General features: G+C 66.4%; 49 protein-coding genes and 1 tRNA gene (2 of these 50 cut by a window edge). 30 read left to right on the forward strand and 20 right to left on the reverse strand.

Annotated elements, in window-relative coordinates:
* Nucleotides 1-1,125 carry the 3' portion of a heavy metal translocating P-type ATPase gene (locus A5699_RS06670; RefSeq protein WP_369806669.1) on the forward strand. 1,185 nt of this gene lie to the left of the window's left edge, so only the last 1,125 of its 2,310 coding nucleotides appear in the window; its start codon lies off the left edge, out of view; its stop codon occupies nt 1,123-1,125.
* On the opposite strand, the gene A5699_RS06675 is transcribed toward A5699_RS06670, so the two are convergent.
* The 3 genes from A5699_RS06675 to A5699_RS06685 form a co-directional block, all read right to left on the reverse strand.
* Nucleotides 1,083-1,574 (reverse strand): hypothetical protein, encoded by a 492-nt coding sequence (locus tag A5699_RS06675; protein ID WP_067767214.1) that lies wholly within the window; start codon nt 1,572-1,574, stop codon nt 1,083-1,085. The genes A5699_RS06670 and A5699_RS06675 overlap by 43 nt on opposite strands.
* Nucleotides 1,571-1,879: a WhiB family transcriptional regulator gene (locus A5699_RS06680; protein ID WP_067767485.1), complete on the reverse strand. Its 309-nt coding sequence runs from the start codon at nt 1,877-1,879 to the stop codon at nt 1,571-1,573. Before A5699_RS06680 ends, A5699_RS06675 begins: the two co-directional genes overlap by 4 nt.
* Before the next feature lie 330 nt (nt 1,880-2,209).
* Complete coding sequence (locus A5699_RS06685; RefSeq protein WP_067767217.1) at nt 2,210-4,165, reverse strand: cytochrome c oxidase assembly protein; 1,956 nt, start codon at nt 4,163-4,165, stop codon at nt 2,210-2,212.
* Between the two features lie 163 nt (nt 4,166-4,328).
* Between A5699_RS06685 and A5699_RS06690 the strand changes: the two genes are divergently transcribed.
* A complete protein-coding gene (locus A5699_RS06690) occupies nt 4,329-4,967 on the forward strand; it encodes a DUF5134 domain-containing protein (protein ID WP_067767221.1) in 639 nt (212 codons plus the stop codon).
* A 4-nt stretch (nt 4,968-4,971) separates the two neighbouring features.
* Here A5699_RS06690 and A5699_RS06695 read toward each other — a convergent pair whose 3' ends face one another.
* Nucleotides 4,972-5,697 carry a zf-HC2 domain-containing protein gene (locus tag A5699_RS06695; protein ID WP_082957602.1) on the reverse strand — a complete coding sequence of 242 codons (726 nt, stop codon included), beginning with the start codon at nt 5,695-5,697 and terminating at the stop codon, nt 4,972-4,974.
* Nucleotides 5,698-5,721: 24 nt separating this feature from the next.
* Nucleotides 5,722-7,131 (reverse strand): short-chain fatty acyl-CoA regulator family protein, encoded by a 1,410-nt coding sequence (locus A5699_RS06700; RefSeq protein WP_067767226.1) that lies wholly within the window; start codon nt 7,129-7,131, stop codon nt 5,722-5,724.
* A 120-nt stretch (nt 7,132-7,251) separates the two neighbouring features.
* On the opposite strand from A5699_RS06700, the gene prpD reads away from it, so the two are divergent.
* The 10 genes from prpD to A5699_RS06750 all read left to right on the forward strand — a co-directional run bounded on the left by prpD (nt 7,252) and on the right by A5699_RS06750 (nt 19,806).
* A complete protein-coding gene (gene prpD / locus A5699_RS06705) occupies nt 7,252-8,757 on the forward strand; it encodes a 2-methylcitrate dehydratase PrpD (protein ID WP_067767488.1) in 1,506 nt (501 codons plus the stop codon).
* Nucleotides 8,754-9,677, forward strand: coding sequence for a methylisocitrate lyase (prpB, locus tag A5699_RS06710; protein ID WP_067767229.1), 924 nt, complete (start codon nt 8,754-8,756; stop codon nt 9,675-9,677). The genes prpD and prpB overlap by 4 nt, the downstream gene beginning before the upstream one ends.
* Nucleotides 9,674-10,807, forward strand: coding sequence for a bifunctional 2-methylcitrate synthase/citrate synthase (locus A5699_RS06715; protein ID WP_067767231.1), 1,134 nt, complete (start codon nt 9,674-9,676; stop codon nt 10,805-10,807). Before prpB ends, A5699_RS06715 begins: the two co-directional genes overlap by 4 nt.
* A gap of 25 nt (nt 10,808-10,832) precedes the next feature.
* Nucleotides 10,833-14,216, forward strand: a complete 3,384-nt coding sequence (locus tag A5699_RS06720; protein ID WP_067767234.1) for a pyruvate carboxylase — start codon at nt 10,833-10,835, stop codon at nt 14,214-14,216.
* 25 nt (nt 14,217-14,241) lie between these two features.
* Nucleotides 14,242-15,138, forward strand: a complete 897-nt coding sequence (locus tag A5699_RS06725; RefSeq protein WP_067767491.1) for a mycobacterial-type methylenetetrahydrofolate reductase — start codon at nt 14,242-14,244, stop codon at nt 15,136-15,138.
* Nucleotides 15,139-15,148: 10 nt separating this feature from the next.
* The gene (gene folP / locus A5699_RS06730) at nt 15,149-15,949 is read left to right on the forward strand and encodes a dihydropteroate synthase (RefSeq protein WP_067767237.1); all 801 of its coding nucleotides are present in this window, start codon (nt 15,149-15,151) and stop codon (nt 15,947-15,949) included.
* Between the two features lie 592 nt (nt 15,950-16,541).
* A complete protein-coding gene (locus A5699_RS06735; RefSeq protein WP_067767495.1) occupies nt 16,542-17,138 on the forward strand; it encodes a GNAT family N-acetyltransferase in 597 nt (198 codons plus the stop codon).
* Between the two features lie 67 nt (nt 17,139-17,205).
* Entirely contained in the window at nt 17,206-17,514 is a 309-nt protein-coding gene (locus A5699_RS06740) for an acyl carrier protein (protein WP_082957603.1), read from the forward strand.
* Nucleotides 17,511-19,076 carry a long-chain-fatty acid--ACP ligase MbtM gene (gene mbtM, locus A5699_RS06745; protein WP_067767243.1) on the forward strand — a complete coding sequence of 522 codons (1,566 nt, stop codon included), beginning with the start codon at nt 17,511-17,513 and terminating at the stop codon, nt 19,074-19,076. The genes A5699_RS06740 and mbtM overlap by 4 nt, the downstream gene beginning before the upstream one ends.
* Before the next feature lie 79 nt (nt 19,077-19,155).
* Nucleotides 19,156-19,806: a dihydrofolate reductase family protein gene (locus A5699_RS06750; RefSeq protein ID WP_067767246.1), complete on the forward strand. Its 651-nt coding sequence runs from the start codon at nt 19,156-19,158 to the stop codon at nt 19,804-19,806.
* A gap of 35 nt (nt 19,807-19,841) precedes the next feature.
* Here the strand turns inward: A5699_RS06750 and A5699_RS06755 are convergent, their stop codons facing one another.
* The 5 genes from A5699_RS06755 to A5699_RS06775 form a co-directional block, all read right to left on the reverse strand.
* Nucleotides 19,842-21,392: a GMC family oxidoreductase gene (locus A5699_RS06755; protein WP_231965636.1), complete on the reverse strand. Its 1,551-nt coding sequence runs from the start codon at nt 21,390-21,392 to the stop codon at nt 19,842-19,844.
* Nucleotides 21,393-21,477: 85 nt separating this feature from the next.
* Nucleotides 21,478-22,188: a gluconate 2-dehydrogenase subunit 3 family protein gene (locus A5699_RS06760; RefSeq protein ID WP_067767253.1), complete on the reverse strand. Its 711-nt coding sequence runs from the start codon at nt 22,186-22,188 to the stop codon at nt 21,478-21,480.
* A gap of 5 nt (nt 22,189-22,193) precedes the next feature.
* Entirely contained in the window at nt 22,194-22,634 is a 441-nt protein-coding gene (locus A5699_RS06765; protein WP_067767257.1) for a hypothetical protein, read from the reverse strand.
* Complete coding sequence (locus tag A5699_RS06770; RefSeq protein ID WP_067767260.1) at nt 22,631-23,683, reverse strand: SDR family oxidoreductase; 1,053 nt, start codon at nt 23,681-23,683, stop codon at nt 22,631-22,633. Before A5699_RS06770 ends, A5699_RS06765 begins: the two co-directional genes overlap by 4 nt.
* Complete coding sequence (locus A5699_RS06775) at nt 23,644-25,461, reverse strand: glycoside hydrolase family 15 protein (RefSeq protein WP_067767263.1); 1,818 nt, start codon at nt 25,459-25,461, stop codon at nt 23,644-23,646. Before A5699_RS06775 ends, A5699_RS06770 begins: the two co-directional genes overlap by 40 nt.
* Before the next feature lie 132 nt (nt 25,462-25,593).
* Here A5699_RS06775 and A5699_RS06780 point away from each other — a divergent pair, with 132 nt between their 5' ends.
* Both A5699_RS06780 and A5699_RS06785 read left to right on the forward strand, forming a co-directional pair.
* Nucleotides 25,594-26,097 carry a MarR family winged helix-turn-helix transcriptional regulator gene (locus A5699_RS06780; protein WP_231965629.1) on the forward strand — a complete coding sequence of 168 codons (504 nt, stop codon included), beginning with the start codon at nt 25,594-25,596 and terminating at the stop codon, nt 26,095-26,097.
* Nucleotides 26,098-26,234: 137 nt separating this feature from the next.
* Entirely contained in the window at nt 26,235-27,089 is an 855-nt protein-coding gene (locus tag A5699_RS06785; protein ID WP_067767268.1) for an alpha/beta fold hydrolase, read from the forward strand.
* Here A5699_RS06785 and A5699_RS06790 read toward each other — a convergent pair whose 3' ends face one another.
* The 5 genes from A5699_RS06790 to A5699_RS06810 form a co-directional block, all read right to left on the reverse strand.
* Nucleotides 27,090-27,656, reverse strand: a complete 567-nt coding sequence (locus A5699_RS06790) for a TetR/AcrR family transcriptional regulator (RefSeq protein WP_082957604.1) — start codon at nt 27,654-27,656, stop codon at nt 27,090-27,092. It abuts the gene before it with no gap.
* Between the two features lie 40 nt (nt 27,657-27,696).
* Entirely contained in the window at nt 27,697-30,552 is a 2,856-nt protein-coding gene (locus A5699_RS06795; RefSeq protein WP_067767271.1) for an RND family transporter, read from the reverse strand.
* Complete coding sequence (locus A5699_RS06800; RefSeq protein ID WP_067767274.1) at nt 30,549-30,989, reverse strand: MmpS family transport accessory protein; 441 nt, start codon at nt 30,987-30,989, stop codon at nt 30,549-30,551. Before A5699_RS06800 ends, A5699_RS06795 begins: the two co-directional genes overlap by 4 nt.
* A gap of 322 nt (nt 30,990-31,311) precedes the next feature.
* On the reverse strand, nt 31,312-31,800 hold the full coding sequence (locus tag A5699_RS06805) for a universal stress protein (protein ID WP_067767277.1): 489 nt from the start codon (nt 31,798-31,800) through the stop codon (nt 31,312-31,314).
* A 194-nt stretch (nt 31,801-31,994) separates the two neighbouring features.
* Nucleotides 31,995-32,070 (reverse strand) — tRNA-Arg (locus A5699_RS06810).
* Between the two features lie 232 nt (nt 32,071-32,302).
* On the opposite strand from A5699_RS06810, the gene A5699_RS06815 reads away from it, so the two are divergent.
* The 9 genes from A5699_RS06815 to A5699_RS06855 all read left to right on the forward strand — a co-directional run bounded on the left by A5699_RS06815 (nt 32,303) and on the right by A5699_RS06855 (nt 48,253).
* Complete coding sequence (locus tag A5699_RS06815) at nt 32,303-33,772, forward strand: wax ester/triacylglycerol synthase family O-acyltransferase (RefSeq protein WP_067767280.1); 1,470 nt, start codon at nt 32,303-32,305, stop codon at nt 33,770-33,772.
* 26 nt (nt 33,773-33,798) lie between these two features.
* Entirely contained in the window at nt 33,799-35,388 is a 1,590-nt protein-coding gene (locus A5699_RS06820; RefSeq protein ID WP_067767283.1) for an HAD-IB family hydrolase, read from the forward strand.
* A complete protein-coding gene (locus A5699_RS06825; RefSeq protein ID WP_067767286.1) occupies nt 35,385-37,757 on the forward strand; it encodes a glycerol-3-phosphate 1-O-acyltransferase in 2,373 nt (790 codons plus the stop codon). Before A5699_RS06820 ends, A5699_RS06825 begins: the two co-directional genes overlap by 4 nt.
* 49 nt (nt 37,758-37,806) lie before the next feature.
* Nucleotides 37,807-39,831, forward strand: a complete 2,025-nt coding sequence (locus A5699_RS06830) for a cytochrome c oxidase assembly protein (RefSeq protein WP_067767291.1) — start codon at nt 37,807-37,809, stop codon at nt 39,829-39,831.
* A 157-nt stretch (nt 39,832-39,988) separates the two neighbouring features.
* Nucleotides 39,989-40,438, forward strand: coding sequence for a single-stranded DNA-binding protein (locus tag A5699_RS06835; RefSeq protein WP_067767294.1), 450 nt, complete (start codon nt 39,989-39,991; stop codon nt 40,436-40,438).
* A 112-nt stretch (nt 40,439-40,550) separates the two neighbouring features.
* Entirely contained in the window at nt 40,551-42,224 is a 1,674-nt protein-coding gene (gene ettA, locus A5699_RS06840) for an energy-dependent translational throttle protein EttA (protein ID WP_067767297.1), read from the forward strand.
* A 97-nt stretch (nt 42,225-42,321) separates the two neighbouring features.
* On the forward strand, nt 42,322-47,184 hold the full coding sequence (locus tag A5699_RS06845) for an NAD-glutamate dehydrogenase (protein ID WP_082957605.1): 4,863 nt from the start codon (nt 42,322-42,324) through the stop codon (nt 47,182-47,184).
* A 44-nt stretch (nt 47,185-47,228) separates the two neighbouring features.
* Nucleotides 47,229-47,591: a thioesterase family protein gene (locus tag A5699_RS06850; RefSeq protein WP_067767501.1), complete on the forward strand. Its 363-nt coding sequence runs from the start codon at nt 47,229-47,231 to the stop codon at nt 47,589-47,591.
* Nucleotides 47,588-48,253 (forward strand): hypothetical protein, encoded by a 666-nt coding sequence (locus A5699_RS06855; protein ID WP_067767299.1) that lies wholly within the window; start codon nt 47,588-47,590, stop codon nt 48,251-48,253. Before A5699_RS06850 ends, A5699_RS06855 begins: the two co-directional genes overlap by 4 nt.
* A gap of 46 nt (nt 48,254-48,299) precedes the next feature.
* Here A5699_RS06855 and A5699_RS06860 read toward each other — a convergent pair whose 3' ends face one another.
* Together A5699_RS06860 and A5699_RS06865 are read right to left on the reverse strand one after the other, a co-directional pair.
* Nucleotides 48,300-49,880 carry a glycoside hydrolase family 13 protein gene (locus A5699_RS06860; RefSeq protein ID WP_067767302.1) on the reverse strand — a complete coding sequence of 527 codons (1,581 nt, stop codon included), beginning with the start codon at nt 49,878-49,880 and terminating at the stop codon, nt 48,300-48,302.
* Nucleotides 49,880-50,284 carry a globin gene (locus A5699_RS06865; RefSeq protein ID WP_067767304.1) on the reverse strand — a complete coding sequence of 135 codons (405 nt, stop codon included), beginning with the start codon at nt 50,282-50,284 and terminating at the stop codon, nt 49,880-49,882. The genes A5699_RS06860 and A5699_RS06865 overlap by 1 nt, the downstream gene beginning before the upstream one ends.
* 144 nt (nt 50,285-50,428) lie before the next feature.
* On the opposite strand from A5699_RS06865, the gene A5699_RS06870 reads away from it, so the two are divergent.
* The 3 genes from A5699_RS06870 to A5699_RS06880 are packed head-to-tail and all read left to right on the forward strand — an operon-like array spanning nt 50,429 to nt 51,823.
* Nucleotides 50,429-51,073 (forward strand): HNH endonuclease, encoded by a 645-nt coding sequence (locus A5699_RS06870; RefSeq protein WP_067767306.1) that lies wholly within the window; start codon nt 50,429-50,431, stop codon nt 51,071-51,073.
* 59 nt (nt 51,074-51,132) lie between these two features.
* Nucleotides 51,133-51,366 (forward strand): hypothetical protein, encoded by a 234-nt coding sequence (locus A5699_RS06875; RefSeq protein ID WP_067767309.1) that lies wholly within the window; start codon nt 51,133-51,135, stop codon nt 51,364-51,366.
* The gene (locus A5699_RS06880) at nt 51,353-51,823 is read left to right on the forward strand and encodes a DUF5130 domain-containing protein (RefSeq protein ID WP_067767312.1); all 471 of its coding nucleotides are present in this window, start codon (nt 51,353-51,355) and stop codon (nt 51,821-51,823) included. The genes A5699_RS06875 and A5699_RS06880 overlap by 14 nt, the downstream gene beginning before the upstream one ends.
* An 87-nt stretch (nt 51,824-51,910) precedes the next feature.
* On the opposite strand, the gene A5699_RS06885 is transcribed toward A5699_RS06880, so the two are convergent.
* The 3 genes from A5699_RS06885 to A5699_RS06895 all read right to left on the reverse strand — a co-directional run bounded on the left by A5699_RS06885 (nt 51,911) and on the right by A5699_RS06895 (nt 55,387).
* Nucleotides 51,911-52,252, reverse strand: a complete 342-nt coding sequence (locus A5699_RS06885; RefSeq protein WP_082957611.1) for an HNH endonuclease — start codon at nt 52,250-52,252, stop codon at nt 51,911-51,913.
* 91 nt (nt 52,253-52,343) lie between these two features.
* Nucleotides 52,344-54,941, reverse strand: a complete 2,598-nt coding sequence (gene pepN, locus A5699_RS06890) for an aminopeptidase N (RefSeq protein WP_067767315.1) — start codon at nt 54,939-54,941, stop codon at nt 52,344-52,346.
* 38 nt (nt 54,942-54,979) lie between these two features.
* Entirely contained in the window at nt 54,980-55,387 is a 408-nt protein-coding gene (locus A5699_RS06895) for a DUF732 domain-containing protein (protein WP_067767317.1), read from the reverse strand.
* A gap of 305 nt (nt 55,388-55,692) precedes the next feature.
* Here A5699_RS06895 and A5699_RS06900 point away from each other — a divergent pair, with 305 nt between their 5' ends.
* The 4 genes in view from A5699_RS06900 to A5699_RS06915 are tightly spaced (at most 39 nt apart) and all read left to right on the forward strand, a layout consistent with a single transcriptional unit that may run on beyond the window.
* Complete coding sequence (locus tag A5699_RS06900; RefSeq protein ID WP_067767321.1) at nt 55,693-56,301, forward strand: DsbA family protein; 609 nt, start codon at nt 55,693-55,695, stop codon at nt 56,299-56,301.
* A gap of 39 nt (nt 56,302-56,340) precedes the next feature.
* Complete coding sequence (locus A5699_RS06905) at nt 56,341-56,814, forward strand: ribose-5-phosphate isomerase (protein WP_067767507.1); 474 nt, start codon at nt 56,341-56,343, stop codon at nt 56,812-56,814.
* Between the two features lie 2 nt (nt 56,815-56,816).
* Nucleotides 56,817-57,611 (forward strand): Fpg/Nei family DNA glycosylase, encoded by a 795-nt coding sequence (locus tag A5699_RS06910; protein ID WP_067767324.1) that lies wholly within the window; start codon nt 56,817-56,819, stop codon nt 57,609-57,611.
* A gap of 37 nt (nt 57,612-57,648) precedes the next feature.
* Nucleotides 57,649-57,671: the 5' portion of a sodium:proton antiporter gene (locus A5699_RS06915; protein ID WP_067767327.1), read on the forward strand. Its footprint extends 1,636 nt past the window's final position; only the first 23 of its 1,659 coding nucleotides appear in the window; its start codon is at nt 57,649-57,651; its stop codon lies off the right edge, out of view.

Raw genomic sequence — 57,671 nt, forward strand, 5'->3', positions numbered from 1 at the left:
GTGATCGCCTGCCCGTGCGCGCTGGGGCTGGCCACTCCGACCGCGATGATGGTGGCGTCGGGCCGCGGTGCCCAGCTGGGGATATTCCTCAAGGGGCATCGTGCACTAGAGGCGATCCGCGCCGTGGACACGGTCGTATTCGACAAGACCGGCACCCTGACCACCGGACAGCCTCAGGTCATCGCGGTCGTAACGGCCGACGGATGGAGCGAGGACGAAGTCCTCGGATATGCGGCAGCAGTCGAGTCGGCGTCCGAACACCCTGTGGCCCATGCGATCGTCACCGCGTGTGCCGACCGTGACGTCGCCGCAGTAGAGGATTTCCAGGCGTTCGCCGGCCACGGTGTGGCCGGTTCCGTGGACGGTGCGACAGTGATCGTCGGGCGTCCCACCTGGGTGACCCGGGACCGTGTCGTGCCCGCCAATCTTGCGGCTGCTCGCAGGTCGGGTGAATCACAAGGCCAGACAGTGGTGTTCGTCGCCTCGGGCGACACCGTCTGCGGTGCCATCTGCGTCGCCGACGCCGTCAAACCCTCGGCGGCCGGTGCCATCGCGCACCTGCACGCCGAGGGCATGAAGACCATGCTGCTGACCGGTGACAACGCCGCCACGGCCGCCGCGATCGGCGCGGCAGTGGGCATCGACGACGTGGTCGCCGAGGTGCTGCCCGAGGACAAGGTCGGCGCGATCGAGAAGCTGCGCGACCAGGGCCGGGTGGTGGCCATGGTCGGCGACGGGATCAATGACGGTCCCGCGCTTGCCTGCGCGGACCTGGGCCTGGCCATCGGACGGGGAACCGACGTGGCCATCGGCGCGGCCGACATCATCCTCGTCCGCGACAACCTCGATTCGGTACCGCAGGCGTTGGGTCTGGCCCGTGCGACGATGCGGACCATCAGGGTCAACATGATCTGGGCCTTCGGGTACAACATCGCGGCAATCCCGATCGCCGCGGCAGGTCTGCTGAACCCCTTGATCGCCGGAGGGGCGATGGCAGTGTCGTCTTTCCTTGTCGTGTCGAACAGCCTGCGGCTACGCAATTACGGAACAGTCCAAGCGAACCCGTTGCGGGATTCGGACGTTCAGTCGCCTGCGCCGGCCGGCGCGGCACGCATGTCCGGCTGAGACGAGTCCAGCGGGGCCAGACAGACACCCAACCAGGTCGTGGTCAACGCCGCAGCGCTCAGCGTGCCCAGCGCCGCCGGAACCCACGAGGCGGTGTGTGCGGTGTGATGCCACCAGAACGCGCCTGCGCCGTCGACGGTGGCCAGCGCTGACGTGCACGTCGCAAGACAGCACCACCGAAACCGGCGCCGCACCAGTGCGACAGCCGACACCGAAGCCGCGAGGGTGAACAGGGCGATCGCCACCAGCGAGATCCAGTGCCCGTTGCGTGTTGCACCGGCGGGTGCTTCGCCTGCGACCCGCAGTGCCACGGCCGCCGCCGCGAGGGCGGTGGCGAGTCCTGCCAGCACCCGGACCCGAGCGGGGCCGATCCACACATCCTCGAACACCCGGCGCTCGATGGCCCGCAGTTCGGTCTCGACCGTGCCGGTGATCTCGCTCGATGTCACCCAGATACCCCACTCATCAACGCATTTGGCCGTCCGGCGGTGAGCATCGCATTGCGTTCGCCAGGCGTGAGGCCACCCCAGATGCCGTGCTGTTCGGCTGCGGCGATGGCATGGTCACGGCACGCCGAGATGACGGGGCAATCCTCGCACAACTGCTTGGCCCGCTGAATTCTGCCGGTCCGGGTGCGCCGGTCTTCGCCGTCGGCGCCGAAGAACAACGCCTGGTCGGCATCTCGACACCTACCGTGCTGTTGCCAGTCCCACATCTCGACACGGGGCGCGGGCAACCGGTGCGGCTGGTACATGCGCAGCACATCCTCTGGCTAGGTCTCGTGGTTCTGTCGATCGGTGACCTGCGGGATCGGCGGATGGTCGTGCGGCGTGGATCTCGATGGCCCCAGTCATTGGTCGGGAACACGGTGGGATTAGTTCCTTTTGCGGCCTCATCGGGACCTGCTGGGCGTAGCCTCATATGCATGACCAGCAATGAAACAGTCGAGTCGGCGAAGTGCGACAACCCGAACTGTAAGTGCGAAAACTGCACCTGCGGGAGCAACTGCACCTGCGGTTCTGGCGCCGCCGACTAGATTCGGGGCCACTCGGTCCGGCCGAATCGGTTCAACCTGGGGCGCGGTTCAGCGCCGGGTGCGGGACAGCTCGTGCAGCATCGCGTTGTAGGCATCGAGTTCGTCGTCGTACCCGCGATCGCTGTGCCGGTCCTCCCGCGCTCCCGCCCGGCGATCCTGACGTGCCCACTGGGCCACCAGTGCGATCACCACGATGAGCACCGGCAGTTCGCTCGACCCCCACGCGATGGCGCCGCCCAGGTGTTGGTCATCTGAAATGCTCTGCAACCAAGGCAGATTGACAGACCGGTAGAAGCTCTCGCCCAGCGATGACGTCATGGTCATGGTGGCGATACCGAAGAAGGCATGGAACGGCATCACGGCGAACAGGAGCCCGAGCCGCCCGAGGAAGGGAAGTCGCCGCGGCCCGGGGTCGATGCCGATGATTCCCCAGTAGTACAGGTAGCCGGTCAGCAGGAAGTGCACGCTCATGAACTCGTGGCCCCAGTGATACCTGATCAAGGTGTCGAACAACGGGGTGAAGTAGACGAGGTACAGCGACCCGACGAACAAGATGAATGCCGTCACCGGGTGCGACAGAAACCGTGTCACCGGCGCATGCACGAACCACACCAACCATTCGCGGGGGCCAGGCGTTTCACCCTTCGGCGCGGAGGGCAGCACCCGGAGAGCCAGGGTGACCGGTGCGCCCAGCACCAGCAGCACTGGGACGAACATGTTCAGCGCCATGTGCTCACCCATGTGCACGCTGAACATCGCCGATCCGTAGGCACGCACTCCGGAACTCGTGGTGATCAGCAAGGCGGCGCAACCCACAGACCAGGCAATCGTGCGGCCCACCGGCCACTGGTCACCTCGTCGCCGTAGTCGCACCACTGCGACGAGGTAGGCGAGCGCGAGCACGATGGCTGCCGTCCCGATCAGCGGATCGAAGCGCCACTCGGTGATCAGGGTGAGCGGGCTCGGGGGTGCGTCGAGCTGATAGCCCAAAAAGATGTCCCACGTAGAGAACTCGTGAACGGTGAACCGGGGCGGAACGCTGTCCGCGGCCAGCGCCAACCCTGCGGTGACGACGACCATCGCGCCCGCAGACACGGTGTCGACCAACCGTGACGGGGTACGGCGCGTCAGGAGAAGCGCCCCGTCTGCGGCCCACACCAACACCAGCAGGACCCCGGCGACCACCACGGCCCGCCCGTAGGCAGACTCCAGGATCGGCAACCCGCGCAGCATCAGCGTGGCCAGGACGGCACCGTAGATGATGGCGACCGCCCCGCACATCAGTTGCAGTATCTGGATCCGGCGTCGAGGCATGGTGTCTCGCAATCCGGCGGAAGCGATCTTCGTTCCGGCCAGAACCGCGACCGCCACCGCGAAGACGATCACGGCGCTCGTGGCGATGTCATGGTCCGGGCCTTGTCCGGCGTTGCCGGTCACCGGTACTGCGACCACTCCGATCAACGCGGGCAGCAGTGCTACGCAGTGGCCCATCCAGCGGAGGGTGAAACGCACGCCGACGGCCAGCACCAGCGCGCATATCGCGGTCACGCACCAGCCGCGTGCGACCTCTGAGGCCGCGATGGTGCTGCCGAGGCCGGGGCCGGCGACAAGCCGGCCGATGGGAATTCCCGCGTCGGCGGACGCCGAGACGACGACCATCGCGGTGGCGCAGCAGGCCCAGACGATGGCGATGCGTTCGACGAGCAGATGCGCCGAAAAGGACGCCGCGTCGATTCGTCCGTCGTCACGAGGTGTCGCGGTCGTCACAATCAGGATGAGCGCTCCGACGCACAGCGCACCCGCCAAGGTGCCGGCCCAGTGTCCGAGCAACCGGGCTGCGCTGGTGGCCGTACCCGGGTCGGCGATCCCCGCCGCGGCCAGCCGCTGGGCCCCCAGCTGCACGGCGCTCAGGAACAGCACCACAGTGCAACCTGCGACGATGCCGAGCAGTGTCAGGCGTCCCCGCCACACCCCGGCCGCAGTGGACATGCGCACACGCGCCATAGTCGAACCGGCCTTCCGCCGCGGAAACGAACAAAACGTCGCGGCCATGCGATTCTACGACAATGTGTCGTAGTGCTGATGGGTGCGGGAACTTCGGCGCCCGCGTTCGCGACCAACGACAGAGGACGACCGCAGCCCGACACTCTTGACGACAGGACCTGGAATGATCGCCGATCTTGCGCTCCGTTGGGTGGTAACGGTGCTGTTCGCCCTGAGTGCGGTCGAGTGCACCTACGCCTTGCTGGGCTCCCGTGGCCGCCCGGGCGTTGCGGTGAGTCAGCTGCTCCACCTGGCAATGGCCATCGCAATGGTGGTCATGGCCTGGCCGCGTGGGGCCGAGCTGCCCACCCTCGTCCCGATGTATTTCTTCCTGGCCGCGGCTGTCTGGTTCGTGGCGGGATTGGTCAGATCTGCGACGACTCAAGGACGGGTGGCCGACGGGTACCACGCCGCGATGATGTTGGCGATGGCCTGGATGTATGCCGTCATGAACGGCAATGTGCCTGCGCGCCATGCAGAAACGGTCGCCGCAGGCAGCCACGACATGCACGCGATGCACATGGCCGGGCACGGTGGCGGCAGCACGGCGATGGCCATGGAACACGTCTCGGTGCAGCCACTGTGGATCCCTGCCGTCAACTGGCTGTTGGCCATCGGGTTCGTGATCGCCGCAGCCGTGTGGCTGTACCGGTACTTCGCGGCACGTCAGCGGGCCGAGACGGCGCCGTTCTCCCACTTCGGCACACTGTGCCGGGCGATGATGGCCGCCGGTATGGCGATCATGTTCGGTGTGATGTTGTAGCGGTTCAGGCCGCAGGGTCATCCGCTGCGCGCAGATGACGACGGGTCGGCGCGGCCGGGTCCGATTCGTCATCGTCACCACGTGCCTTGGGTGACGGGTCGTGCGGGCGTTTGGTGCGTGACGCCCAGATCGAAACGATCGCCGCCAGCGCCACCGGCACATGACTCAGTACCCGGACCGGGGTCACCAGTCCCGCCAGCGCGTCCGACACCACGTAATAGGCGAGGAATCCGCAGTAGACCACCAGCACGCAGGCCAGACCGGGCGCAATCCGGCGGCGGAAGGCCATCGCGATGGTCGCGATTCCCAGTGCCGCCGACCACGCCGTGGACTCGTTCAGCAAGTGGGCTCCACTGGCCGACCCATGATGTGCGGCAACCATCCCGAAGTTGATGCCGACGGCCTGAGCGATCGCCAGACCGACCTCCGCGATCCCGATGACGACGATTGCCGTCGTCAGCAGGTGCCGGCTCATACGGTGCCAGAGTCCGCTCAGGGCACCGGTCCTGCGGTCCGGGCGTCCACTCACCGCCCCGATCAGTGCGGTATTGGCCAGATCGCGCAGGTGCAGGGCCTGGTTGGCGGCCCGGTCGTACCAGTTGGCACAGTCCGGGCAGCCACGCAGATGCTCGTCGACGCGCACAGAGGGGACCGGCTCACGCTCCCCATCGAGGCGCGCCGAAAGCGCCTCTCGTGCCACCACGCAGTCCACCGGGCCATTCTCCCGCATTGACCTCGTGCATTGCACACCTGCTCACGTTGTTGGTGAGTAGGGCAGATTGCTGCTGGTCTGCGGGTCGACGTGGACAGGCCTGCCCACATAGGGGAAGGCGCGTTGCGGGCAGGCCGGGCGGTCACAGATCCGGCAACCCGCTCCGATGGGGACCGTGGCCTCCGGGTTGGTGAGGTCGATACCCACCGAGTAAATGAGCTTGTCGGCATGGGCAAGGTCGCAGCCCAGCCCGATGGCGAAGTTCTTGGGTGTGCCCAGGTACCTGCTCGGCGCCGAGGGCGAGGTCCGTGCGATCCAGAAGTAGCTTCGGCCATCGGGCATCTGAGCCACTTGAGTCAAGAACTCGCCTGGCCTGGAGAATGCCTGGTGCACCACCCACAACGGGCAGTTGCCGCCCACCCGGGAGAAGTGAAAAGCCGTGGCGGACTGCCGCTTCGAGATGTTTCCCGCGCTGTCGGTGCGAACGAAGATGAACGGGACGCCGCGGGCGTCCGGGCGCTGCAGGGTCGACAGTCGATGGCAGATGGTCTCGAACCCCATCTCGAAGCGGCGGGCGAGCTGATCGATGTCGTAGCGCAGGTCTTCGGCCGCGGCCAGAAACATCCGGTAGGGGAGTAGTAGTGCACCGGCGAAGTAGTTCGCCAGACCGACACGGGCCACATCCCTTGCCTCGGTGCTCAATTGGTCATCGGTGGCGACGATGGAGTCGATCAATTTGGAATGCTGCAACAAGGCGATCTGCGTGGCGAGCTGGAACGCCCGCTGCCCGGGCAGCAGCCAGCGCGCCACGTGAAGCGTCCCGGCTTCGGGTTGATACCGTCGTTTCACGCTGGCGCCCAGTACATCTCCGTTGTCCACGATCACCGAGATGCCGAACTCGGTGGACAGCAGGTCGGCCAGCTGCCGGTCCAGCCCACCGATTTGCAGGCGGTGGCGGATGAACAGATCCTCGGCGGCGCGGTCGAGGGCATCGATGTAGTTGCGGCGGTCGTAGAAAAAGTCGCGTACTTCCTCGAACGGCATCGGCTGCTGCGTGCCCGCCTGGGCGTCGAGGTTGGCTCGTCCGTGCACGGCTTCCAACTCGGCCGTCGCGTCGTGCAACCGCCGGTGCATGCTCACCATGGTCTGGCCGATCTCGGGCATGCGGGCGACCAGTTCCTCGATCTGCGTTGCGGTGGCCGGACTGTCGGCCAGAATCTCACGCAGGTCCGACACCAGCCGGGCGTCGGCGTCGGGGGTGAAGTACTGCGTCGGTAGGTCGAAGCGATCGGCCAGGGCCAGCAGGACCGGCACTGTGATCGGTCGCTGATCGTTCTCGAGTTGATTGACGTAGCTGGTGGACAGTCCCAGCGCACGCGCCAGCGCGACCTGTGTCAGGCCTCTCTCATCTCGCAGCCGTCTCAGACGGGCGCCGGCGAATGTCTTGCTCACCGCTGCCGAGGCTACCCCGACCTTGTTTCACAAGATTCGCAAAAGGACCCGCCAAAGGACACAAAAATACGCATTTACAGGTGGTTTCCCTGGTGACTGCGTCTGCGTACCGTGCGGATCATGTTTGAACATGACGTCCGAACCCGGCGCAGCGCCGAGGACTTCCCGCGTAGCGAACACCTGGCTTGGAAGATCGCCGAGATCGCCGCCGACCCGGTAGCCGTACCGGCCGAGACCCAGGCGATGGTGATCAACCGCATCATCGACAACGCTGCGGTGTCGGCTGCGTCGGTGATCCGCCGACCGGTGACGGTGGCCCGGGCGCAGGCGCTTGCGCACAAGACGCCGCGGGGTGCCTCCGTGTTCGGCGTTGAGGGTACGGTCTCGCCCGAGTGGGCGGCCTGGGCCAACGGCGTGGCGGTGCGGGAACTGGACTTCCACGACACGTTCCTGGCCGCCGAATACTCCCACCCGGGCGACAACATCCCCGCGCTCGTCGCCGTGGCGCAGCAGCTCGGCGTCGGTGGTGCCGATCTGATCCGCGGCATCGCGACCGCCTACGAGGTGCAGGTCGACCTGGTCAAGGGGATCTGTCTGCACGAACACAAGATCGACCACGTCGCCCACCTCGGACCGTCGGTCGCCGCGGGCCTGGGCACCATGCTGCGTCTGGACCCGGAGACCATCTACGCCGCGATCGGCCAGGCCCTGCACCTGACCACCGCGACCCGCCAGTCGCGCAAGGGCCTGATCTCCAGCTGGAAGGCCTACGCACCGGCGTGGGCCGGCAAGGTGGCCATCGAAGCAGTCGACCGGGCGATGCGCGGTGAGGGGTCGCCTGCCCCGATCTGGGAGGGCGAGGATGGCGTGATCGCCTGGCTGCTCTCGGGTCCCAAGCACACCTACAAGGTTCCGCTGCCCGGCCCAGGTGAACCCAAGCGCGCGATCCTCGACACCTACACCAAGGAACATTCGGCGGAGTACCAGAGCCAGGCGCCGATCGACCTGGCCCGCCGGATGCGCGAGCGCATCGGTGACCTGGACCAGATCGCCACGATCGTGCTGCACACCAGCCATCACACCCACGTGGTGATCGGTACCGGATCCAACGATCCGCAGAAGTTCGATCCCGATGCGTCCCGCGAAACCCTGGACCACTCGGTGATGTACATCTTCGCCGTTGCGCTGCAGGACGGCAGCTGGCACCACGAGCGCTCGTATGCTCCCGAGCGGGCGCACCGCCCGGACACCATCGAGCTGTGGCGCAAGATCTCCACGGTCGAGGATCCGGAGTGGACCCGGCGCTACCACTCGAATGACCCGGCGGAGAAGGCATTCGGCGCCAAGGCGGTCATCACCCTCAAGAGCGGTGAAACCATCGTCGACGAGCTCGCTGTTGCCGACGCTCACCCGCTGGGCGCTCGGCCGTTCGAACGCGAGCAGTACGTCGCCAAGTTCGCCGAACTGGCCGACGGTGTCGTGGAAGCCGAAGAGCAGCAACGGTTCCTGGCTGCGGTCGAGAACGTCTCGGCCACCAAGTCCGGCGGGCTCGGCGCTCTCAATGTCCGGGTCGATCCGAGGGTGCTGGACAAGGCGCCGACGGTCCCCTCGGGGATTTTCCGATGAGCGCGAGCGGGTTGCTCGGAGCCGCCACTCCGGCATCCGAGAAGCGCCGGAAGTTCCGCCGCGGGTTGGAATCCGGCCGGCTGCTGCGCTTTCCGGGGGCCTTCTCTCCGCTGGTCGCCAAGTTGGTCGCCGAGATCGGATTCGACGGAGTCTACGTATCCGGTGCGGTCCTTTCCGCGGACCTCGGTCTACCGGATATCGGGTTGACGACGCTGACCGAGGTCACTGGTCGCGGCGGTCAGATCGCCTCGGCCACCGACCTTCCGACGTTCATCGACGCCGATACCGGATTCGGCGAACCGATGAGTGCGGCCCGCACCGTGACGCTGCTCGAAGATGCGGGCCTGGCCGGCCTTCACTTGGAAGACCAGGTGAACCCCAAGCGGTGCGGCCACCTCGACGGTAAGGCGGTGGTCGAGACCGCGGAGATGGTGAAGCGTGTCCGGGCCGCTGTCTCGGCCCGGCGTGATCCCGATTTCGTCATCTGCGCCCGCACCGATGCGGCGGGGATCGAGGGGATCCCCGCAGCCATCGATCGGGCCAAGGCGTACGCCGATGCCGGCGCAGACCTGATCTTCACCGAGGCGCTGCACACCCCGGCGGATTTCGAGCAGTTCCGGGATGCGGTCGACGTTCCGTTGCTGGCCAATATGACCGAGTTCGGCAAGTCCGAACTGCTGACCACTCGGCAGCTGTCCGAGATCGGTTACAACGTGGTGATCTACCCGGTCACCACACTGCGTCTGGCCATGCATGCCGTCGAGGTCGGTCTGCGCGAGATCGATTCTGCAGGAACACAATCCGGTCTCACCGACCAGATGCAACATCGCAGCCGGCTCTACGAGCTGCTGCGTTACAACGATTACAACCAGTTCGACTCGGATATCTACAACTTTTCGCTGCAAGGGGCGACACGATGACCGTTACCGCGAACGACTCAGCCGCACCACGAATTTACAAAGGCCTGGCCGGGGTGGTGGTCGACACCACTGCCATCTCCAAGGTGGTGCCCGAGACCAACACGCTGACCTATCGCGGTTACCCGGTGCAGGACCTGGCCGCGCACTGCAGCTTCGAGCAGGTGGCCTACCTGCTGTGGCACGGCGAACTGCCCACCGATCAGGAACTGGCCCTGTTCACCCAGCGCGAGCGGGCGTCGCGCCGGATCGACCGCTCGATGCAGTCACTGCTGGCCAAGCTTCCGGACAACTGCCATCCGATGGATGTGGTGCGTACCGCGATCAGCTACCTGGGCGCCGAGGATCCGGAAGAGGATGACAGCAGCCCCTCGGCCAACATGGCCAAGTCGCTACGGATGTTCGCGGTTCTACCAACCATCGTCGCCGCAGATATGCGTAGGCGGCGCGGGCTGGAACCGGTCGCTCCGCACAGCCACATGGGGTACGCCGAAAATTTCCTCAACATGTGCTTCGGTGAGGTGCCGGACCCGGTGATCGTCACTGCTTTCGAGCAGTCGATGGTTCTGTACGCCGAGCACAGCTTCAACGCATCCACCTTCGCGGCGCGCGTCGTCACCTCGACCCAGTCCGACATCTACAGCGCCGTCACGGCCGCCATCGGCGCCTTGAAGGGCTCACTGCACGGCGGTGCCAACGAGGCGGTGATGCACGACATGCTCGAGATCGGCTCGGCCGACCGTGCCCCGGAATGGCTGCACGGCAAGCTGTCCCGCAAGGACAAGGTGATGGGATTCGGTCATCGGGTGTACAAGAACGGTGACTCCCGGGTACCCACGATGAAGGTCGCTCTGCAACAGGTTGCGGCAATGCGCGACGGCCAGCAGTGGCTGGACATCTACAACGTGCTGGAGAGCGCCATGTTCGCGGCTACCAAGATCAAGCCGAACCTGGACTTCCCGACCGGGCCGGCCTATTACCTCATGGGATTCGACATCCCCAGCTTCACACCCCTTTTCGTGATGAGCCGAATAACCGGTTGGACTGCCCACATCATGGAGCAAGCCGCGTCGAACGCGCTCATCCGTCCGCTCAGTGACTACAGCGGGCATCCACAACGGGCCTTGGCATAGCTCGCCCAAGCTCTGAAAGGAAACTGTGGTCGACAAGGTTCTGGTCGCCAACCGCGGCGAGATCGCGATCCGCGCATTTCGCGCGGCATACGAACTCGGCCTCTCGACGGTGGCCGTCTATCCCTACGAGGACCGAAATTCTCAGCATCGGCTCAAGGCGGACGAGTCATATCAGATCGGTGACGAAGGCCATCCGGTCCGCGCCTATCTGTCGGTCGACGAGATCATCCGGGTTGCCCTGAAGGCGGGCGCGGATGCGATCTATCCCGGGTACGGATTTCTGTCCGAGAATCCCGAGCTGGCACGGGCATGCGAGCGAGCGGGAATCACATTTGTCGGCCCCTCGGCCGATGTGCTGGAGCTGACCGGGAACAAGGCGCGCGCCATCGCCGAGGCCCGCAAGGCCGGCCTGCCGGTGCTGGCGTCGTCGGCCCCGTCGAGTTCGGTCGAGGAATTGCTGACCGCAGCGGCATCGATGACTTTCCCGGTATTCGTGAAAGCCGTTGCCGGTGGCGGCGGTCGGGGCATGCGGCGAGTCAACGAACCGGCCGATCTTCGCGAAGCCATCGAGGCGGCCAGCCGGGAAGCTCAGTCCGCGTTCGGCGATCCCACCGTTTTCCTTGAGCAGGCCGTGATCAACCCGCGGCATATCGAGGTGCAGATCCTGGCCGACACCCAGGGCAACGTCATCCACCTTTTCGAGCGCGACTGCAGCCTGCAGCGACGACACCAGAAGGTGATCGAGCTGGCGCCAGCGCCCAACCTGGATCACGCTCTGCGGGAACGAATCTGCGCTGATGCCGTCGCGTTCGCTCGCCAGATCGGGTACTCCTGTGCGGGCACAATCGAGTTTCTGCTCGATGATCGGGGCCAACATGTCTTCATCGAGTGCAATCCCCGGATTCAGGTCGAACACACGGTGACCGAGGAGATCACCGATGTGGACCTGGTATCGAGTCAGCTGCGGATCGCCGGAGGTGAATCACTGGCCGATCTCGGACTAACCCAGGACGCCTTGAAGATTCGCGGGGCCGCCCTGCAATGCCGGATCACCACCGAGGATCCGACCAACGGTTTCCGCCCTGACACCGGACGCATCACGGGCTATCGGTCACCCGGCGGTGCCGGGGTACGACTTGATGGTGGCACCAACCTCGGCGCCGAGGTGGCCGCGCATTTCGATTCGATGCTGGTGAAGCTGACCTGCCGCGGGCGTGACTTCCCGACGGCGGTGGCGCGCGCCCGTCGCGCGGTCGCCGAATTCCGGATTCGCGGAGTGGCAACCAACATCCCGTTCCTGGCTGCCGTCCTCGACGATCCGGATTTCATCGCAGGGCGGGTGACGACGTCGTTCATCGAGCAACGACCCCAGCTGCTCACCGCACGCGGTAGTGCGGATCGTGGCACCAAGATCCTCAACTATCTGGCAGATGTGACGGTCAACCAGCCGCACGGCCCGCGACCGTCGGCGGTCTATCCGCGCGACAAGCTGCCTGAGTGCGATTTGACCTTGCCTGCGCCCGCAGGCACCAAGCAGCGGTTGGCTGAACTCGGTCCCGAAGGTTTCGCCACCTGGCTGCGGAGCAGTAAGGCCATTGGGGTAACCGACACCACTTTTCGCGATGCACATCAATCCCTGCTGGCCACCCGGGTGCGCACCAGCGGCCTGATACGCGTCGCGCCCTACATCGCGCGGATGATGCCGCAGCTGCTGTCCGTCGAATGCTGGGGCGGTGCGACCTACGACGTCGCCCTGCGGTTCCTCAAGCAGGATCCGTGGGAGCGGCTGGCGGCGTTGCGCGAGGCGCTGCCAAACATCTGCCTGCAGATGTTGTTGCGTGGCCGCAACACCGTGGGCTATACGCCATATCCGGAGACAGTGACGCGTGCATTCGTCGATGAAGCAGCGGCGACCGGGATCGACATCTTCCGGATTTTCGACGCGCTCAACAACGTGGACTCGATGCGTCCGGCCATCGATGCAGTCCGCGACACCGGCACGACCATTGCAGAAGTCGCGATGTCGTACACCGGCGACCTCTCCGACCCTGGCGAACGTCTGTACACGCTCGACTACTACCTACGGTTGGCTGAGGAGATCATCGAGGCCGGAGCGCATGTGCTGGCCATCAAGGACATGGCCGGGCTGCTGCGCGCACCTGCCGCGGCCACGCTGGTGAGCGCTCTGAAATCACGGTTCGATCTGCCGGTGCACGTGCACACCCACGACACCCCGGGTGGACAACTGGCCACCTATGTCGCGGCGTGGAACGCCGGGGCCGATGCCGTCGACGGTGCCGCAGCCCCGTTGGCCGGCACCACAAGTCAGCCGTCGTTGTCCTCGATCGTGGCTGCCGCCGCGCACAGCCAGTTCGACACGGGATTGTCTCTGGACGCCGTGTGCGACCTTGAGCCGTACTGGGAGGCGCTGCGCCGTGTCTACGCGCCGTTCGAATCGGGGTTGCCGGCACCCACAGGGCGGGTCTACACCCACGAGATCCCCGGGGGACAGCTGAGTAACCTGCGGCAACAGGCCATTGCTCTGGGCCTTGGTGACCGCTTCGAGGACATCGAAGCGAATTACGCTGCTGCTGACCGGATGTTGGGCCGGTTGGTGAAAGTCACCCCGTCGAGCAAAGTGGTGGGCGACCTCGCCTTGTCCTTTGTCGGCGCGGGCGTGGGCGCCGAGGAATTCGCCGCCGACCCGGCTCGCTACGACATTCCGGACAGCGTGATCGGGTTCCTGCGGGGCGAACTCGGAGATCCTGCCGGAGGATGGCCGGAACCCCTGCGCACCAAAGCGCTCGATGGTCGGGGCCCGGCTCAGTCAGTCCAGGATCTGTCCGCTGAGGATGAAACCTTATTGGCCGCACCGGGACCCAAACGGCAGGCGGCTCTCAATCGGTTGTTGTTCCCCGGCCCCACGGCAGAGTTCGAGGCGCATCGCGACGAGTACGGTGACACTTCACGATTGAGCGCCAATCAGTTCTTCTACGGTCTGCGCCACGGCGAGGAACATCGGGTCAAACTGGATCCCGGTGTCGAATTGCTGATCGGGCTCGAGGCGATCTCAGAATCCGATGAGCGGGGAATGCGCACCGTGATGTGCATCCTCAATGGACAGCTGCGGCCCATCGTGGTGCGCGACCGCAGCATTGCCAGCGAGGTCCCGGCCGCCGAGAAGGCCGACCGGAACAACTCTGCCCATGTTGGTGCGCCCTTCGCAGGCGTGGTTTCGGTCAATGTCGTCGAGGGCCAGGTGGTCGAAGCCGGCCAGTCCATCGCGACCATCGAGGCCATGAAGATGGAAGCAGCCATCACCGCGCCTGGATCCGGCACGGTCAACAGAATCGCGGTCGCGCAGACCGCTCAGGTTGAAGGTGGCGATCTCCTGGTCGTCGTCGGATAGTGCGGTGGCTGCTTTGGAGGTACGTGTGCCCTTGAACACCGTCGCGCTCGAGTTGGTGCCACCCAACATCGACCTCGGAGTCGACCACGCTTTGGAGGAGGCGCAAAAGGTGGCGCGGCTCTCCGCGGAGAGCGGCATGGCAGGACGTCTCGGGCACGTCATGCTCCCGGCGATGATCACCGAGGATGGTGACCGCCCAATAGAGATGAAGCCCAAGATGGACGTTCTGGATTACTGGCAGGCGATCCAAACAGAGCTTCCGGGTGTGCGTGGCTTGTGCACACAGGTCACGTCGTTCTCCGACGAGGCCGTGTTGCGGGATCGGCTGACGGACTTGAGCGCGGCGGGTTTCGACGGCGTGATCTTCGTCGGTGTGCCGCGCACAATGAGCGACGGTGAAGGCTCCGGCGTCACGCCGACTGACGCACTGGCCAAGTTCGACAGCCTTGTCGAGAACCGCGGGGTGATCCTGATCCCGACCCGCGATGCCGAGCAGGGTCGCTTCACTTTCAAATGCGATCAGGGCGCCACGTTCGCCATGACGCAGCTGCTGTACTCCGATGCGGTGGTCGAGTTTCTGCAGCGATACGCCCTGGAAAGCGACCACCGGCCAGAGGTTCTGCTGTCGTTCGGTTTCGTGCCGAAGCTGGAGAGCAAGGTGGGCCTCATCGATTGGCTGATCCAGGACCCGGGCAATGAGGCCGTTGCTCGGGAGCAGGCCTTTGTTCGGCAACTCGCCACCAGTGAGCCCGACGCCAAACGCAGAGCGCTGGTTGACCTCTACAAGCGGGTGATCGACGGGATGGTGGACCTCGGCTTCCCGTTGAGCGTGCATTTTGAAGCGCCCTATGGTGTTTCGAGACCGGCTTTCGAAACGTTTGCGGAGATGCTGGCGTATTGGTCGCCGGAACTGTCTGCCTGATCAGACCGTGATGAACGGGCGGTCCAATCCCGGCCAGATGAAGGTGATGGGGGTGCTGAACGCCACTCCCGACTCTTTCTGGGTCGAAAGCAGGTTCGATGTCACCGCGTTGGCGATCGCGGCGGGGCGAAGGATGTTCGAAGCCGGGGCGTGGGCGGTTGACGTGGGTGGGGAATCCACTCGCCCGGGGGCAACGCCGGTGTCGATCGACGAAGAGCGCAACCGCGTGCTTCCAGTCGTCGCTGCACTTGCCCACCTGGGCACGGTGTCGGTGGACACCCGCAATCGCGAGGTGGCCGAAGGGGCGGTGCTGGCCGGTGCCGGCATCATCAACGACGTCTCGGGCAAACTTGGCGACGTTGCCGGCCGGCTCGGCGTCGGCTATGTGAGCATGCACGCGCACACAGTGCCGGTGCTGGCCGAAGTGGTCCCGGAGTACGAGGACGTGGTCAGCGCAGTGACGTCCCTTGTCACCGGGGTCGCGCAGGCGGCTGCCGCCGGCGGCGCCGCTCCGGTGTGGATCGACCCAGGCATCGGATTCGGCAAATCCCCTCGGCATAACCTGGAATTGCTGCGCCGGCTTCCTGAGCTCTGCAATCACGGTTTTCCGGTGTTGCTCGGAGTGAGCCGAAAATCGTTCGTCGGCAACGTCACTGGACGCGCCGTTGACGGCCGACTGGCGGGATCGCTGGCCGTTGTCGCGCCCGCATGGTCGGCCGGCGTCGATGTCATGCGAGTTCATGATGTCGCCGAGACACTGGACACGATCGCAATGCTGCAGGCGATCTGGGGCCCACCGCCGGCACCGTGACGCCGGATCAGCCCGCAGAGTGTGGGATAGCCCACATATGGTGCGGCTGCGCCGGTTGGGAATTGGCTGAGACGAGCCTTTCGGCGGAGAAAGTCGACCACAACCGGCCCGCCTGCTTCGCAACAGCATTCGCGGAAGTGACTCGATCTCGTCGCATTTCACGTCTCCTGCCGGCCGAGGCATGCCCGCCTCGATCTGAAGCGCGTAGTGCATCCAGCGGCTGTGAAAAGGGCTGTTGTACTGCATTTTTGAAACCGTTTTGAATATTGACGGTTGTTTTGGGTTTCATCAGAGGCCGGCCTGTGTACCGAAAGGGACTCCCCACCGCCGGAAAAGTATTGGTTAATGTCACCCTCGCTGATCTGAGGAGGCTGCGGGTCGGGGTGTGCCGCACACACATGGGTGGCGCGCCCCGGCCTGTGCCGGACATAGGGGGATGGCATTTGACGTGCGATGAAGTGCTGCAGCACAGCGCAACTGGTGAGGCATTCCCTCGAATGCAGCGCACGGCGTGACCGACGCGCCATCCCGGGTGGAGGGCTCCGTGGCCGAATCTCTGACGCGCAGCGACAACCACCCGACGGAGTACCCGGTGCTTCCCCGGGAGCTGAAGAACGTTTCCGATGCCGTACGGCGCACCCCGCCTCCGCCGGTTCCACAACTGTTGCGGCCAAGCGCGATTCGGGTGGCCACGGACAGCGACGCTGCCCTGATCGCCGAGTGGATGAATCGGCCGCACCTGGCCGAGACCTGGGAGTACGACTGGCCGGTCGGGCGCTGGCGCCGCCATCTGAAAGCGCAGGTGGAGGGCGATTATTCGCTGCCGCTCATTCTGAGCATCGGTGGAGTCGACCGTGGCTACCTCGAAATCTACCGTGCCGCCAAAGATTCCATTGCCGACCGGTATGACAGTGAGCCGCACGATCTGGGTCTGCACGGTGCAATCGCCGACGAGGAGCTGGTCAATCGGGGTCTCGGCCCGATGCTGCTGCCCAAGATCGTCGCCAGCGTCTTGGCCGCCGACCCTGACTGTGAGCGGATCATGTTCGACCCGGATCACCGCAACACCACGGTGCGTGGATTGTGTGAGTTCGCCGGGTGCCGCTTCCTCGGCGAGCACGAGATGTCCAACCGCAGGATGGCGCTCTACCAACTCGACCGGTATACCGCCCGCAAATGGATGACCTGAGTACCAAATCGTCAATCCGGCTGACCGACAGTCGGTTGCAATCGAATCAATTGACCCGATACCGCAAATGAAAGGTGAGGCTGGGTCCCGTCGACCAGCCGGTTACTCACATATGACCGCTACCAATTCATCCACATCGCCCACTGTGACCGACGGGCTGATTTCGATCCTGCGCGACGATCTCGAACTGCCATGTCAGTCACTCAGTGCCAGTACACGTCTCGTCGACGACCTCGGGATGGATTCGGTTTCGTTCGCGGTGGGCCTGGTGACCATCGAGGAGAAGTTCGGTGTTCAGCTCAGCGAGGAAGACCTCATCACCTGCCGTACCGTCGGCGATCTGCAGTCCGTGATCGACCGCAGGAGCGCAGCGTGAACCCGCTCGCAGGCGCGCTGCGGGAGGCGATGGTCGGCTCGCCGCACGACCTGGTGGTCCTGGATCGTGACAGCGACAGCTGGCAGCGCCGTCCGTGGCCCGAGGTGCACGGGACCGCCGAGCACATTGCGGCCTACCTGCTCAACCGGGACCAGCCCGGCGCAGTGGGGCTGGTTGGCGAACCCACGCTGGAATTGATTGCCGCCATTCAGGGTTCGTGGCTGGCGGGTGCCGGGGTGTCCATCCTTCCGCGTCCCCAGCGCGGCGCCGAACCGTCGGAGTGGGCGCGCGCGACGTTGTCGCGGTTCAGCAGCATCGGCGTGACAACGGTGTTCAGTTACGGCGCCACCCTGCAGCTGCTGCGGGATGCAGGCTCTTCGCTGACCGTCTGCGATGTCGCCGACGCCGCACGCACACCGAACTCGACGCAACTGCGGTATCCCGACAGCGCAGACGTGGCCATCCTGCAGGGCACAGCCGGATCCACCGGCACCCCGCGCACGGCGGTGTTGACACCCGAGGCTGTGCTCAACAACCTTCTGGCGGTGACGCAACGATTGTCCCTGAGTCGCAACGATGTCGGGTGTACGTGGTTGCCGATCTATCACGACATGGGCCTGGCGATGGTGTTGGCGTCCACGATGTCCGGTATGCCGCTGTGGCTCGCGCCGACGGGCGCCTTCTCGGCAGCGCCGCTGCGATGGGCCGAGTGGCTGTCCGAATCGTCGGCGACCTTCACTGCCGGGCCGAATTTCGGATACTCGGTGCTCGGCCGGTTCTCCAACCGCGTCTCCGATGTCGACCTCGGCGCGGTGCGGATCGCGATCAACGGGGGTGAACCCGTCGATTGTGCCGGTGTCGATCGTTTTGCCATCGGCATGAGCCGGTTCGGTTTCAATCCGGGAGCGATGGCGCCCTCCTACGGCATGGCCGAGTCGACGTGCGCGGTGACCATTCCAGCACCAGGGGAGGGTCTGCGCATCGACATTCCGGACGCCGCCGACACCGGCCGGCGCTACGCGCTGCTGGGCCGTCCGGTGCCGGGCATGGAGGTCCGCATCGTCCCGTCTCCGCACGACGAGTCCGGCACGGCCGGCGAAGTCGAGATCCGGGGCTCATCGATGATGACGTCGTACCTGGGGGATCCCCCCGCCGATGCCTGCAGCAACGGCCAGTGGTTCCCGACCGGCGATATCGGTTACCTCGTCGACGGTGCACTGGTGATCTGTGGGCGTTCCAAGGAGATCATCACGATCGCCGGCCGCAACATCTTTCCCACCGAGATCGAGCAGGTGGTCGGCGAGGTGGACGGTGTCCGTGAGGGAGCGGTCGTCGCTGTCGGCACGGAATCCGGTGCTGCACAATCGCGTCTGCTGGTGGCGGCGGAGTTCATCGGGACCGAACAGGACGCCACTCGCAGTGCCGTCATCCGGCGGGTGGTGTCGGTGTGCGGTGTCACGCCCGCCGACGTCGTGCTGATGTCGCCGGGATCGTTGCCTCGTACGTCGTCAGGAAAGCTCCGGCGGCTCGAGGTCCGTCGCCAACTGGAGGCCGCGCGGTAGCCGCCTGGTCCGAGCGATGAGTTTTACCCTCGTCCCGAGTCCAATCAGCATCCACTGCTGACCGAACGGGAGAGACAACGTGGCCCAACTGCTCAAAGTCCAGAACTTCAACGTCTCCGGCGACGGATACGGCGCCGGTGAGAACCAGAGCTTTGAGCGCCCGTTCGGTCACGCCGATCCCGGGACGATGTTCGCTTGGGCCGGCGCCACGGCCAGCTGGCCCAACCGGACGGAGCCTGGCGGGAGCCGCGGCCTGGACGATTATCTGACCCGGGACTTTCACCACAACATCGGCGCCGAGATCATGGGCCGCAACAAGTTCAGTCCCTACCGTGGGCCGTGGGAGAATCACGCCGACTGGCAGGGCTGGTGGGGCGAGGAGCCGCCGTTTCACACGCCGGTGTTCGTGTTGACCCACCACGAGCGGCCCTCGTTGCGCTTATCCGACACCACGTTCTATTTCGTCGACGCGGATCCGGCGACCGTGCTGGAGCAGGCTCGGGCCGCCGCGCAGGGCAAGGACGTGCGGTTGGGTGGGGGAGAGAGCACCATCCGGGAGTTTCTCGACGCCGACCTGATCGACACCCTGCATGTCGCGGTGTCGCCGGTCGAGCTGGGAAGCGGGTCGCGACTGTGGGAGTCGCCCGATGAACTCGACGACCGGTTCCACCACGATGTGGTCCCGAGCCCCGGCGGCGCGGTCACCCATCATCTGTTCTGGCGCAGGTGACCGCGCCGGCCGGGCCTGCCTTTTGGAGCTCTTCGTCACGAGTGCGCGGCATGCTCGACCATCAGGTCGGCTGCCCGCGCGGCCAACGCCATGATGGTCAGGGCCGGGTTGGCCGCCCCCTGCGTCGGCATCACGCTGCCGTCCACGACGTAGAGCCGGTCCACCCCGAACACCCGATGTTCGGGATCGATGACGCCGTCCTCGGGCCGGGAGGCCATCCGGGCACCGCCCACCAGATGGGCATAGCGTTCGATGGTGATGACTTCCTCCGCGCCGGCCGCGCGCAGCATGTCGGACATCACCTCGGATGCCGCGGCGATCAGCTTCTTGTCGTTGTCGCACTGGCTGTAGCTGAAATGCGCCACCGGAAGGTCGTGGCGGTCTTTCTCATCCGATAGGGTCACCCGGTTGTCCGGCTGAGGTAGCAACTCGCACAGCGCGCCCAGGGTGGCCCAATGCACGTAGTCACGCATGTACTCGCGCAGCGTCTTCCCCCAATGCCCCTGTGCGGCCACATGTTCAGACCAGGTTATCGGCAAGGGGCTGACGTTCTGGATGGAGAACCCGCGGCGGTAGGGCTTGGTCGGATCGGTCTCGTAGAACTGCTCGGTGCTGGCTTCCGGCGGCGGTGCCTTGTACATCCTGATCTCGTCTTCGAAGCGTCCGGCCACCTGTGGAGCGCCCTGCACCATTACGTGGCGTCCGACGTGGTCGTGGTCGTTGCCCAGCCCCTCGGGGTACCCGGATGTCGCCGAAAGCAGCAGCAGCCGAGGAGTTTCGATGGCGTAGCCGGCGACCACCACCGCCCGGGCGCGCTGCCGGTGCCGGGTGCCGTCGTGCAGGTATTCCACGCCGGTTGCCCGGCGCTGCCGGTCGTCCACCAGGATCCGGGTGACATGGCTGTCGGGCCGGATCTCGGCACCGTGGGCCAGGGCGTCCGGGATATGGGTGATCAACGGGCTGGCCTTGGCGTTGACCTTGCAGCCCTGGATGCAGAAGCCACGGTAGATGCAGTGTGGCCGGTTCCCGAAGCGTCCGTTGGGAATCGCCACCGGACCCACTCGCATGTCGATGCCCAGGGCACGGGCTCCGCGCAGCGCCACCAAGCCGTTGCCGCTGACCGGATGCGGGCGGTGCGGATAACTGTGGGGGTCACCCCACGGCCAATCCTGGCCGGCCACCGGCAATTCCGCCTCGATCTGCTCGTAGTAGCTGCGCAGGTCGTCATAGTCGATCGGCCAGTCGGCGCCGACTCCGTCAAGACTGTGGGTGTGGAAGTCGGACGGGTGGAACCGGGGCGTGTAACCGGCGTAGTGCACCATCGATCCACCCACGCCACGGCCAGAGTTGTTCGAGCCCAACGGAACCGGGTCGGCGCCACCGATCTGACGCGGGTCGGTCCAATACAGACCGTGCGACCCGCGTTCATCACTGACCCAGTCGGTATCGGGGTTCCAGAATGGGCCCGCGTCGATGAGCACCACGGACCATCCGGCGCGGGCCAGGCGTTGACCCAGCGTCGCACCACCCGCCCCGGCGCCGACGATCACCACATCGACCTCGTCGTCCGCCTGGTAGCGGCGCATATCGGCCCTCAACCGGTGGTTGGTGCGCGACCCGTCGTTGGGAATCAGCCACGCCGAGGCGTTGCGGCGGCGCACCGCCGCCAAGCTATCCATCGGTACTCCGGTCGGGCAGGTCGTCGTCGAGACGGCGGGCCCGCTCGACGCGCACCGCGAACGGCACCGGATCGGCGGGCCGATGGTCACCCACCTCGAATTGTTCGCGGGCGTTGATGCCGGGGTTGAGATAACCGCGCGGGTAGGCCGGGCCGGGGAAGCCCATCTCGTTCCAGGCCCACGGATGTGAGTAGAAGGCCGTGCACGCGAATCGGGTCCACAAACTCCAGACATGGCCCGCGGAGGTGCCGTGCCACGTCTCACCGCGGTGGGCCAGATCCTGGACGTCCTGGAGCAGCCGGGCCTGGCGGTGGTCGTCGAGTTCGGCGAAACCGGCCCGATAACGCATGTGGGCGTCGGCATCGAGGCCGGCCAGGCTGTCGCGCCAGGCCTGCCGGTCCTCGGGCATGTCGTCGTAGTGCCAGCCGTCGGTTTCGTCGGTCGCCAGCCGCGCGTCGATCATGGCCAGCACCGGCACCCGCGGTTCACCGTCCTGGGCCAGCAGCAGATCCAACATCGGTTTGGCCACCCCGACCTCCGCCGGGGTGAAGAAGGCCAGGCTCGCAGGCAGCGCCAGCCGGGACAGCACGGCTCCGGCTGTCACCTGATCCCAGTCGTCGGCCCGGGCCAACACATCGAATCCGGCGAACCTGCCCCGACCCTGCGGGGTTACGCCCTGGTGTTCCGTCGTACGAAACCACATCAGCCTCAACCACCTTCGCTCGGGAATTGCTCGCGGCGCAGCACCGCGGCCAGCAGGCCCATGCCACCTACCAGCGAGGCGAGCAGGGGAGCGAACGTCGGCGGACCGGACTCCATGTTGTATTTCGTCAACCCACCCGGCCGTTGCCGGACACCACGCAGGTGCAGATATGTCCCCTGCAGACCGTTGGCGATGATCAGCACACTGGCGGCGGGCAGCACGGTGTGTGCGGCGCGGGCGGAGAGGAACGACGCCACCCCGGCGGGAACGGCGGTCGGCACGATGACGACCGGCCAGTACATCATCCGGTTGCCGAAGCTGGCGGCATCGTGGGACAGGTAGATCTCGGCGGTGGTGATGGCCGCACCGGCGGCGGTGAGTGCCGACAGCGTTCGTTCGAAGCGTCCGGTGCGGATCGCCCGCACGGCGGCTCTGACGGGATTCATGACGGGTCCTTATCTTGGGATTCGTTGGCGTGGCGGAGGTTCCAGCCGGCCGCGGCCATCGCGACCGCGCCGGCTGCCGTGGCGCCGACCGGGGCCGCGTGCTGGCGGAGCCACTGTTGCGGTGAGTGGCGGTGTGACCGGTCGTCGAAGACTCCGTGCGCGCCATGGTCGGTTCCGGCGTCGCCGTCCAGTGGGGAGAACAGGTTGTCCGGTCGCTGGTCGTCGGCGGGTTCGTCGGTCTGTTGGCTGTCGTAACCGGTTCTGGCCAGATATCTGTCCAGCACCGAGGGCATCAACCGCTGGCCGACGATCGTGGCCGCCGTGCTGAGCCCGACCCAGTACTCTTTCCGGGTCGGGTGATCGGCAGCGAAAGTGATTGCCTTGGCTGCGATCTCGGGTTGGTAGATGGGCGGAACCGGTTGTGGCCGGCGCGGCAGTCGCGAGCGCACCCAGGAGAACTGCGGGGTGTTCACGGCCGGCATCTGCACCACGGTGACGTGGACGTTGCTGCCTTCGTGCAGGAGCTCGACGCGCAACGACTCGGTGAAACCGTTGATGGCGTGCTTGGCGCCGCAGTATGCCGACTGCAGCGGAATCGACCGAAAACCCAGAGCCGAGCCGACCTGAATGATGGTGCCTGCGTCGCGGGGACGCATGCGAGCCAGCGCGGACATGGTGCCGTATACGAAACCCAGGTAGGTCACCTCGGTGACTCGCCGGAACTCCTCGGGAGTGATGGTGGCGAACGGCGCGAACACCGAAGAGAACGCGTCGTTGACCCAGACGTCGATGGGCCCGAACGTCTCTTCGACTTCGGTGGCGGCCGCGTCGACCTGATCCGGGTCGGCGACATCGGTGATCACCTGAATGGCTTGGCCGCCGGCCTTGTGGACTTCCTCGGCGGCGGCTGCCAGGCCTGCGGCGCCGCGCGCCAGCAGTGCGACACGATCCCCGCGGGACCCGAATGCCCGCGCTGCGGCGCGTCCGATGCCGCCGCTGGCCCCCGTGATTACGACGGTGCGGGGTGATCGAGATGATCTGGTGGACACGGCGACTCCTTTCGGTGAGTGGCCGGCCTGTCGGCCAGCCGTAGTGAGGCTTCGATGAGAAGTGCGTGGGCGAATGCCTGTGGGATGTTGCCGCGAAGTTGACGTTCCACCACGTCGAATTCCTCGCACAACAACGCCGGTGGCCCCCCGACCGCACGGTTTCGCTCGAAGTGGCGGACGGCGGCCACCTCGTTGCCCAGCTGATGGTTGGCCAGGGCAGACCAGAAGCCGCACAACACAAATGCGCCCTCGGCGGCCCCCAGCGGCCGGTCGTCGTGGCGGAAGCGGTAGACGAAGCCGTCGTCGGTGAGCTCGGCGCCGACGGCGCCCACGGTGCCGACGCTGAGCGGATCGTCGGCAGGGACGGCGCCGCGGATCGCGGCGACCAGCAGCGCCGCGTCGACGCGTGGGTCGTCGGGCGCGCGTTGCCAACGGCCGCTCGGGTGCCGACAGTCGGCAGTGCTGGCAAGAATGGTGTCGGCCAGCGACTCGGCGGCGGCGGCTTCGGGGGACGGGATGAACGGTGCGATGGCACGTAGCCCGGCCACGCACGTCAGCCGGGAATGGGTCCACCGCCGCGTTTCGGTCTCCCAGACACCGGCATCCGGCTGTTGCCATCGCGATCCGATCGCGGCGACGGCTGTCTGGACGGCACGGTGTAGCTCGGCGTCGATGTGACCGTGGCGGGCCGAAGCCGCGAACAACAGCAGCGCCTCGCCGAAGACGTCGAGCTGGAACTGGTGCTGGGCTCGGTTGCCGAGAATGTCGGAACCGCCGGGATATCCGGGTAGCCGTAACGAGCTTTCGTCGGTCACCGGCCCGCCGTTGGCGGTGTAGACCGGCTTGAGGTCGGGCCCGTCGCTGGACAACCGTTGGACCACGAAGTCGACGGCATCGTCGAGCAGAGGATGGGCGGCGTCGACAGCGGCGGCCTGTCCGATGTAGCACTGATCGCGGATCCACACGTACCGGTAGTCGTAATTACGTCCGGCGTCGGCGCGTTCGGGCAGGCTCATCGTGGCCGCGGCCACGGTGCCGCCGCCGGCAGCGGTCATGCCCTTGAGTACCGCGTACGAATGCCGCGCGTCACTGGCGGCGATGCTGGTACTGAACGCGGGAACGTCGGCACGCCAGCGGTTTTCGGTACGCCGCCACAACGCATCGGGATCGGGAGGCGGTTCGGCAGGACCAGGCAGCGAAAACTCGACCACGGTGTCGAGGGAGCCGCCCTCGGGCACTTGCAGCTCGGCACACAGGGCGACACCGCTGTCCCGGGACACCGTGGCGTGCGACAGTCCGGACAGCCGCATCTGCAATTCGCCGACCATGGCATGCCAACGACCGTCGTGATCGCGGACCAGATGTGTCATGGCTCGCCGTTCGAAGCCGGCCGCCGGGGAGAACACCGCCTCCACCCGGGCGTCCCCGCGGACTGCCATGAGCCGACGTAGCAGAACCGCCCGCCGGGTGTGACCGGGATAGGCCAGGGCTTCGCGACATTCGATGATGCTGTCGCGGGTGACCCACCGGGAGCGCCAGATCAGACTGCCTTCTTCGTAATGCCCGCCCCAGACGAATTGCTCGGCCGGGGTGATCGCGTAAACGCTTCGGCCGCCGATCAAGGAGGAGAACACCGCGTCGTCATCCCATCCCGGCACGCACATCCAGCACACGTCGCCACGCGGACCGATCAGGGCCCCACGCTGCCCGTCGGCCAGCAGCGCATACTCCCGCAACACATGCGGTTCCTCGATCGCGTCGCGAACAACTCTGGCCATTGCCCTCTGTTCTTCGGTGCTGCCGGACGATCTGCCGGATGGATAGCGCAAGGGTTCCCCGGCAGAATTTGTCCAAACCGGGAAGTTCTGCGGAATGCACAACTTGCGAACTGCAACTAAACTGGCCGGATCGTGAAAGCTGAACGTTTGCTGACAGACCGCGGTACGACGGACGACGCCGACGAGTACGCCGTACAGCTCGAACGCGCCACCCGCGGCCTGCTCGCCGTCAACGTCATGGCCCTTGAGCATTTCGAGAAGCGCGTCGGCCTGTCGTCCCTGCGGGCACTGCAGTCACTGGGACGCACCGGACCCTGCCTGGTGAGCGAGCTGGCCCAGGCCTTACAGGTTGCGGTGTCGACGGCCAGCAGGCTGGCAGACCGGCTCACGGAGTCCGGACTGATCACCCGCGGTGTCTCCCCGCAGAACCGGCGCGCCACCCGCCTGGACCTGACCGACGAGGGAAGAGCCGTTTTGCAGGATCTGGTAGAACATCGAGTCGCGCTGTTTCGCGAGGTCACCGCCGTCGTCGGACACAGCGAGCGCGACGATCTCCTCCGCGGGGCCACGGCCTTCACCGCGGCCTATCGTGCGCTGGTCGACACCGACAACCCAGGTGCGGCAGACCCGGGATGAGCGCCGGTCCCGACCCGACGGCAGGTTTCGGCACGCGGCGTGCGGGTAATGCACTGCCCTGGTCGGCCGTCACAACCCGCTGAATTATCTATCCGGACAGCGCCATTCACCGAGCCGACCGGAGGGAGATCCTGCTCATGACGGCGGTCACCGCCTATCGCGGTCTGCTTCGTTCGATCGACCTGCACGTCGAGGACACCGGCGGCCCGGGACGGCCGGTCGTGTTGATCCACGGCTGGCCGCTGACCGGGGAATCCTGGTCTCCTCAGGTCCAGGCCCTGCAATCGGCGGGCTACCGCGTCATCACCTATGACCGCCGCGGATTCGGGCGCAGTGACACGTCCCTGGTGGGTTACACGTACGAAAGCCTGTCCGACGACTTGTCGGCACTGATGGAAGAACTCGACCTACGCGATACGACGCTGGTCGGATTCTCGATGGGTGGCGGTGAAGTCGCCAGCTACTGCGCACGCAAAGGCACTGCCCGCGTGCGCAGTGTGGTGTTCGCGTCGTCGGTCACGCCGTACATGCTGCACACCAAGGACAATCCCGAGGGGCCGCTGAGCAAAACCCAGGCCGCTCAGATGGCGCTGTCGCTGACGAAGAACCAAGACGAGTTCTACGACGAGATGATGACCGACGTGTTCTCTGCAGGCGGACAACTGGCGGTCAGCGAGGAGCAACGCCAGCAGGCGGTGGCGATGTGCCGGCAGGCCAGTAAGAACGCCGCGCTGGCCTGCCTGACCGCATTCGGCAACACCGACTTCCGCGAAGATCTGCCGCGGGTGACGGTGCCCGGTCTGGTGATCCACGGCGACGCGGATACCACGGTGCCGTTCGCCGGTTCCGGGATGCGCACCCACGGCGCACTGCGCGACAGCCGTCTCCACGTCATCGAAGGCGGACCCCACGGCATCCCGATGAGTCATACCGACGAGTTCAACCGGGTGCTGCTGGAGTTTCTCGCCGAGGACTTCGCCGCGACGCGGTGATCAGTCGCGGGTCCGTATGCCACGCTCGAACGTCCGGATGACCGCAGGGGCGGCCGCATGCCGCGGCATCAGACCTTCCTTGGAGTCCTGACAGGCCCAGTTGACCAGGCCGAAGAGCGCGTGCTCGATCCACAACGCACTCGATTCCGGGTCGAACACCCCCTCGGCCTGGCCACGCTCGATCAGGCTGATCAGCCTCTTGGAGTCCGGCAATGCCTCCGGTGGCATATCGCGCGTCACCGCGGGATCGTTGAACAGGAACAGAATCCGGTTGCCGACCGAGATCATCGCGTTGATCACCCGGCGCATCGCGTCGACCGGACATCCCTCCTCGGGTGCGGCCGCGGCGACGGCCTCGCCCACCACCCGTACCGAATCGACGATGGTCTCGTTGATCAGGCACTCCCGATCGGGGAAGTAGCGGTGCACCGTGGTGCGGCCGACCCCGGCCGCCCTGGCTATGTCAGGCAGGGTTGCCGTGCGATCGTCGGCCAGAACGGCTGCGGCGGCCTCGATGATCGCACCACGGGTGCGTGCCTGTGTAGCCGAGAGCTCGCCTGTGCTCATGCGCAGATGATAGCCACGCGGTCGCCCGGCGAACCGTCGATCACCGTCTGGCCACCGGTATCGGGGCGGTCCGGTCGGACAGGAAGCGCGCGGGCCGCTGGCGCACCGGCAGTGGCCACCAGAACCAGCGGCCGAGGATCGCGGCGATCGTCGGGGTCATCAGCGAGCGCACCACCAGGGTGTCGAACAGCAGGCCCAGGCCGATCGTGGTACCGCCCTGCCCGATCGCGATCAGATCGCTGGTGGCCATCGACGCCATCGTGAACGCGAAGACCAGGCCGGCGGCGGTGACCACACCGCCCGTGGCGCCCATGGCCCGGATGATCCCGGTGTTGATGCCTGCGCCGATCTCCTCTTTCATCCGCGAGACCACCAGCAGGTTGTAGTCCGAGCCGACCGCCAGCAGGATGATCACCGAGAACGCCAAGGTCATCCAGTGCAGGTCGATGCCCAGCAGATACTGCCACACCAGCACCGACAGCCCGAATGAGGCGGCCAGCGACAGGATCACGGTGCCGACGATGACGAACGAGGCGATCAACGCGCGGGTGATCACCAGCATCACGATGAAGATCAGGGTGATGGCGCCGACGGCCGAGATCAGCAGGTCCCACTGGGCACCGACCTGAATGTCCTTGTAGGTTGCCGCCGTCCCGCCGAGGTAGATCTTGGCGTCGGCCAGCGGCGTGGTCTTGATTGCCTCCCGGGCCGTCTTCAGGATCGGGTCGACGTGCGAAATCCCTTCTGTGGTAGCCGGATCCACGTCATGGGTGATGATGAACTGTGCGGCCTGCCCGTCCGGTGACACCATGAGATCCAGCCCGCGTTTGAAGTCGGGGTTGTCGAATGCCTCGGGTGGCAGGTAGAACGAGTCGTCGTTGCGGGCATCGTCGAACGCCTGGCCCATCACCGATGCGGTATCGGTCATCTTGCCGATCTGGTCGACCAGCCCGTTGAACGTGCTGAACATCGTTTTCATGGTGCCCTGCATGGACTTCGAGATCGCGATCATCGGTGGCAGCTGCGCCACCAGCTGTGGCATCAGCTGATCCATCTCGTTCATGTTCTTCACCGAGTCCGAGAGGGTCTCGGTCATGGTGTCGATGCCGTCGAGCCCGTCGAACAGCGATCGCATGGAGTGGCACATCGGGATGTCGTAGCAGTGCGGTTCCCAGTACAGATAGTTGCGCATCGGCCGCATGAAATCGTCGAAATCAGCCATGTGATCCCGCATTTCGTTGGTGCTGGCCTGCATCTCGTTCATGCTCGCCGTGAGCTCGTGGGTGATGTCCGTCATCCGGTTCATCAAGCCCAGCATGTTCTCCATGATCGCGATCATCCGGCCGAGATCATCGGTGAGCGTGTTCATGTCGCCCATGCGTTCGCGCAGGAACTGCAGGTTCTCGGTCATCGACACCGATTGCATGCTCACCTGGAACGGCACCGAGCTGTGCGCGATGGGCCGGCCCAGCGGCCGGGTGATGCTCTGCACACGGGCCACGCCGGGCACCCGGATCAACTCTCGGGCAATCTTGTCGAGCACGATCATGTCGGCGGGGTTGCGCAAGTCCCGCCCCGCGTCCACGAGCAGCAGGTCGGGGTTCATCCGAGCAGCGGTGAAATGCCGTTCGGCCGCGGCGTATCCGACGTTCGACGGGAGATCCTTGGGGATGTACAACCGTTCGTTGTAGGAAGTCTGGTAGCCGGGCAGGGCCAGCAGCCCGATGAGTGCGACGGCGATTGCCGCAACCAGGATGGGGACCGGCCAACGGACCACCGAGGTGCCGAGCCGGCGCCAGCCGCGGGAGCGGAGCGTGCGCTTGGCGTCGAGCAGGCCGAACCGGCTGCCCGCGACCAGCATCGCCGGCGCCAGGGTGAGCGAGGCCAGCACCACCACGGACATGCCGATGGCACTCGGGATGCCCATCGAGCTGAAGTAGTTCAATCGGGTGAAATGCAGGCACAACATGGCGCCGGCAACCGTGAGCCCGGAACCGAGGATGACGTGGCCGACACCGTGGAAAGCGGTGTAGTACGCGGCTTCTCGGTCTTGACCCTTCTGCCGCGCCTCCTGATAGCGGCCGACGAGGAAGATCGCATAGTCGGTGCCCGCCGCGATGGCCAACGAGGTCAGCAGGCTCACCGAGAAGGTCGACAAGCCGAGCAGTCCGGCGTGACCGATGGCCGCCACCACACCGCGCGCGGCCGACATCTCCAGCAGCACCACGATGAGCATCAGCAACATCGTGGCGATCGACCGGTAGACCACGATCAGCATCACCGCGATCACGGCGATCGTCACGAAGGTGATCTTGATCATGCTCTTGTCGCCGGCCTCGTTCATGTCCGTGGTGAGCGGACCCTGGCCGGTGACATAGGCTTTCACGCCTGCGGGCGGACGGGATTCGTCGATGATCTTTCGGACCGCGGCGACCGATTCGTTGGCCAGCGTCTCGCCCTGGTTGCCGGCGAGGTTCACCTGAACGTAGGCGGCTTTGCCGTCGGTGCTCTGCGAGCCCGCCGCGGTGATCAGGTCGCCCCAGTAATTCTGAACGTGCTGAACGTGTTTGGTGTCGGCCTGCAGGGTGCGGACCAGCTCGTCGTAATAGTGGTGGGCTTCGGTGCCCAGCGGCTCGTCACCTTCGAGCACCACCATGGCGATGGTGTCGGAGTCGAACTGGTCGAAGCGCTCACCGATCTTCTTCATCGCCACCAGCGCCGGGGCGTCCTGCGGTGACAGCGACACCGAATGCTCGTGGCCGACCACCTCGAGCTGGGGGACCAGCGCGTTCAGCACGACGACGAGCACCACCCAGGCCAGGATGATCGGGACGGCGGCGACGCGGATGACGCGGGCGATGCCCTTGCGTTCAGTGGTGGCGCTGTGGTTGCTCATGCGGCCTTGTCCAAGCAGAAGGCCTGGGCGTTGTGCTGGGTCACGGTCTGGTCGTCTCGGACCTCACCGTTGACGACGATCCGGCAGCTGATCACTTCGCTGTCTCCTTGGGCGACCACGTTGGCGAACACCGTGGGCAGGGTGGTGATTACTTCGTGCCGCCAAGGCAACGAGCTGAAACTCTCCGTGTGGGGTTGGGCATCGGCATCGAGGTAGCTGACGTGGCCGCTGGTCCCGCTGGGCCCGGTTATCTCGTAGACCACGCGCTTGGGGTTGAACTCGACGATGTCGTCGCCGGCGGCTGCTCCGGGATCGGTCGTGATGTGGGTGCCGAAGATGCCGTGCATGCGGTTCATCGCGAATCCGCTGACGGCCACGGCGGCCACCAGAACCAACGGAATCCAGAAGCGTTTCGCCAGCCGAAATACCGTCGCCACGGCACATCCACCTCTCCGGATCGGCGCACGCCGACGGAGAAACGCCCCGACCGCGCTGTCAACCGGATGAACGTAACAGCCCCTTAGTGGATCAACAACGTTCCATTAAGGAATCTTGATCTTCCTCACAGTTGCTTCCCAAATGGAATTTTTAGCCCCCAACGAGGCAGCACGCGCGGCGCGACGGCGTCGAGAACTGGTTGCCTCGAACGTATTTCGTCTCGGGAACCGACCGCGGCGGAAAACGCGGTCAGGCGGTGAGCGGTTTGCTTGCCGAGATCACCGGCAGTAGGCCATCACGCCGGCGGTGACAGCGCCCGCCTCAGTCGGCGGTGTGCACGATCAGGATGTCGATCTTGACTCGACGGGCGATGGTGGCGGGCACCGAGCCCAACAGGCGTCCGGCGACCGAGTCCAGCCCGATGTCACCGACGACGATCAGATCCGCGTTTACCTCTTTGGCCAGCTTCACGAGTGCGTCGACCGGCGCACCTTCCACGGCACGCTCGGCGATGTCGGCGGCCCCCGCGGCCTTCGCCCGGTCGCGGGCCACCTGAAGGATCTCGTAGACCGGGGCAGCGCCGTGCATCTTGTAGCCCTCGCTGCCCAGACTGTCGGCGGCGCGGGTGTCGACCACATGGTCATGCGACGGCGGCCTGGACCAGCCGCCCTTCTCGACCACGGGTTGGTAGGCGCTCGCGATGATGAGCTTCGCGCTCTCCTGCGCGGCCACCGTGGCGGCGCGGTCGACCGCCCGTAACGACGAGTCCGAGCCGTCGGTGCCGACGACGATCGTCCGATAGGTGCTCATGTCGTCTCCGAACTGTCGACTACCAGGACAGACAGACCTTAGTGCACGTGAATCTTCCGGCGGTGGAGATTGGCTTCGTGCCGCATGAGGGGGTCAACCGAACTATTGAGCGAGCACTCGACCGACATGGAGTTGCCGGATGTGCGGGGTACGGTGCGCTCAAGAACGAGAGCGCACGTCAAACGAACGAGACATGGCACCCCCGACAGGATTCGAACCTGCAACCGACCGGGTAGAAACCGGATGCGCTATCCGTTGCGCCACGGGGGCAAGTCGGACCACCACAATTTACACCGCGTGGGTGTCGTTGCCGAAACAGATATGCACCACGTGGGCTGCTCGAACCGCACGGACAAACACCTTCCGCCGATCGACGAAACCCGTACCTCGGCGTGAGGCGGGCGACGCGCGACGGACGCCCGGCAAAGCCCTCCCGGGGCGGCGGCAGCGGACTAGCGTGGACGCCACACTGGTGGCCAGGGGACGGGAGAGGGACCGCGTGATGAGTGACGTGCCGGAGTTGGACGCGGCCGGACTACCCGAAGAGCTGAGTGCCGTCGACCAGCTGTTGCATCGAGGAGAGGCGAATCCGCGCACCCGGTCCGGGATCATGGGCGTCGAGATCCTCGACACCGCACCGGATTGGGACCGTTTCCGCGCCCGCCTCGACTATGCGTCACGCAAGGTGCTTCGGCTGCGGCAGAAGGTCGTCATGCCCACCCTGCCCACAGCCGCCCCGCGCTGGGTCGTCGACCCCGACTTCAACCTCGACTATCACGTGCGCCGGGTCCGGGTGCCCGCACCGGGCACGGTGCGTGATGTTTTCGACCTGGCCGAGGTGGCTTTGCAATCGCCGATGGACATCACCCGGCCGCTGTGGAGCGCCACGCTGGTCGAGGGTCTGGCCGACGGCCGAGCCGCCACCATCCTGCACCTGAGCCACGCGGTGACCGACGGTGTCGGCGGGGTCGAGATGTTCGCCAGCATCTACGACCTCGAACGCGATCCGGAACCCACCGCCGCGGCGCCACTGCCCATTCCGCAGGACCTCTCACCCAATGACCTGATGCGCCAGGGCATCAACCGACTTCCCGGATCGATTGCCGGTGGCGTTCTTGGCGCGCTCGGGCAGGCCGCCCGAGTGGCGAGCAAGGTCGTGCGCGATCCGGTCTCGGCGGTCAGCGGCGTGGTGGACTACGCGATGTCCGGTGCCCGGGTGATGAGTCCGGCCGCCCACCACTCACCGTTGTTGCGTCGGCGCAGCTTGTCTTCGCGCTCAGAGGCGATCGACATTCCGTTCGCGGATCTGCACCGGGCGGCCAAGGCCGCCGGTGGTTCGATCAACGACGCCTATCTGGCCGGGTTGTGCGCGGCGCTGCGGCGGTACCACGACGCCAAGGGCATCCCGTTGGAGACGCTGCCGATGGCGGTGCCGGTCAACCTGCGGTCCCAGGACGATCCGGCCGGCGGCAACCGCTTCGCCGGAGTCAACCTGGCTGCGCCGATCGGGATCGTCGACCCGGAAACCCGGATCAAGGCCGTCCGGTCGCAGATGACGAGCAAGCGCGAAGAGCGCGCGATCGACATGGTCGGCTCGATCGCGCCCGTGCTGAGCCTGCTGCCTGATGCCGTGCTGGAGTCGGTGGCCGGGTCGGTGGTGAACTCCGACGTGCAAGCCAGCAACGTCCCGGTCTACCCCGGCGACACCTTCGTCGCCGGGGCCAAGATCCTGCGGCACTACGGGTTGGGGCCGCTACCCGGGGTGGCGATGATGGTGGTGCTCATCTCGAGGTCCGGGTACGTCACCGTCACGGCGCGGTACGACCGGGCCGCCATCACCGACGAGCCGTTGTTCGCACGTTGCCTACTGGAGGGATTCGACGAAGTGCTGGCGCTGGGCGGGGACGGCCGGGCGGCACCCGCGTCGTTCATTCTCGACGATGCCGCGCCGAAAAAAGGTGTCGGCCAATGACTTCAGAACAGGACAAGGTGAGGCCCATGCGGCTGCCCGGCACCCTGGCCGAGATCGAGGCCAGCCCCGAGGGCCCGGAGATCGGTGCCTTCTTCGACCTGGACGGCACCCTGGTGGCCGGATTCACCGGGGTGCTGATGACCCAGGACCGGTTGCGCCGCGGCCAGATGAGCGTGGGGGAGTTCATCGGGATGGTGCAGGCCGGGCTCAATCACCAGCTGGGCCGCTCGGAGTTCGAGGACCTGATCGGCAAGGGCGCCCGGATGCTGCGAGGAAATTCCCTCAGCGATCTCGACGAACTGGGCGAACGGTTGTTCGTCAAACATGTGCAGGGGCGGATCTATCCGGAGATGCGGGCGATGGTCCGTGCTCACCAGGCTCGCGGCCACACCGTGGTGCTGAGTTCGTCGGCGCTGACGGTTCAAGTCGAATCGGTGGCCCGGTTTCTGGGTATCGACAACGTGCTGTGCAACAAGTTCGAGACCGACGACAGCGGTCTGATCACCGGCGAGGTGGCCGCGCCGATCATCTGGGGTCCGGGTAAAGCCCGTGCGGTACAGAACTTTTCGGCAGCCAACGGGATCGACCTGGCCAAGAGCTACTTCTACGCCGACGGGGACGAGGACGTCGCCCTGATGTATCTGGTGGGCCATCCGCGGCCGACGAATCCCGCCGGCAAGCTCGCCGCCGTCGCGGCGAAACGCGGATGGCCGGTGCTGAAGTTCACCAGCCGCAGCGGCAGCAGCCCGGTCGCACAACTGCGCACGCTGGCCAGCCTGGCCACCATCCCGACGGTCGCTGCCGGTGCCGTCGGCCTCGGGTTGCTCACCCGGAACAAGCGCACCGGGATCAACTTCTTCACGTCGAACTGGAGCAAGCTGCTGATGCTCACCACCGGCATCGAGCTCAACATTCTCGGTGAGGAGAATCTGACCGCCCAGCGTCCCGCGGTGTTCATCTTCAACCACCGCAACCAGGCCGACCCGATGATCGCGGGCCGGCTGGTCGGCGTCGACTTCACCGGCGTCGGAAAGAAAGAGCTCGAGCGCAACCCGCTGATGGGCCCCCTCGGCAAGGTGATGGATGCGGCCTTCATCGACCGGGACGACCCTGAGAAGGCGGTCGAAGGCCTGCACAAAGTGGAAGAGCTTGCCCGCAAAGGCTTGTCGATCCTCATCGCCCCTGAGGGCACCCGGCTTGACACCACCGCGGTCGGCCCGTTCAAGAAGGGGCCGTTCCGCATCGCGATGGCCGCGGGCATCCCCATCGTGCCGATCGTGATCCGCAATGCCGAGGTGATCGCGGCCCGCGATTCCAGCACATTCAACGCGGGGAAGGTGGACATCGCGGTGTATCCGCCTATCCCGGTGGATGATTGGACCGTCGACAACCTCGGCGACCGCATCGCCGAGGTCCGCCAGATCTACCTCGACACCTTGGCATCCTGGCCGCACGACGAGCTGCCGACCTTCGACATCTATACGCGGCCGGCCAAGAAGGTGCCCGCCAAGAAAGCATCCGCCAAGAAAGCACCCGCAAAGAAGGCATCCGCCAAAAAGGCTGCGCCCAAGTCGGTCAACCCGAACACCGGCTCGACGGCCGAGGGCCGACCGTGACGGCCTTGGAGGATTTCCCCAGTTTCAGCACCACCGATGACGCGTTGGTGCTCGCGTCCGTGTCCTCGGCCGCCGAACTCGAACTGCTCAACGACTGGCTCAAGGCGCACCGGCACGACCATCCCGATTCCACCGTCGAGGTGTTGCAGCTGCCGGCCACCGATGAACCGGCGCCCGGGGTGTTGGCCCGGCTGGTCGAGGAACTCGAGGCCGACGAGGACCGGTTGGTGGTCCCGGTCCGGGTGTTCTGGGTGCCCGGCGGACTGCCCACCCGATTGAAGGTGGTCGGGCTGATCTCCGGTCGCGACACCTACCGTCCGCCCGAGATGCTGCAGCGGCGCATCTTGCGCAAGGACCCGTCGCGGGCCCGGATGGTGGCCGGCGAACCGGCCAAGGTGTCGGAGTTGCGCAAGCAGTGGAGTGAGACCACCGTCGCCGAAAACCCCAGGGAATTCGCCCGATTCGTGCTCCGCCGGGCGGCCCTGGCGATCGAGCGGGTCGAACTTCGCCTGCTCGGCCCCGAATACAAGTCGCCGCGGCTGGTCAAACCGGAGATGCTCGACTCGGCCCGGTTCCGGCAGGGCCTCGAAGAGATCCCCGGGGCCACGGTGGAGAAGGCCGGCGAGATGCTCGACGAGCTCTCCACCGGATGGAGCCGGTTCTCGGTGGACCTGATCCCCACGATGGGCCGGGCGATCTTCAGCCGCGGTTTCGATCCGCGCATCGACTACGACCGCTCCGAGATCGAGTCGATGCGCCATGCGCTGGAACGGCATCCGGCGGTGCTGCTGTTCTCACACCGGTCCTATCTCGACGGCGTGATCGTGCCCGTGGCGATGCAGGAGAACCGGCTGCCCCCGGTGTACACGTTCGCCGGGATCAACCTGTCTTTCGGCCTGATGGGTCCGTTGTTCCGGCATTCCGGCGTCATCTTCCTGCGCCGTAAACTCGACGACCCGCTGTACAAGTATGTGCTGCGCCAGTACGTCGGCTACATCGTGGAAAAGCGCTTCAACCTGAACTGGTCGATCGAGGGCACCCGGTCGCGGACCGGAAAGATGTTGCCGCCCAAGCTCGGACTGCTGGCCTACGTCGCGAATGCCTACCTCGACGGCCGCAGCGAGGACATTCTGCTGCAACCGGTGTCGATCAGCTTCGACCAGTTGCACGAGACCGCCGAGTACGCGGCGTATGCCCGTGGTGGCGAGAAGACGCCGGAGGGGTTGAGCTGGCTCTACAACTTCATCAAGGCCCAGGGTGAGCGCAACTACGGCAAGATTTATGTCCGCTTCCCCGAGGCCGTGTCGATGCGTGAGCACCTGGGGGAGCCCAACGGGGCCATCGCTCACGACGAGGCGGCCAAACGGCTGGCGTTGCAGAAGATGGCCTTCGAGGTGGCCTGGCGCATCCTGCGCGCCACGCCGGTCAACGCGACCAACCTGGTCTCGGCGCTGCTGCTGGGTGCCCGCGGTGTCGCGCTGACGCTCGATCAGTTGCACCACACGTTGCAGGACTCACTGGATTACCTGGAACGCAAGAACACTCCGATGACCAACAGCGCGCTGCGACTGCGCACCACCGAAGGGGTGCGCTCAGCCGTCGACGCGCTGTCCGGAGGCCACCCCGTGACCCTGGTGGAGGGCGGCCACGAGCCGGTGTGGCGGATCGCCCCCGAGGACGAACTGGAAGCGGCGTTCTACCGCAACTCACTGATCCATGCCTTCCTGGAGACCTCGATCGTCGAGTTGGCGCTGGCCCATGCTGCCCACGTCACCGATGACCCACTACAGGCCTTCTGGGATCAGGTGATGCGGCTGCGCGACCTGCTCAAGTTCGATTTCTACTTCGCCGATTCGGTGGCGTTCCGCGACAACATCGCCGAAGAGCTGTCCTGGTACGACCGCAGCCCGGAAGGCCAGACCGCGGGCGGCTGGGAAGCCACGGTCCGCGCCGGCGGCGACGGCATCTATGGCATGTTGCGCACCAAGAAGCCGCTGTTGGTGGGTGCCATGTTGCGGCCGTTCTTCGAGGCCTACGGGATCGTCGCCGACGTGCTCCGCGACGCCCCGCCCGAGGTGGGCGAACGGGATCTGACCAAGCGGGCGCTGGGTGTGGGACGCCAGTACGTCGCGCAGGGCCGAGTGTGCAGCAACGAGTCGGTCTCGGCGCTGCTGTTCGCCACCGCGCGGCAGGTGGCCGCCGATCAGGGTCTCCTGACGAGCGGCCCGGACCTGCGGACGCGCCGGGACGCGTTCCGAGACGAACTGCGCGGCATCGTCGCCGACATGGACAAGGTCGACGAGATCGCGCGCGAACAGTTCTACTTCCGGGAGAAACAGCGCCGCGCGCAGCGATACCGCTCGACCTGACCGGACCGGCGGGCACGGCGTGGCGGGCGCCACGCCATACCCTTGAACCATGACTTCTGCCGGCCGGGTGACCGCCTCCAGCGTGCGTAACAGCGCGGTGTGGCCCGTACTGGTCGGTGTCGGCCTGCTCGCCGGAGCGGTGGCGGCGGGTATCGGCGCGCTGTCGCTGGCCGACGCCCTGACCGCCACCGGCCTGCCCGATCCCGGCCCGGTGACCACCTACGGGTTGCCGTTCGTGCGCGCCGCGGGGGAGATCGCCGCCGTCGTCGCGGTGGGGGCATTCCTGTTCGCGGCGTTCTTGGCGGCGCCCCAGGCCAACGGCGTGCTCGACGTCGCCGGCTACCGGGCGCTGCGGCTCGGTTCGGCGGCCTCGGGGGTGTGGACAGTTTGCGCGGCGCTGCTGGTGCCGTTGACGGTCTCCGACGTGTCCGGGCAGCCACTGCTCGAGCACCTCGGTCCCGCCGACGTGTGGTCGGCGGCGGATCTGGTCGACGTTGCCGCCGCCTGGCGCTGGACGGCGATTCTGGCTGCCGCGGTCACCATTGCCAGCCTGCCGGTGCTCCGCTGGGGATGGACGCCGGTGCTGCTGGGCGGGTCGCTGCTGACCTTGATGCCGCTTGTCCTGACCGGACATTCGTCGGCCGGCGGCGCTCACGACCTGGCCACCAACAGCCTGTTCATCCACCTGGTGGCCGCGGCGTTGTGGGCCGGCGGCCTGCTGGCCCTGCTGGCCCACGCCATGCGAGGCGGATCCGACGGCTCGAACACCGCGCTGGCCGCGCGCCGGTTCTCGGCGTTGGCGCTGTGGTGCTTCGTCGCGATGGCCTTCAGCGGTGTGGTCAACGCGTTGGTGCGGATGCAGCCGGCCGACCTCGTGCACACCACCTACGGCTGGCTGGTGCTGGCCAAGATCGTGGCGTTGACCCTGCTCGGCGTACTGGGGTGGGCTCAGCGCCGGGTGAGCCTGACCGCCCTGGCCGCCGACCCTGACTCGCGGGGCCCGCTGATCCGGTTGGCGCTGACCGAGGCCGCGCTGTTCGGCGTCACCTTCGGCATCGCCGTCGGCCTGGGACGGACTCCGCCACCGCCGGAAGGGAGGACCCCGACCGCCGCCGAGGTGGCGATCGGATACGACTTCGCCGGCCCACCGACAGTGACACGCATCCTGTTCGACTGGCGATTCGACCTGCTGTTCGGCACCGCCGCGATCCTCGGGGCGACGGTCTACCTGGCGGCGATGTACCGGCTGCGCCGTCGCGGTGACGCCTGGCCGGTGGGCCGCACGATCGCCTGGCTGCTGGGCTGCGCCACGTTGCTGTTGACCACCTCGTCGGGGCTCGGTCGCTACATGCCGGCGATGTTCAGCATGCACATGATCGCCCACATGTTGCTGTCGATGCTGGTTCCCATCCTGCTGGTGCTGGGGGCGCCGGTGACCCTGGCCCTGCGCGCGTTGCCGGCCGCGGGCCGCGGATCACCGCCCGGCCCGCGAGAATGGCTGCTGGCCGCGCTGCACTCGCGCGTATCGCAGATCCTGACCCAGCCGATCATCGCGACCGTGCTGTTCGTGGCGGGTTTCTACGGCCTGTATTTCGGCGGCATCTTCGACGCCGCGGTGAGCAACCACGCCGCCCACGTGCTGATGAACGTGCATTTCCTGCTCTCGGGCTACCTGTTCTACTGGGTGGTCATCGGCATCGATCCGACCCCGCGGCCGATCTCGCACCTGGTCAAGATCGGCATGGTGTTCGCCTCACTGCCTCTGCACGCGTTCTTCGGCGTGGTGATGATGGGCATGGACACGGTGCTCGGCGAGTCGTTCTACCGCTCACTGCAGCTGCCCTGGCATACCGACCTTCTCGGTGATCAGCACCTCGGTGGTGGAATCGCTTGGGCTGCAGGCGAAGTCCCGTTGGTGATCGTGATGCTCGCCTTGCTGATCCAGTGGCGCCGCAGCGACCAGCGCACCGCGAAGCGCCTGGACCGTGCCGCCGACCGTGACGACGATGCCGACTTGGCGGCGTACAACGCCATGCTCGCCGAGATGGCGCGGCGCGACCGTCCCTCGGGCTGAGCGGAGTTATCCCCAGCGCGCGTTTCATCCACAGCCGACGGTGTTGCGCGGTCGTCTTCGTGCCCACTGTCGGGGCGCGGACGGTCAATGGCTGCGTAAGGCGGTCGCGACGCTTCGGCACCGGGCCGCCGGAATCGATGAAGCGAAAGGAACCCCAATGTTCGAGACCCCGTTCACCATCGTCGGAAACATCATCACCAACCCGGTCCGGCTGCGGTTCGGCGATCAGGACCTCTACAAGTTCCGGGTGGCCAGCAACTCGCGGCGGCGCCTGCCGGACGGCACCTGGGAGTCCGGCAACTCGTTGTACGTGACCGTCAACTGCTGGGGGAATCTGGCCACCGGCGCGAGTGCCTCGTTGATGAAGGGCGACGCCGTGGTGGTCACCGGGCACATCTACACCAGCGAGTACGACGACAAGGAGGGCGTGCGGCGGTCGTCGGTGGAGGTGCGGGCCACCGCGGTCGGGCCCGATCTGTCCCGCTGCACGGCCAAGGTGGCGCCGTTGCCGAGGCCGACGGCCCCCGTGGCCGATCCGGAGCCCGGTGACGTGGAGCATGACCCGGAAACCGAGGTCGACGCGGGCGACCTGCCACTGTCGGCCTAGCCACATTCGGCCACGCCTAGGATGGGTCGCGAGCAAGTCGGGCTTGCCGCGCCACGATGCGCGCGCGCCCATCCGACGTACCTGCAGAGCTTGACGAAAGGCACCTCACGGCATGGCCGAATTCATCTACACGATGCGCAAGGTCCGCAAGGCGCACGGCGACAAGGTCATCCTTGACGACGTCACGCTGAACTTCCTGCCCGGCGCCAAGATCGGCGTCGTCGGCCCCAACGGGGCCGGTAAGTCCAGCGTCCTGAAGATCATGGCCGGCATCGATCAGCCCAACAACGGCGACGCCTTCCTCGCGCCCGGCGCGACTGTCGGCATCCTGATGCAGGAGCCGCAACTCGACGAGAACAAGACGGTTCGCGAAAACGTCGAGGAGGGCGTCGCCGTCAAGGCCAAGCTCAATCGCTACAACGAAGTCGCCGAGCTGATGGCCACCGACTACTCCGACGAGCTCATGGAAGAGATGGGCAAGCTGCAGGAGGAGCTCGACGCCGCCGACGCCTGGGACATCGACTCCCAGCTGGAGCAGGCGATGGACGCCCTGCGCTGCCCGCCGCCGGACGAGCCGGTGACCCACCTCTCCGGTGGTGAGAAGCGACGCGTCGCGCTGTGCAAGCTGCTGTTGAGCAAGCCGGACCTGCTGCTGCTCGACGAGCCCACCAACCACCTGGACGCCGAGAGCGTGTTGTGGCTCGAGCAGCACCTGGCCAGCTACAAGGGCGCCATCCTGGCCGTCACCCACGACCGCTACTTCCTCGACAACGTCGCCGAATGGATTCTGGAACTCGACCGCGGCCGGGCCTACCCCTACGAGGGCAACTACTCGACCTACCTGGAGAAGAAGGCCGAGCGCCTCGAGGTTCAGGGCAAGAAGGACCAGAAGCTGCAGAAGCGGCTGAAGGAAGAACTGGCCTGGGTCCGCTCGGGCGCCAAGGCCCGGCAGGCCAAGAACAAGGCCCGCCTCGGTCGGTACGAGGAGATGGTCGCCGAGGCCGAGAAGTCGCGGAAGCTCGACTTCGAGGAGATCCAGATCCCGACCCCGCCTCGGCTGGGCAATGTGGTGGTCGAGGTCGAACACCTCGACAAGGGTTTCGAGGGCCGCACCCTGATCAAGGACCTGTCCTTCACCCTGCCCCGCAACGGCATCGTCGGCGTCATCGGGCCCAACGGCGTCGGCAAGACCACGCTGTTCAAGACCATCGTCGGGCTCGAGCAGCCCGACAGCGGCACGGTCCGGGTCGGTGACACGGTCAAGCTGTCCTACGTCGACCAGAGCCGCGCCGGAATCGACCCGAACAAGACTGTGTGGCAGGTGGTCTCCGACGGCCTGGACTACATCGAGGTCGGCCAGAATGAGATCCCGTCGCGCGCCTACGTGTCGGCGTTCGGGTTCAAGGGGCCGGATCAGCAGAAGCCCGCCGGCGTGCTGTCCGGTGGTGAGCGCAACCGACTCAACCTGGCGCTGACCCTCAAAGAGGGCGGCAACCTGATCCTGCTCGACGAGCCGACCAACGACCTCGACGTCGAGACCCTGTCCTCGCTGGAGAACGCGCTCGAGCAGTTCCCGGGCTGCGCCGTGGTGATCAGCCACGACCGCTGGTTCCTGGACCGCACCTGCACGCACATCCTGGCGTGGGAGGGCGACGACGACAACGAGGCCAAGTGGTTCTGGTTCGAGGGCAACTTCGGTGCCTACGAGGAGAACAAGATTCAACGTCTCGGGGCCGAGGCTGCTCGTCCACATCGGGTAACCCACCGGAGACTGACCCGGGACTGACCCGTGACGAGCTAAAGGGCGCAGGGGGGTCGTCGACGCTACTAATGTCGGCTATGCACCAATGCCGGTGTGTGGGCGGAAGTCAGGAGTGATCCGTATGACGGCCAAGCCGGAAGCTGTTCGGAGGCAGGAAATCAGCGACCGGGATCGACGGCAGCCACCGCCGGACGCGGTCCACCGCCTGTCTGTGGCTTTCCGGTCCACCTACCGCGCTCCGTCGGGCGACGGGTCCGGGATGGTCGCCACCGGACCGCAGCCGGTCGGTGCCGCCGACCGGCCGGTCTCCGATCTGTCTGACGCGCTCGTGGCCGCGCACCTCCAACTCGGCAGCGACCGGGCACCGGGGGAGACCAAGGTCTCGGTGTACCCGGGCGACGACGACTCCGGGCCCGCGCTGCAGATCGTCACCGAGCAGGCCGCGATGCTGGTCGATTCGGTGACGGTCTTACTGCACCGCCACGGCGTCGCCTATCCGGCGATCATGAACCCGGTGCTGCGGGTGCGTCGCGGCGCTGACGGTGAGTTGGTGGATTTCCGGCCCGCGGCCGAGGCCACCGGGAGCGACGGCGTCGACGAGTGCTGGATCCTGGTCCCGGTCAGTGGGGCGGCCGACGGCCCGGCACTCACCGAGGTGGTTCGGCTGCTGCCCGGCGTGCTGGCCGACGCCCGCCAGATCGGGCTGGACTCCGCGGCGATGGGCGCGGCGCTGCACGGCCTGGCCAACGACGTGGCCACCGACGTCGAAGGACGTTTCCCCAACACCGACCGCCGGGATGTCGCGGCACTCCTACGTTGGTTGTCCGACGGACATTTCGTGCTGCTCGGCTATCAGCAATGCGGGATCGACGACGGTAAGGCCGTGGTCGATACGGCCAGCCGGCTGGGGGTGCTCAAGCTGCGCGAGGACGTGCTGCCGCCGCTGACCGCCGAGGACGACCTGATGGTGCTGGCCCAAGCCACCCTGCCGAGCTATGTGCGGTACGGCGCCAACCCCTACATCGTCGTGGTGCGCGAAGGCGGTGCCCGGGTCCTCGAGCACCGTTTTGTCGGCCTGTTCACCGTGGCTGCGACGAACGCCAATGTGCTGGAGATCCCGCTGATCTCGCGACGGGTGGAGGAGGCGCTGGCCATGGCCCGCCGCGACCCCAGCCATCCCGGTCAGTTGCTGCGCGACATCATCCAGACGATTCCCCGCCCCGAGCTCTTCGCGCTGAGCTCCAAGCAGCTGCTGGACATGGCCCTGACCGTGGTGGACCTCGGGTCGCGTCGCCGCACCCTGTTGTTCCTGCGCGCCGATCAGCTCGCCCATTTCGTTTCCTGCCTGGTGTATCTGCCGCGCGACCGGTACACCACTGCGGTGCGGCTGGAGATGCAGGACATCCTGGTGCGCGAGCTCGGCGGTGAGAGCATCGACTACTCCGCCCGGGTTAGTGAGTCACCTTGGGCCGTCGTCCATTTCGCGGTGCGTCTGCCCGGCGGCACGTCGCCCGGCGCCGTGGACACCTCCACCGAGAACGAGAACCGGATCCAGAATCTGCTGACCGAGGCCACCCGCAACTGGGGTGACCGGCTGACCAGTGCGGCGGCCGACGCCGAGCTGAGCCGTGCCGCCGTCGAGCACTACGCCACCGCGTTCCCCGAGGACTACAAGCAGGCCGTCGCCCCGGCGGATGCGATCGCCGACATCGCGATCATCGAAGGGCTGCAAGACAACTCGGTCAAACTTGTCTTCAGTGAGAGTGACACGGCCGGGGATGGCGCACCGGCGCAACTCACCTGGTATCTGGGTGGACAGTCGGCCTCGCTGAGTGAGCTGCTGCCGATGCTGCAGTCGATGGGTGTGGTGGTGCTGGAGGAACGGCCCTACACCGTGCGTCGCGCCGACGGACTGCCGGTCTGGATCTACCAGTTCAAGGTTGCCCGACACCGCAGCATCCCCGAGTCGCCCGACGCCGCCTCCCGTGAGACCACCGCGCAGCGATTCGCCGATGCGGTTACCGCGATCTGGCACGGCTCGGTCGAGGTGGACCGCTTCAACGAACTGGTGTTGCGAGCCGACCTGACCTGGCAGCAGGTGGTGATCCTGCGCGCCTACGCGAAATACCTGCGCCAGGCCGGATTTCCGTACAGCCAGTCACACATCGAGTCGGTGCTCAACGAGAACCCGCACACCACCCGCTCGCTGGTGCAGCTGTTCGAGGCGTTGTTCGACCCGTCGGAGGACACGGCGGGATCCCGGGACGCCCAAGGGGCCGCCGCTGCGGTGGCCGCCGACATCGACGCCTTGGTGAGCCTGGACACCGACCGTGTGCTGCGGGCCTTCGCGAGCCTGATCCAGGCCACCCTGCGCACCAATTACTTTGTCCGGAAACCGGAGTCGGCTCGGCAACGCGGTGCGGTGGCGATGAAGCTGAATCCCGGGTTGATCGACGAACTGCCGCTGCCACGGCCCAAGTTCGAGATCTTCGTGTACTCGCCGCGGGTAGAGGGTGTGCACCTGCGGTTCGGGTTCGTGGCCCGCGGCGGACTGCGCTGGTCGGATCGTCGCGAGGACTTCCGCACCGAGATCCTCGGTCTGGTCAAGGCCCAGGCGGTGAAGAACGCCGTCATCGTGCCCGTCGGAGCCAAGGGCGGATTCGTGGTCAAACGGCCGCCGCAGCTCACCGGTGACGCCACCGCCGACCGCGAGGCGACCCGCGCCGAAGGGGTGGCGTGCTACCAACTTTTCATCTCCGGGCTGCTCGACGTGACCGACAACGTCGACAAGCAGACCGGCGCCGTCGTCACCCCACCGGATGTGGTGCGCCGCGACGGGGAGGATGCCTATCTGGTGGTTGCGGCCGACAAGGGCACGGCCACCTTCTCCGACATCGCCAACGAGGTCGCCAAGTCCTACGGGTTCTGGCTGGGTGACGCGTTCGCCTCGGGCGGCTCCATCGGCTACGACCACAAGGCCATGGGCATCACCGCCAAAGGGGCCTGGGAATCGGTCAAACGCCACTTCCGGGAGATGGGCGTCGACACGCAGAGTCAGGACTTCACGGTTGTCGGCGTCGGCGATATGAGCGGTGACGTGTTCGGCAACGGAATGTTGTTGTCGAAGCACATCCGGCTGATCGCCGCCTTCGACCACCGGCACATCTTTCTCGACCCCAACCCCGACGCCGCCGCGTCCTGGACAGAGCGCCAGCGGCTGTTCGAGCTGCCCCGGTCCAGCTGGGAGGATTACGACTCCGAGCTGATCAGCGAGGGCGGCGGCGTCTACAGCCGGCAGCAGAAGTCCATCCCGATCAGCCCGCAAGCGCGCGCCGCCCTCGGACTCGACGAGGACATCGAGGAACTCACGCCGCCCGCCCTGATGAAAGCGGTGCTCAAGGCGCCGGTGGACCTGCTGTGGAACGGCGGCATCGGCACCTACGTCAAGGCCGAGGCCGAGTCCGACGTCGGGGATCGTGCCAACGATCAGATTCGGGTCAACGGAAACGAGGTGCGAGCCAAGGTCATCGGCGAGGGCGGGAACCTCGGCGTGACCTCACTGGGACGTATCGAGTTCAACCTGGCCGGTGGTCGGATCAACACCGATGCCCTGGACAACTCCGCCGGTGTCGACTGTTCCGATCACGAGGTCAACATCAAGATCCTGATCGACTCGCTGGTGACGGCGGGCAAGGTCAGTCCCGAGGAACGCACCGACCTGTTGCTGTCGATGACCGACGAGGTCGGTGACCTGGTCCTGGCCGACAACAAGGATCAGAACGACCTGATGGGCACCAGCCGCGCCAACGCGCCCGGGCTGCTCTCGGTGCACGCCCGGATGATCAAGGACTTCGTCGTCAACCGCGGGCTCAACCGGGAGCTGGAGGCGCTGCCGTCGGAGAAGGAGATCCAGCGCCGTGCCGATGCCGGGATCGGTTTGACCTCACCGGAATTGGCCACACTGATGGCCCATGTCAAGCTCGCACTCAAGGACGACGTGCTGGCCAGTGACCTGCCCGACCAAGAGGTGTTCGCCTCCCGGCTGCCGCAGTATTTCCCCGAGAAGCTCCGTGAGCAGTTCACGAGTGAGATCCGTTCGCACCAGCTGCGTCGGGAGATCGTCACCACGATGCTGGTCAACGATCTCGTCGACACCAGCGGCATCAGCTATGCCTACCGGATCACCGAGGATGTCGGTGTCGGCCCAGTCGACGCACTGCGCAGTTATGTCGCCACCGACGCCATCTTCGGCATCGGCGAGGTGTGGCGCCGGATCCGGGCCGCCGGCGACGATGGGGTGCCGGTTGCGGTGACCGATCGGATGACGCTGGACCTGCGCCGGCTGGTGGACCGGGCCGGCCGCTGGCTACTGAACTACCGTCCGCAACCGCTGGCCGTCGGCGCCGAGATCAACCGGTTCGCCGCGAAGGTCGCGACCCTACGCCCGCGGATGCCCGAATGGCTGCGCGGCGACGACAAGGCCATCGTCGACAAGGAAGCCGGTGAATTCGCCTCGCAAGGGGTGCCCGAGGACCTGGCCTATGCGGTCGCGACCGGGCTGTATCAGTACAGCCTGCTCGACGTGATCGACATCTCCGACATCGTCGACCGTGACCCCGTCGAGGTGGCCGACACCTACTTCACCCTGATGGATCATCTCGGGGCCGATGGGCTGCTCACGGCGGTATCCCGACTCAGCCGGGAGGATCGCTGGCATTCCCTGGCGCGGTTGGCAATTCGTGACGACATCTACGGATCGTTGCGGGCGCTGTGCTTCGACGTGCTGGCGGTCGGGGAACCGGAGGAGACCGGTGAGGAGAAGATCTCCGAGTGGGAGCTGACCAACAACTCCCGGGTGACCCGCGCCCGCCGCACGCTGACCGAGATATACCAAGATGGTGAGCAGGATCTGGCGACGCTGTCGGTGGCCGCGCGGCAGATCCGCAGCATGACACGTACTAGTGGAACGGGAACAACTGGGTGACAGGCTTCGTAGCGCCGGTGCACGTGCGCTGGTCGGACATCGACATGTACCAGCACATCAACCACGCAACCATGGTGACCATCCTCGAAGAGGCTCGGATTCCGTTCCTGCGTGAGCCGTTCGGGCCCACCATCGACACCATCGGCCTGTTGATCGCCGACGTCAGCATCTCCTACAAGGGCCAGCTGCGGCTGGTGGACTCACCACTGCAGGTGACCATGTGGTCCAAGCGGGTGCGGGCCGTCGACTTCACCATCGGCTACGAGGTGCGGTCGGTGAACGCCGCGCCCGACTCCAAACCATCGGTGATCGGTGAAACCCAGCTGGCCGCCGTGCACATCGCCGAACAACGACTCGAACGGTTGACGGGCGAGCAACGCGCCTACCTGGAGCGCTATCTGCGATGACCGCCCCCGAGCGCGGCCTGTGGATCGAAAACCCGCGTGATCGAGACGATTTCGCGACGTTCGTGGACCGTGCCCTGCGGTTGGACAGTGCCGCGGTGGTGCGGTTGCGTGAGCGCGGCCCAGGTTCGGTGATCGCATGGGTGGCGACCGGGCTGGAGGTCCTGGCCAGCCGGGTGGTGGCCGGGCGTTTGCGCCCGGCGGATCTCTCGGCCGGCGCCGACGCCCTGGCGGCCGGCTTGTCCGGTTTGGCCGGGGGACAGGGCGGATACATCGACCCCGGCTTCCCAATGGATTCGGCCTGGCGCGGCGGACTGCCTCCCGAGGAAGGCTTCGTCCACCTCGACGACGTGCCGGCCCGGGTGATGCTCGACCTCGCGCAACAGGGCGGGGCGTTGGCCCGCGAGCACGGCAGCGCCCACGGTCCGCCGGCCTCGCTCCTGGACCAGGAGGTGATCGCAGTCAGCGCAGGCGATTTCACCGTAGGTGTGCCGATGCGTTGCGTATTCGCCTTGACCGCCATGGGTTTTCTGCCCCAGACCGGCAATCAGGTCAGCGAGCAGGAGATCGTGCGGGTCCGCGCGCACCCGTCCTGGCTGCGGATCGATGCCCGGTTCGGCTCGGTGTATCGCCGTCGCGACTCCGCCGCCCTGATCCTCGGCTGATTTCCTCGGCGAGCAGACGCAAACCCGTACCTTTTCGCGTGGAAAACTACTGGTTTGCGTCTGCTCGCGGTGAGGAATGGGGCACGATCCACACGGCGGTGTCGGGCGGGAGTAGACCGTCCACCAGTGCGCCGCTGCTCAACAGGATCTCGCCGGGCGGCAGCGCCACCGAAGCTGTGCCGGTGTTGAGCACACATATCAGGCCGCCGGCGCGCCGCACCCTCAGAAGTCCGTTCGCGCTCGTCACCTCGACCGAGGAACCACCGAATTCCGCACGGCTGGAACGTAATCCGATTGCGCTGCGGTAGAACTCCAATGTCGACGCCGGATCGGCCTGCTGACGCTGCACGGTCAGCGCTGCCCACTCGGCCGGCATCGGCAACCAGGTGTCGGCGCTCGAGGAGAACCCGAACGGCGGGGCATCGCCGGACCACGGCATCGGCACCCGACAGCCGTCACGCCCACGCTCGGTGTGACCGGAGCGTTCCCACACCGGATCCTGCAGCACCTCGTCGGGCAACTCGACATTGGGCAGCCCGAGTTCCTCGCCGTTGTAGACGAACACCGCGCCCGGCAGCGCCAACATCACCAGGGCCATCGCCCGGGCCCGGGCCAACCCGATGGCACCACCGCCGTAACGGGTGACCTCGCGCTCCACGTCGTGGTTGGACAACGTCCACGTCGGCGTCGCACCGGCCAGGTCGGCCGCGGCCATCGCGTTGAGGATCGCGTCCTGCACCTCGGCGGCGTCGAAATCTGCTTGTACCAGACGGAAATTGAAGCCGAGGTGCAACTCGTCGGGACGGAGATACTTCGCGAAGCGCTCATTGCCGTGCACCCACACCTCGCCCACGGCCACGGCGTCGGGGTAGTCATCGAGCACCGTGCGGATGAACCGGTGAATATCGTGCACGCTGTCGTTGTCGAACCGCGGGTCATCGTCACTGTTGCGCAGCAGCGCGCTGTCGGTGACAACCATGTCGGGCAATTCGGGTGGCTTGGCCATGCCGTGGGCCACGTCGATGCGGAATCCGTCGACACCGCGGTCGAGCCAGAACCGCAGCGTCTTCTCCAGGTCCTCGAACACCTCGGGGTGGTTCCAGTTGAGGTCGGGTTGGGCCGGATCGAACAGGTGCAGATACCACTGGCCGGACCGGCCGTCGGCTTCGGTGACGCGGGTCCAGGCCGGGCCGCCGAACACTGACACCCAGTTGTTCGGCGGCTTCACCCCGCCGGGGCCGCGGCCGTCACGGAAGATGTAGCGGTCGCGGCGACGCGGATCGGCCAGCGCCTCGACGAACCACGGGTGCGCCGAACTGGTGTGGTTGGGCACCAGGTCCATGGTGACGCGGATGCCGCGGGAGTGCGCGGCGTCGAGCAACCGGTCCAGCGCGGCGATGTCGCCGAACAGCGGATCGACGTCGCGGGGGTCGGCGACGTCGTAACCGTGATCGGCCATCGGCGACACCATCACCGGATTGAGCCACAGCGCGTCGACGCCGAGCGCCGCGAGGTAATCGAGCCCGGCGCTCACCCCGTCGAGATCACCGACCCCGTCACCGTTGCTGTCGGCGAACGAGCGGGGATAGACCTGGTAGAAGACCGCGTCCGCCCACCACCGGCGCATCAGAACGCCGAGTTCACCATGGAGTCCGCGGCCATGTTCAGGTAATCCAACAGCGCGCGGCGGTGCGGCTCGTCCAGTGTCGCGGAGTCGATCGACGCCACCGCGGTGTGCATGCACCGCAGCCAGGCATCGCGCTCGAGGTAACCGATCCGGAACGGCGCGTGGCGCATCCGCAACCGCGGGTGGCCCCGCTGGTCGGAGTAGGTGCGCGGGCCGCCCCAGTACTGCTCGAGGAACATGCGCAACCGCTCTTCGGCGCCGTCGATGTCGTCTTCGGGGTACAGCGGCAGCAGGATCTCGTCTTCGCGTACCAGCTGGTAAAACCGCGACACGATCGCTGCGAACGTCTCGTGGCCACCGACTTCGTCGTAGAAAGATCGCTGTACCTGAGTCACGTCGTTCATTGTGGTCCATTGTGGCCGAGCAAGCCGCCGCCGCCGGTCACTGTGGTCTGGTCACCGGGTGTTCATCCGACTGACCTGCGCACACCCGAAGAATTTTCGTGCACATCCGTCGGATCCGTGGTGGACTGTCTCCTCGGAGGCTCCATGGCGCACAGCAAAAAAAGCCATATGCGACGGACCGGCCACATCCCCGGGCCCGCGGGACCGCATGTGCCCAATCGTCCGCTCCACACCGTCGAGACCCTCCCCACCACGACTCGCGATGCCTCCCTGTGGGGGCGCCGCCGGGTACTGCTGCTCAACTCGACCTATGAACCGCTGACCGCGCTGCCGTTGCGACGCGCGGTGATCATGGTGATGTGCGGCAAGGCCGACGTGGTGCACGACGATCCGGCAGGCCCGGTCATCCACTCGGCCACCCGCACCATCGTGGTCCCGTCGGTGATCCGGCTGCGCACCTTCGTCCGGGTGCCGTATCGGGCCCGGATCCCGATGACGCGGGCCGCCCTGATGCACCGCGACCGGTTCCGGTGCGCGTACTGCGGCGGGCGGGCCGACACCGTCGACCACGTGATCCCACGAAGCCGCGGTGGCGAGCACTCCTGGGAGAACTGTGTGGCTGCCTGTGGGCCGTGCAACCACCGCAAGGCTGACCGGTTGCTGGCCGAGCTCGGGTGGAACCTGCGCTGTGTACCGATGCCGCCGAAGGGCCAGCACTGGCGGCTGCTGTCGACGATCAAAGAACTCGACCCGGCGTGGGTGCGGTATCTCGGCGAAGGGGCGGCCTGACAGCCGACTTGCTGGGCACTCTCGGCGCGTCGCGGTGGTGCGGCTGATACGGTTTGCGCGTGAGCACAGCACTTACCCATTCCCTCCTCGGAGGGGTTCCGCTGGTGTTGTTCGTGGTCCTGGCGTTGATCTACCTGCCCCGCAAGGGACCGCACCCGGATACCTACAAGATGTCCGAGCCGTGGACCCACGAGCCCATCCTGTGGGCCGCCGAGGAGCCGCAGGCCCACGGGCACGGCGGGCATGATTCCCATGGCGTGACGATCGGAGGCGGCGCAAGTGGCAAGTGGTGACATTGCGACCACGACCAAGGACGTCGAGCTGCCCTACGGCTACGCCCTGACCTACAGCGGTCGGATCTCCGGGGTCACCGAGCCCGGTGAACTGTCCGTGCACTACCCCTTCCCGACGATGGACCTCGTCGTGCTCGACGACGCTCTCAAGTACGGCTCGCGCGCGGCCAAGGCCAGGTTCGCGGTCTACATCGGCAACCTGGGCACCGACACCGCCGCCACGGCACGCGAGATCCTGGCCAAGGTGCCCACACCGAACAACGCGGTGCTGCTTGCGGTCTCACCCGACCAGCACGCGATCGAGGTGGTCTACGGCGCCGACGTCAAAGGCCGTGGCATCGAAGAGGTCGCCCCGCTGGGCGTCTCGGCGGCGGCCGCCTCCTTCAAGGAAGGCAATTTGATCGACGGTCTGATCAGCGCCGTGCGTGTGCTGTCGGCCGGCGTCTCACCCGCCTAGTCAGTTCCATCCGCACCGCGAGCGTGCGTGTCTGTTGCCGACACGCCGCTCGCGGTCGGCGTTTTACGCACGCTCGCGCCGGACGGGTCACTCCGTCAGTTGAGCTCTGATCTCCACGTACCGCGTCAGGAACGCGCGCTCGTCGAGTCGTTTGCGTCGCATCCAGGTGCTGACCTCGAAGTTGCACTTGCTGGCGTTGCACGAGGCGCAGGCCGGCACCACGTTGTCCGCGGTGTACCGACCGCCCCGCGAGATGGCCATCACGCAGTCCTTCTGGAATGGCCCCGCGGCCCTGCCGCAGTAGGCACATCCGCCCCACGCCGTCTGGATCGTCTCCCACTGATCGTCGGTGAGATCGTGGACGACGAGGTCCATCCGGCGCTTACGTTTGCGGGCAGCCCGTGCCGCGCGGGTTCTACTGACCGCCACCGGCACAGCGTATGACCGCGAGCGCGCGCAGAATGTTGCTCTGGCACGGCGTGTCGGGCAGCAGACCCGCACGCTCGCGGTGCACAGGGACCTAGCTCACGTCGAAGGCGCGGGCCCGCAAGGCGCGCTCCACCCCGGCGCGGCCCTCCACCACCAGTCGCCGCAGCGCCGGCGGCACCTCCGGATCGGACAGGAAGGCGTCGGCCGCGTCCAATCCGTTCTGGCTGATGTCCCAGGACGGGTAGAGCCCGATCACGACGGTTTGGGCGACCTCGCTGGACCGCCGGGCCCACACCCCGGAGATGGCCGCGAAGTACTGCGTGGTGAACGGCGTCAACAATTCGTTTTGGCCCGGCTGCACGAACCCGCCGACGATCGCGCGGGTGGTGATGTTGGCCAGCGCGTCGTCCTCGATGACCTGTTGCCACGCCGCGGACTTCACCTCGTCCTGAGGCCGGGCCGCCGAGGCGGCTGCGGCATGACGCTTGCCGGCCGCCGTCGGGTCGTTCTCGGCTTCGGCGTCGATGAACGGCGTTTCGGGGCCGTCGGCATCGACCTGACCGGATCGGGCCAGCGCGGTGACGATCCGCCAGCGCAGATCGGTGTCGATCACCAGGCCGGGCAGGTTCACCGCGGCAGGTTCGTTGTCGAGCAGCGTCGACAGCACGGCGACGTGATTCGGTGACAGCACCGAGGCGCACAGCGCGTTGACGAACGCGAGTTGGTGATCCGAGCCCGCGGCGGCCCGGCCGGCCAGATCGAGCAGCGCATCCGCGAAGGCCGGCCAACCGGTTTCTCTGGCCCACTCCGGGTCGGCGTAGGAGCCCAGCGCGGTCTGTGCCTGCATCAGAAGCCGCTGTGCTACCCCGACCTCGGTTTCGGCGTGCACGCCGCCCATCACCAGCGCCACGAAGTCGCGGGCTTTCATCTCGGCCTCGCGGGTCATCTCCCACGCGGCCGACCAGGCGAGGGTGCGGGGGAGGGGATCGGCGATGTCGGCGATGCGGGACAGCACCGTCGACAGCGAGGCCGGGTCCAGCCGCAGCGAGCAGTAGGTCAGGTCGTCGTCGTTGACCAGAACCAGCTTTCCGCGCGAAAGGCCAACGAGCGCAGGAACATCCGTCAAGGGGCCCTCGACGTCGAGTTCTTCGCGATGTACCCGGACGAGCTTGCCCGAGCCGGCCGGATCGTCGTCGTAGATACCAACCGCCAGTCGGTGCACGCGGGTCTCTCCGGCGCCGGGCGCCGCGCCCGACTGCGCGATGGCGAACCGGGTGAACGTGCCCGCTTCGTCGGTGTCGAAGTCGGCCCGCAGGGTGTTCAAACCTGTTGTCTTGAGCCATTGTTGGCCCCAGCCGGACAGGTCGCGGCCGGACGCTTTCTCCAAGGCCCCGAGCAGGTCGCCGAATGTGGCGTTGCCGAAGGCGTGGTCGCGGAAGTAGTCCCGCAGGCCGGCCAGGAACTCCTCCAGGCCGACGTAGGCCACGAGCTGCTTCAAAACGCTTGCGCCCTTGGCGTAGGTGATGCCGTCGAAGTTCACCTCGACAGCGGCGAGATCCGGGATGTCGGCGGCCACCGGGTGGGTCGAGGGCAGCTGGTCCTGGCGGTAGGCCCAGGACTTCTCCACATTGGCGAAAGTCGTCCAGGCCGTGTCGTATTCGGTGGCCTCGGCCTGGCACAGTACCGAGGCGAACGTCGCGAAGGACTCGTTGAGCCAGAGGTCATCCCACCACTGCATGGTGACCAAGTCGCCGAACCACATGTGCGCCATCTCGTGCAGGACGGTCTCGGCGCGGCGCTCGTAGGAGGCCCGGGTCACCTTGGAGCGGAAGACGTAATCCTCGAGGAACGTGACCGCGCCGGCGTTCTCCATGGCGCCCGCGTTGAACTCCGGCACGAACAACTGGTCGTACTTGCCGAAGGCGTAGGGCACGCCGAAGTTGTTGTGGTAGAAGCCGAAACCTTGTTTGGTCTCGGTGAACAGCCGCTCGGCATCCATGAACTCGGCCAGCGAGGCCCGGCAGAAGATGCCCAGCGGGATCTCGCCGTGGGCGTCGGAATACGTGTCGCGCCACACCGCATACGGTCCGGCGATCAGCGCCGCCAGGTAGGTGCTCATCTTCGGCGTGGTGGCGAAGGTGTGCATGGTCACCGCACCGGCACGCTCGGCCGATACCGTGGCCCCGTTGGAGATCACCTGCCAATGCGCGGGCGCGGTCACCTGGACGTCGAACGTCGCCTTGAGGTCAGGCTGGTCGAAGCAGGTGAACATCCGCTTGGCATCGGCGGTCTCGAACTGTGAATAGAGGTAGACCTCGTTGTCGACCGGGTCGACGAAACGGTGCAGACCTTCGCCGGTGTTCGAGTAGAGGCAGTCCGCATCGACCACGAGCACGTTCTGCGCGGCCAGTCCGGTCAGTGCGATGCCGGTGGATTCGTCGTAGGCCGAGACGTCCAGCGCCTTGCCGTTGAGGGTCGCACTGTGGATCTTGTCGGCCGCCAGGTCGATGAAGGTCTCGGCGCCGGCCAGGGCATCGAACGTCACGGTCGTCGTGGACCGGAAGGTGCGCTCGCCGGGATTGCCGTTGCCGGAACCGTCCGTGAGGTCCAGGACGACGCGGTAGTTGTCGACGGTGATCAGGGCTGCGCGCTCGACGGCCTGATCGCGGGTGAGATTGGGAAGTGCCACCCGTCCAACCTAGTGGCTGGACGGCCGCGGGACCCGGGCTACTGGGGGAAGCCGGCCAGGCCGGCCAGTCCGTTCAGTGCGCCCAGGTTGTTCAGGATGGATCCGTCGCTGATCGACGACATCATCTGCGGGCAGTACATCTGGATGGCGATCCCGGTGAAGAACGAGGCCATCTGGGGCGACATGCCGCCGTCGCCACGCATCTGGGAGGCCACGGACGCGAAATCCTTACCGGGCTCGACCAGCATGGGGCAGACGTCTTGGCCCATCTGGACGGCGGCGCCGGGATCGCCGTAGCCGACGCCGGCGTCGTTCAGCGCGGTCAGGAACGAGTTGTCGGTCGGGTCGATCGGGACCGGAGGAGCCGGATCGGCCTGTGCGGGGACAGCCAACGCCAGTGCGGCGGCGACGGCCCCTGCGGTGGTCAGTAGAGCGCGAACGGCCATATCAAAGCTCCTCAGCTATCACGCAGAACTCTTGGGGCGCTCTGCTCACTTTGGCCACAGTTGTTGACCAGGGTCACAGGAACAACACGGTTCGGTAAAAGTTCGCGCACTATGCGTTTCCTGTGTCGCTGTCGTGACGTGTACGTGCAAGTAGACACCGAGACGACAGCGTTGTCGAAAAGGTTGACGAAATGGTTGTCGGAACAACGCCGGGAATAGTTACCGGAGATCGGGAACATGTCGGCGAGGGTGCACAGTTGTGCTGAACGCAGTTGTGCCGTGAACCACATCGAGAGGACGTATTGATGGCTCAGAAAGATGTAGCCGGTTTCTGGTTCGACCCGCTGTGCCCGTGGTGCTGGATCACGTCGCGATGGATCCTGGAGGTCCAGAAGGTGCGCGACATCGACGTGCAGTTCCACGTGATGAGCCTCGCGGTCCTCAACGAAGGCCGGGACCTGCCCGAGAACTACCAGGAACTGATGAAGCGGGCCTGGGGTCCGGTGCGCGTCGCGATCGCTGCCGAGCAGCTCAAAGGCCCGGAGATCCTGAGCCCCCTCTACACCGCGATGGGCGTGCGAATTCACAACCAGGACAACAAGGACCTCGATCAGGTCATCGCACAGGCCCTCGAGGAGGTCGGGCTGCCCGCAGAGTTGGCCGAGGCGGCCACCACCGACAAATACGACGAGGCGCTGCGCACGAGCCACCATGCCGGCATGGACGCCGTCGGCGAGGACGTCGGCACCCCGACCATCCACGTCAACGGTGTGGCGTTCTTCGGTCCGGTGCTCTCCAAGATCCCGCGCGGCGAAGAGGCCGGCAAGCTGTGGGACGCATCGGTGACGTTCGCGTCGTACCCGCATTTCTGGGAGCTCAAGCGGACCCGCACCGAGCGCCCCGAGTTCGACTGAGGCGAAGTGTGCCAAGGTTCGTCTGCGAGAATGGCCGGCATGCGCGTCTACCTCGGTGCCGACCACGCCGGCTACGAACTCAAGCAAGCGATCCTTGAGCACCTCACCAAGAACGGCCACGAGCCGGTGGACTGCGGCGCCTTCAGCTACGACGCCGAGGACGACTACCCGGCGTTCTGTATCGCGGCCGCCGTCAAGACCGTCGCCGACCCGGGCAGCCTGGGCATCGTGCTCGGCGGCTCGGGCAACGGTGAGCAGATCGCGGCGAACAAGGTCCCCGGTGCCCGGTGCGCCCTGGCCTGGAGCGTCGAAACCGCCGAATTGGCCCGCCAGCACAACAACGCGCAGTTGATCGGCATCGGTGGCCGCATGCACAGCACCGAAGAGGCGCTGGCCATCGTCGACGCGTTCCTGGCCACCCCGTGGTCGGAAGCCGAGCGGCACCAGCGCCGGATCGACATCCTGGCCGCCTACGAGAAGGACCACGTGGCCCCGCCGGTTCCCGGCGCCTGACCGTGCCCGAAGGGCACACCCTGCACCGCCTGGCCCGGCTGCACCAGAAGAGGTTCGGCCGGGCGCCGGTGGCGGTGTCCAGTCCCCAAGGCCGCTTCGCCGACGGTGCGGCCGCGGTGAATGGGCACATTTTCACGAAGGCCTCGGCCTGGGGCAAGCACCTGTTCCACCACTACGACGGTGGCCGGGTGGTACACATCCACCTCGGCCTGTACGGAACCTTCACCGAAGCGCCGGTCCCGCTGGGCGTACCGGTGGGGCAGGTGCGGATGCGGATCGTGGGTGCCGAGTACGGCACCGACCTGCGCGGCCCGACCCGCTGTGAAGTGATCGCCGAGCCCGAGATTGCCGACGTGGTGGCCCGCCTCGGTCCCGACCCGTTGCGCAAGGACGCCGATCCGGCGTTGGCGTGGGCGCGAATCAGCAAGTCCCGCCGGTCGATTGGCGCGTTGTTGATGGACCAGTCAGTGATCGCCGGGGTCGGCAACGTGTACCGCAGCGAGCTGCTGTTCCGCCACCACATCGATCCCTACCGACTCGGTACGCAGATGGGGGAGGCCGAGTTCGCCGACATGTGGGCCGATCTCGTGGCGCTGATGAACGTCGGGGTACGGCGCGGCAAGATCGTCGTCATCCGTCCCGAACACGATCACGGTGCCCCGTCCTACGGTCCTGGCCGGCCCCGCACGTATGTCTATCGCCGCGCCGGCGAGGCCTGCCGGGTGTGCGGCGCAGCGGTTCGCACCGCAGAACTGGAGGGCCGCAACCTGTTCTGGTGTCCCGGCTGCCAGGTCTGACTGCGCGGCCACGACGACGGCACGGGACAATCGTCGGGTGGAATTGATCCTCGTCGTCGT

Source organism: Mycobacterium sp. E802, assembly GCF_001666875.1.
Taxonomy (GTDB): domain Bacteria; phylum Actinomycetota; class Actinomycetes; order Mycobacteriales; family Mycobacteriaceae; genus Mycobacterium.

What these genes read in the sequence shown, in the direction of transcription:
- A5699_RS06680 (WP_067767485.1), bottom strand. Translation starts at nt 1,879, where the DNA reads ATGTACCAGCCGCACCGGTTGCCCGCGCCCCGTGTCGAGATGTGGGAC.
- A5699_RS06775 (WP_067767263.1), bottom strand. Translation starts at nt 25,461, where the DNA reads ATGGCCAGAGTTGTTCGCGACGCGATCGAGGAACCGCATGTGTTGCGG.
- A5699_RS06795 (WP_067767271.1), bottom strand. Translation starts at nt 30,552, where the DNA reads ATGAGCAACCACAGCGCCACCACTGAACGCAAGGGCATCGCCCGCGTC.
- A5699_RS06850 (WP_067767501.1), top strand. Translation starts at nt 47,229, where the DNA reads ATGTACCAGCACATCAACCACGCAACCATGGTGACCATCCTCGAAGAG.
- A5699_RS06855 (WP_067767299.1), top strand. Translation starts at nt 47,588, where the DNA reads ATGACCGCCCCCGAGCGCGGCCTGTGGATCGAAAACCCGCGTGATCGA.
- A5699_RS06715 (WP_067767231.1), top strand. Translation starts at nt 9,674, where the DNA reads ATGACCGTTACCGCGAACGACTCAGCCGCACCACGAATTTACAAAGGC.
- A5699_RS06760 (WP_067767253.1), bottom strand. Translation starts at nt 22,188, where the DNA reads ATGTGGTTTCGTACGACGGAACACCAGGGCGTAACCCCGCAGGGTCGG.
- prpB (WP_067767229.1), top strand. Translation starts at nt 8,754, where the DNA reads ATGAGCGCGAGCGGGTTGCTCGGAGCCGCCACTCCGGCATCCGAGAAG.
- A5699_RS06870 (WP_067767306.1), top strand. Translation starts at nt 50,429, where the DNA reads ATGGCGCACAGCAAAAAAAGCCATATGCGACGGACCGGCCACATCCCC.
- A5699_RS06685 (WP_067767217.1), bottom strand. Translation starts at nt 4,165, where the DNA reads ATGGCGCGTGTGCGCATGTCCACTGCGGCCGGGGTGTGGCGGGGACGC.
- A5699_RS06845 (WP_082957605.1), top strand. Translation starts at nt 42,322, where the DNA reads ATGACGGCCAAGCCGGAAGCTGTTCGGAGGCAGGAAATCAGCGACCGG.
- A5699_RS06820 (WP_067767283.1), top strand. Translation starts at nt 33,799, where the DNA reads ATGCGGCTGCCCGGCACCCTGGCCGAGATCGAGGCCAGCCCCGAGGGC.
- ettA (WP_067767297.1), top strand. Translation starts at nt 40,551, where the DNA reads ATGGCCGAATTCATCTACACGATGCGCAAGGTCCGCAAGGCGCACGGC.
- A5699_RS06695 (WP_082957602.1), bottom strand. Translation starts at nt 5,697, where the DNA reads ATGCGGGAGAATGGCCCGGTGGACTGCGTGGTGGCACGAGAGGCGCTT.
- A5699_RS06830 (WP_067767291.1), top strand. Translation starts at nt 37,807, where the DNA reads ATGACTTCTGCCGGCCGGGTGACCGCCTCCAGCGTGCGTAACAGCGCG.
- A5699_RS06790 (WP_082957604.1), bottom strand. Translation starts at nt 27,656, where the DNA reads ATGAGCACAGGCGAGCTCTCGGCTACACAGGCACGCACCCGTGGTGCG.
- A5699_RS06900 (WP_067767321.1), top strand. Translation starts at nt 55,693, where the DNA reads ATGGCTCAGAAAGATGTAGCCGGTTTCTGGTTCGACCCGCTGTGCCCG.
- A5699_RS06765 (WP_067767257.1), bottom strand. Translation starts at nt 22,634, where the DNA reads ATGAATCCCGTCAGAGCCGCCGTGCGGGCGATCCGCACCGGACGCTTC.
- A5699_RS06865 (WP_067767304.1), bottom strand. Translation starts at nt 50,284, where the DNA reads ATGAACGACGTGACTCAGGTACAGCGATCTTTCTACGACGAAGTCGGT.
- A5699_RS06905 (WP_067767507.1), top strand. Translation starts at nt 56,341, where the DNA reads ATGCGCGTCTACCTCGGTGCCGACCACGCCGGCTACGAACTCAAGCAA.
- prpD (WP_067767488.1), top strand. Translation starts at nt 7,252, where the DNA reads ATGTTTGAACATGACGTCCGAACCCGGCGCAGCGCCGAGGACTTCCCG.
- A5699_RS06690 (WP_067767221.1), top strand. Translation starts at nt 4,329, where the DNA reads ATGATCGCCGATCTTGCGCTCCGTTGGGTGGTAACGGTGCTGTTCGCC.
- A5699_RS06835 (WP_067767294.1), top strand. Translation starts at nt 39,989, where the DNA reads ATGTTCGAGACCCCGTTCACCATCGTCGGAAACATCATCACCAACCCG.
- A5699_RS06805 (WP_067767277.1), bottom strand. Translation starts at nt 31,800, where the DNA reads ATGAGCACCTATCGGACGATCGTCGTCGGCACCGACGGCTCGGACTCG.
- A5699_RS06860 (WP_067767302.1), bottom strand. Translation starts at nt 49,880, where the DNA reads ATGCGCCGGTGGTGGGCGGACGCGGTCTTCTACCAGGTCTATCCCCGC.
- A5699_RS06755 (WP_231965636.1), bottom strand. Translation starts at nt 21,392, where the DNA reads ATGCGCCGCTACCAGGCGGACGACGAGGTCGATGTGGTGATCGTCGGC.
- A5699_RS06785 (WP_067767268.1), top strand. Translation starts at nt 26,235, where the DNA reads ATGACGGCGGTCACCGCCTATCGCGGTCTGCTTCGTTCGATCGACCTG.
- A5699_RS06740 (WP_082957603.1), top strand. Translation starts at nt 17,206, where the DNA reads ATGAAAGGTGAGGCTGGGTCCCGTCGACCAGCCGGTTACTCACATATG.
- A5699_RS06815 (WP_067767280.1), top strand. Translation starts at nt 32,303, where the DNA reads ATGAGTGACGTGCCGGAGTTGGACGCGGCCGGACTACCCGAAGAGCTG.
- A5699_RS06895 (WP_067767317.1), bottom strand. Translation starts at nt 55,387, where the DNA reads ATGGCCGTTCGCGCTCTACTGACCACCGCAGGGGCCGTCGCCGCCGCA.
- folP (WP_067767237.1), top strand. Translation starts at nt 15,149, where the DNA reads ATGAACGGGCGGTCCAATCCCGGCCAGATGAAGGTGATGGGGGTGCTG.